The organism is Prochlorococcus sp. MIT 0603 (assembly GCF_000760215.1).
Classification (GTDB): domain Bacteria; phylum Cyanobacteriota; class Cyanobacteriia; order PCC-6307; family Cyanobiaceae; genus Prochlorococcus_E.
Genome location: NZ_JNAW01000002.1, coordinates 1 through 57671 on the forward strand (window position 1 = coordinate 1; position 57671 = coordinate 57671).

Annotated in this window: 60 protein-coding genes, 4 tRNA genes and 3 rRNA genes (1 of these 67 running past the window's edge); 35 read left to right on the forward strand and 32 right to left on the reverse strand. The window is 38.8% G+C overall.

All coding sequences use genetic code 11. The features are described from left to right. From EV07_RS01725 to rrf, 5 genes are all read left to right on the forward strand, one after another. Positions 1-709: ribosomal RNA gene (locus EV07_RS01725) — 16S ribosomal RNA — on the forward strand; the annotation flags it as partial. A gap of 168 nt (positions 710-877) precedes the next feature. Continuing rightward, positions 878-951: transfer RNA gene (locus EV07_RS01730), tRNA-Ile, on the forward strand. A gap of 9 nt (positions 952-960) precedes the next feature. Next, positions 961-1033: transfer RNA gene (locus EV07_RS01735), tRNA-Ala, on the forward strand. A gap of 343 nt (positions 1034-1376) precedes the next feature. Next, positions 1377-4250: ribosomal RNA gene (locus tag EV07_RS01740) — 23S ribosomal RNA — on the forward strand. 97 nt (positions 4251-4347) lie between these two features. Continuing rightward, a 5S ribosomal RNA gene (gene rrf, locus EV07_RS01745) occupies positions 4348-4464 on the forward strand. A gap of 68 nt (positions 4465-4532) precedes the next feature. Here the strand turns inward: rrf and EV07_RS01750 are convergent. After that, positions 4533-5387 (reverse strand): DNA-formamidopyrimidine glycosylase, encoded by an 855-nt coding sequence (locus EV07_RS01750; protein ID WP_036916831.1) that lies wholly within the window; start codon positions 5385-5387, stop codon positions 4533-4535. A 4-nt stretch (positions 5388-5391) separates the two neighbouring features. Further along, entirely contained in the window at positions 5392-5601 is a 210-nt protein-coding gene (locus EV07_RS01755) for a photosystem I reaction center subunit IV (protein ID WP_036916833.1), read from the reverse strand. A gap of 122 nt (positions 5602-5723) precedes the next feature. Between EV07_RS01755 and EV07_RS01760 the strand changes: the two genes are divergently transcribed. Continuing rightward, complete coding sequence (locus tag EV07_RS01760) at positions 5724-6773, forward strand: hypothetical protein (RefSeq protein WP_036916836.1); 1050 nt, start codon at positions 5724-5726, stop codon at positions 6771-6773. 14 nt (positions 6774-6787) lie between these two features. Here the strand turns inward: EV07_RS01760 and EV07_RS01765 are convergent, their stop codons facing one another. From EV07_RS01765 to EV07_RS01780, 4 genes are all read right to left on the reverse strand, one after another. Then, on the reverse strand, positions 6788-7609 hold the full coding sequence (locus tag EV07_RS01765) for a LysM peptidoglycan-binding domain-containing protein (RefSeq protein WP_036916838.1): 822 nt from the start codon (positions 7607-7609) through the stop codon (positions 6788-6790). Between the two features lie 122 nt (positions 7610-7731). Further along, positions 7732-9108, reverse strand: coding sequence for an aldehyde dehydrogenase family protein (locus tag EV07_RS01770; RefSeq protein ID WP_036916841.1), 1377 nt, complete (start codon positions 9106-9108; stop codon positions 7732-7734). Positions 9109-9464: 356 nt separating this feature from the next. Then, entirely contained in the window at positions 9465-9854 is a 390-nt protein-coding gene (locus EV07_RS01775) for a hypothetical protein (RefSeq protein WP_036916844.1), read from the reverse strand. A 48-nt stretch (positions 9855-9902) separates the two neighbouring features. After that, positions 9903-11135, reverse strand: a complete 1233-nt coding sequence (locus EV07_RS01780) for an NAD(P)/FAD-dependent oxidoreductase (protein ID WP_036916845.1) — start codon at positions 11133-11135, stop codon at positions 9903-9905. Positions 11136-11302: 167 nt separating this feature from the next. On the opposite strand from EV07_RS01780, the gene EV07_RS01785 reads away from it, so the two are divergent. After that, complete coding sequence (locus EV07_RS01785; RefSeq protein ID WP_081936923.1) at positions 11303-12031, forward strand: TVP38/TMEM64 family protein; 729 nt, start codon at positions 11303-11305, stop codon at positions 12029-12031. A gap of 57 nt (positions 12032-12088) precedes the next feature. Here the strand turns inward: EV07_RS01785 and EV07_RS01790 are convergent, their stop codons facing one another. From EV07_RS01790 to EV07_RS01810, 5 genes are all read right to left on the reverse strand, one after another. Further along, complete coding sequence (locus EV07_RS01790) at positions 12089-12271, reverse strand: rubredoxin (protein WP_036916848.1); 183 nt, start codon at positions 12269-12271, stop codon at positions 12089-12091. Between the two features lie 273 nt (positions 12272-12544). Further along, positions 12545-12733, reverse strand: coding sequence for a photosystem II reaction center protein PsbN (locus tag EV07_RS10175; protein WP_036916850.1), 189 nt, complete (start codon positions 12731-12733; stop codon positions 12545-12547). Positions 12734-13006: 273 nt separating this feature from the next. Continuing rightward, the gene (psbF, locus tag EV07_RS09330) at positions 13007-13309 is read right to left on the reverse strand and encodes a cytochrome b559 subunit beta, long form (RefSeq protein WP_072013304.1); all 303 of its coding nucleotides are present in this window, start codon (positions 13307-13309) and stop codon (positions 13007-13009) included. Positions 13310-13994: 685 nt separating this feature from the next. Next, positions 13995-14066 (reverse strand) — tRNA-Thr (locus tag EV07_RS01805). Positions 14067-14076: 10 nt separating this feature from the next. Further along, positions 14077-14158, reverse strand: a tRNA-Tyr gene (locus EV07_RS01810). A gap of 109 nt (positions 14159-14267) precedes the next feature. Here EV07_RS01810 and aroQ point away from each other — a divergent pair. The 10 genes from aroQ to proC all read left to right on the forward strand — a co-directional run bounded on the left by aroQ (position 14268) and on the right by proC (position 21731). Next, the gene (gene aroQ, locus EV07_RS01815) at positions 14268-14735 is read left to right on the forward strand and encodes a type II 3-dehydroquinate dehydratase (RefSeq protein ID WP_036918109.1); all 468 of its coding nucleotides are present in this window, start codon (positions 14268-14270) and stop codon (positions 14733-14735) included. Beyond that, positions 14722-15336 carry a tRNA-(ms[2]io[6]A)-hydroxylase gene (gene miaE, locus EV07_RS01820; RefSeq protein WP_036916851.1) on the forward strand — a complete coding sequence of 205 codons (615 nt, stop codon included), beginning with the start codon at positions 14722-14724 and terminating at the stop codon, positions 15334-15336. Before aroQ ends, miaE begins: the two co-directional genes overlap by 14 nt. 15 nt (positions 15337-15351) lie before the next feature. Continuing rightward, on the forward strand, positions 15352-16095 hold the full coding sequence (gene cobI, locus EV07_RS01825; protein WP_052043785.1) for a precorrin-2 C(20)-methyltransferase: 744 nt from the start codon (positions 15352-15354) through the stop codon (positions 16093-16095). 107 nt (positions 16096-16202) lie between these two features. Beyond that, on the forward strand, positions 16203-16664 hold the full coding sequence (locus tag EV07_RS01830) for a DUF1823 family protein (RefSeq protein WP_036916852.1): 462 nt from the start codon (positions 16203-16205) through the stop codon (positions 16662-16664). 146 nt (positions 16665-16810) lie between these two features. After that, positions 16811-18178: a ribosome biogenesis GTPase Der gene (der, locus tag EV07_RS01835; protein WP_036916854.1), complete on the forward strand. Its 1368-nt coding sequence runs from the start codon at positions 16811-16813 to the stop codon at positions 18176-18178. 2 nt (positions 18179-18180) lie between these two features. Beyond that, a complete protein-coding gene (locus EV07_RS01840; protein WP_036916856.1) occupies positions 18181-19092 on the forward strand; it encodes an energy-coupling factor transporter transmembrane component T family protein in 912 nt (303 codons plus the stop codon). Positions 19093-19228: 136 nt separating this feature from the next. Continuing rightward, positions 19229-19501: a PipX family protein gene (locus EV07_RS01845; protein WP_036916857.1), complete on the forward strand. Its 273-nt coding sequence runs from the start codon at positions 19229-19231 to the stop codon at positions 19499-19501. An 18-nt stretch (positions 19502-19519) separates the two neighbouring features. Continuing rightward, positions 19520-20152, forward strand: coding sequence for a YggS family pyridoxal phosphate-dependent enzyme (locus EV07_RS01850; RefSeq protein ID WP_036916859.1), 633 nt, complete (start codon positions 19520-19522; stop codon positions 20150-20152). Between the two features lie 171 nt (positions 20153-20323). Then, positions 20324-20899, forward strand: a complete 576-nt coding sequence (locus tag EV07_RS01855; protein ID WP_036916860.1) for a cell division protein SepF — start codon at positions 20324-20326, stop codon at positions 20897-20899. A gap of 7 nt (positions 20900-20906) precedes the next feature. After that, a complete protein-coding gene (gene proC, locus EV07_RS01860) occupies positions 20907-21731 on the forward strand; it encodes a pyrroline-5-carboxylate reductase (protein ID WP_072013305.1) in 825 nt (274 codons plus the stop codon). Positions 21732-21744: 13 nt separating this feature from the next. Here proC and EV07_RS01865 read toward each other — a convergent pair whose 3' ends face one another. The 4 genes from EV07_RS01865 to hpf form a co-directional block, all read right to left on the reverse strand. After that, positions 21745-22905, reverse strand: a complete 1161-nt coding sequence (locus tag EV07_RS01865; RefSeq protein ID WP_036916864.1) for a glycosyltransferase family 4 protein — start codon at positions 22903-22905, stop codon at positions 21745-21747. Between the two features lie 85 nt (positions 22906-22990). Beyond that, a complete protein-coding gene (gene recO, locus EV07_RS01870; protein WP_036916865.1) occupies positions 22991-23761 on the reverse strand; it encodes a DNA repair protein RecO in 771 nt (256 codons plus the stop codon). Continuing rightward, positions 23751-24446, reverse strand: coding sequence for a deoxyribose-phosphate aldolase (gene deoC, locus EV07_RS01875; RefSeq protein ID WP_036916868.1), 696 nt, complete (start codon positions 24444-24446; stop codon positions 23751-23753). The genes recO and deoC overlap by 11 nt, the downstream gene beginning before the upstream one ends. Next, positions 24446-25033, reverse strand: a complete 588-nt coding sequence (hpf, locus tag EV07_RS01880; RefSeq protein ID WP_036918113.1) for a ribosome hibernation-promoting factor, HPF/YfiA family — start codon at positions 25031-25033, stop codon at positions 24446-24448. The genes deoC and hpf overlap by 1 nt, the downstream gene beginning before the upstream one ends. A 27-nt stretch (positions 25034-25060) precedes the next feature. On the opposite strand from hpf, the gene lipB reads away from it, so the two are divergent. From lipB to queA, 5 genes are all read left to right on the forward strand, one after another. Beyond that, positions 25061-25738, forward strand: coding sequence for a lipoyl(octanoyl) transferase LipB (gene lipB, locus EV07_RS01885; protein WP_036916871.1), 678 nt, complete (start codon positions 25061-25063; stop codon positions 25736-25738). A 74-nt stretch (positions 25739-25812) separates the two neighbouring features. Continuing rightward, complete coding sequence (locus tag EV07_RS01890; protein ID WP_241433976.1) at positions 25813-27798, forward strand: AMP-binding protein; 1986 nt, start codon at positions 25813-25815, stop codon at positions 27796-27798. Between the two features lie 69 nt (positions 27799-27867). After that, positions 27868-28311 carry a YlqD family protein gene (locus tag EV07_RS01895; protein WP_036916874.1) on the forward strand — a complete coding sequence of 148 codons (444 nt, stop codon included), beginning with the start codon at positions 27868-27870 and terminating at the stop codon, positions 28309-28311. Positions 28312-28377: 66 nt separating this feature from the next. Further along, positions 28378-29760, forward strand: coding sequence for a dihydrolipoamide acetyltransferase family protein (locus EV07_RS01900; RefSeq protein ID WP_152557495.1), 1383 nt, complete (start codon positions 28378-28380; stop codon positions 29758-29760). Positions 29761-29815: 55 nt separating this feature from the next. Beyond that, the gene (gene queA, locus EV07_RS01905; protein ID WP_036916879.1) at positions 29816-30901 is read left to right on the forward strand and encodes a tRNA preQ1(34) S-adenosylmethionine ribosyltransferase-isomerase QueA; all 1086 of its coding nucleotides are present in this window, start codon (positions 29816-29818) and stop codon (positions 30899-30901) included. Between the two features lie 24 nt (positions 30902-30925). On the opposite strand, the gene cysK is transcribed toward queA, so the two are convergent. The 4 genes from cysK to EV07_RS01925 all read right to left on the reverse strand — a co-directional run bounded on the left by cysK (position 30926) and on the right by EV07_RS01925 (position 35758). Continuing rightward, positions 30926-31912, reverse strand: coding sequence for a cysteine synthase A (cysK, locus tag EV07_RS01910; RefSeq protein WP_036916881.1), 987 nt, complete (start codon positions 31910-31912; stop codon positions 30926-30928). A 98-nt stretch (positions 31913-32010) separates the two neighbouring features. Continuing rightward, a complete protein-coding gene (locus EV07_RS01915; protein WP_036916884.1) occupies positions 32011-33483 on the reverse strand; it encodes a PLP-dependent transferase in 1473 nt (490 codons plus the stop codon). Continuing rightward, positions 33480-34649 (reverse strand): trans-sulfuration enzyme family protein, encoded by a 1170-nt coding sequence (locus EV07_RS01920; RefSeq protein ID WP_036916886.1) that lies wholly within the window; start codon positions 34647-34649, stop codon positions 33480-33482. The genes EV07_RS01915 and EV07_RS01920 overlap by 4 nt, the downstream gene beginning before the upstream one ends. Before the next feature lie 182 nt (positions 34650-34831). Next, entirely contained in the window at positions 34832-35758 is a 927-nt protein-coding gene (locus EV07_RS01925; RefSeq protein ID WP_036916889.1) for a hypothetical protein, read from the reverse strand. Positions 35759-35908: 150 nt separating this feature from the next. Between EV07_RS01925 and EV07_RS01930 the strand changes: the two genes are divergently transcribed. Both EV07_RS01930 and EV07_RS09730 read left to right on the forward strand, forming a co-directional pair. Then, on the forward strand, positions 35909-36130 hold the full coding sequence (locus EV07_RS01930; RefSeq protein ID WP_036916892.1) for a hypothetical protein: 222 nt from the start codon (positions 35909-35911) through the stop codon (positions 36128-36130). 6 nt (positions 36131-36136) lie between these two features. Further along, complete coding sequence (locus tag EV07_RS09730; RefSeq protein ID WP_193742677.1) at positions 36137-36301, forward strand: hypothetical protein; 165 nt, start codon at positions 36137-36139, stop codon at positions 36299-36301. 63 nt (positions 36302-36364) lie between these two features. On the opposite strand, the gene EV07_RS01935 is transcribed toward EV07_RS09730, so the two are convergent. Together EV07_RS01935 and rpsD are read right to left on the reverse strand one after the other, a co-directional pair. Continuing rightward, positions 36365-36673: a TIGR03894 family protein gene (locus tag EV07_RS01935; RefSeq protein WP_036916894.1), complete on the reverse strand. Its 309-nt coding sequence runs from the start codon at positions 36671-36673 to the stop codon at positions 36365-36367. A 215-nt stretch (positions 36674-36888) separates the two neighbouring features. Next, a complete protein-coding gene (gene rpsD / locus EV07_RS01940) occupies positions 36889-37497 on the reverse strand; it encodes a 30S ribosomal protein S4 (RefSeq protein ID WP_036916896.1) in 609 nt (202 codons plus the stop codon). A gap of 107 nt (positions 37498-37604) precedes the next feature. On the opposite strand from rpsD, the gene yidD reads away from it, so the two are divergent. From yidD to EV07_RS01955, 3 genes are read left to right on the forward strand one after another with little or no spacing between them, the layout of a single operon-like run. Beyond that, positions 37605-37841: a membrane protein insertion efficiency factor YidD gene (gene yidD, locus EV07_RS01945; RefSeq protein ID WP_036916898.1), complete on the forward strand. Its 237-nt coding sequence runs from the start codon at positions 37605-37607 to the stop codon at positions 37839-37841. Then, positions 37841-38161 carry a glutaredoxin family protein gene (locus EV07_RS01950; RefSeq protein WP_036916901.1) on the forward strand — a complete coding sequence of 107 codons (321 nt, stop codon included), beginning with the start codon at positions 37841-37843 and terminating at the stop codon, positions 38159-38161. Before yidD ends, EV07_RS01950 begins: the two co-directional genes overlap by 1 nt. A gap of 9 nt (positions 38162-38170) precedes the next feature. Continuing rightward, on the forward strand, positions 38171-39682 hold the full coding sequence (locus EV07_RS01955; RefSeq protein WP_036916904.1) for a UDP-N-acetylmuramoyl-L-alanyl-D-glutamate--2,6-diaminopimelate ligase: 1512 nt from the start codon (positions 38171-38173) through the stop codon (positions 39680-39682). Positions 39683-39687: 5 nt separating this feature from the next. On the opposite strand, the gene EV07_RS01960 is transcribed toward EV07_RS01955, so the two are convergent. Beyond that, on the reverse strand, positions 39688-40881 hold the full coding sequence (locus EV07_RS01960; RefSeq protein WP_036916907.1) for an aminotransferase class V-fold PLP-dependent enzyme: 1194 nt from the start codon (positions 40879-40881) through the stop codon (positions 39688-39690). Positions 40882-40945: 64 nt separating this feature from the next. After that, the gene (locus EV07_RS01965; RefSeq protein WP_241433977.1) at positions 40946-41260 is read right to left on the reverse strand and encodes a hypothetical protein; all 315 of its coding nucleotides are present in this window, start codon (positions 41258-41260) and stop codon (positions 40946-40948) included. A gap of 553 nt (positions 41261-41813) precedes the next feature. On the opposite strand from EV07_RS01965, the gene EV07_RS01970 reads away from it, so the two are divergent. Beyond that, positions 41814-42092, forward strand: coding sequence for a hypothetical protein (locus tag EV07_RS01970; RefSeq protein ID WP_052051454.1), 279 nt, complete (start codon positions 41814-41816; stop codon positions 42090-42092). A 1-nt stretch (position 42093) separates the two neighbouring features. On the opposite strand, the gene EV07_RS01975 is transcribed toward EV07_RS01970, so the two are convergent. Then, positions 42094-42339, reverse strand: a complete 246-nt coding sequence (locus tag EV07_RS01975) for a NifU family protein (RefSeq protein ID WP_036916911.1) — start codon at positions 42337-42339, stop codon at positions 42094-42096. Between the two features lie 70 nt (positions 42340-42409). Between EV07_RS01975 and EV07_RS01980 the strand changes: the two genes are divergently transcribed. Continuing rightward, entirely contained in the window at positions 42410-43897 is a 1488-nt protein-coding gene (locus EV07_RS01980; protein WP_036916914.1) for a malate:quinone oxidoreductase, read from the forward strand. A gap of 74 nt (positions 43898-43971) precedes the next feature. Continuing rightward, positions 43972-45780 (forward strand): translation elongation factor 4, encoded by a 1809-nt coding sequence (gene lepA, locus EV07_RS01985; protein ID WP_036916916.1) that lies wholly within the window; start codon positions 43972-43974, stop codon positions 45778-45780. A gap of 40 nt (positions 45781-45820) precedes the next feature. Here the strand turns inward: lepA and EV07_RS09735 are convergent, their stop codons facing one another. Further along, positions 45821-45997 (reverse strand): hypothetical protein, encoded by a 177-nt coding sequence (locus EV07_RS09735; protein ID WP_193742676.1) that lies wholly within the window; start codon positions 45995-45997, stop codon positions 45821-45823. Between the two features lie 143 nt (positions 45998-46140). On the opposite strand from EV07_RS09735, the gene EV07_RS01990 reads away from it, so the two are divergent. Further along, positions 46141-46941, forward strand: coding sequence for an ABC transporter permease (locus EV07_RS01990; protein ID WP_081936953.1), 801 nt, complete (start codon positions 46141-46143; stop codon positions 46939-46941). A gap of 159 nt (positions 46942-47100) precedes the next feature. Here the strand turns inward: EV07_RS01990 and trmH are convergent, their stop codons facing one another. Beyond that, positions 47101-47790, reverse strand: coding sequence for a tRNA (guanosine(18)-2'-O)-methyltransferase TrmH (trmH, locus tag EV07_RS01995; protein ID WP_036916918.1), 690 nt, complete (start codon positions 47788-47790; stop codon positions 47101-47103). 307 nt (positions 47791-48097) lie between these two features. Here trmH and EV07_RS02000 point away from each other — a divergent pair, with 307 nt between their 5' ends. After that, entirely contained in the window at positions 48098-49399 is a 1302-nt protein-coding gene (locus EV07_RS02000) for a 16S rRNA (cytosine(967)-C(5))-methyltransferase (protein ID WP_241433978.1), read from the forward strand. Positions 49400-49402: 3 nt separating this feature from the next. Here EV07_RS02000 and EV07_RS02005 read toward each other — a convergent pair whose 3' ends face one another. Genes EV07_RS02005 through petP form a run of 3 tightly spaced genes read right to left on the reverse strand, consistent with a single transcriptional unit; the run spans position 49403 to position 52403 of the window. Further along, entirely contained in the window at positions 49403-51217 is a 1815-nt protein-coding gene (locus EV07_RS02005; protein WP_036916924.1) for a transglycosylase domain-containing protein, read from the reverse strand. Further along, the gene (gene chlG / locus EV07_RS02010) at positions 51217-52167 is read right to left on the reverse strand and encodes a chlorophyll synthase ChlG (protein WP_036918118.1); all 951 of its coding nucleotides are present in this window, start codon (positions 52165-52167) and stop codon (positions 51217-51219) included. The genes EV07_RS02005 and chlG overlap by 1 nt, the downstream gene beginning before the upstream one ends. A gap of 11 nt (positions 52168-52178) precedes the next feature. Continuing rightward, positions 52179-52403, reverse strand: a complete 225-nt coding sequence (gene petP / locus EV07_RS02015; protein WP_036916926.1) for a cytochrome b6f subunit PetP — start codon at positions 52401-52403, stop codon at positions 52179-52181. A gap of 59 nt (positions 52404-52462) precedes the next feature. Here petP and hisF point away from each other — a divergent pair, with 59 nt between their 5' ends. Then, positions 52463-53236: an imidazole glycerol phosphate synthase subunit HisF gene (gene hisF / locus EV07_RS02020; protein WP_036916928.1), complete on the forward strand. Its 774-nt coding sequence runs from the start codon at positions 52463-52465 to the stop codon at positions 53234-53236. 125 nt (positions 53237-53361) lie between these two features. Further along, positions 53362-54063: a bifunctional demethylmenaquinone methyltransferase/2-methoxy-6-polyprenyl-1,4-benzoquinol methylase UbiE gene (gene ubiE / locus EV07_RS02025; RefSeq protein WP_036916930.1), complete on the forward strand. Its 702-nt coding sequence runs from the start codon at positions 53362-53364 to the stop codon at positions 54061-54063. Positions 54064-54073: 10 nt separating this feature from the next. On the opposite strand, the gene EV07_RS02030 is transcribed toward ubiE, so the two are convergent. Then, entirely contained in the window at positions 54074-54601 is a 528-nt protein-coding gene (locus tag EV07_RS02030; RefSeq protein WP_036916933.1) for a DUF721 domain-containing protein, read from the reverse strand. Between the two features lie 304 nt (positions 54602-54905). On the opposite strand from EV07_RS02030, the gene EV07_RS02035 reads away from it, so the two are divergent. Continuing rightward, positions 54906-55667, forward strand: a complete 762-nt coding sequence (locus tag EV07_RS02035; protein WP_052043782.1) for a biotin--[acetyl-CoA-carboxylase] ligase — start codon at positions 54906-54908, stop codon at positions 55665-55667. A 29-nt stretch (positions 55668-55696) separates the two neighbouring features. Here EV07_RS02035 and EV07_RS02040 read toward each other — a convergent pair whose 3' ends face one another. Both EV07_RS02040 and EV07_RS02045 read right to left on the reverse strand, forming a co-directional pair. Further along, complete coding sequence (locus EV07_RS02040; RefSeq protein WP_036916936.1) at positions 55697-56377, reverse strand: ABC transporter ATP-binding protein; 681 nt, start codon at positions 56375-56377, stop codon at positions 55697-55699. A 10-nt stretch (positions 56378-56387) separates the two neighbouring features. Beyond that, positions 56388-57671, reverse strand: partial view of an NAD(P)H-quinone oxidoreductase subunit N gene (locus EV07_RS02045; RefSeq protein WP_036916938.1) — the 3' portion only. The gene runs 291 nt beyond the window's last position; 1284 of the gene's 1575 nt are visible here — the last part of the coding sequence; its start codon lies off the right edge, out of view; its stop codon occupies positions 56388-56390.

The window sequence follows — 57671 nt, forward strand, 5'->3', positions numbered from 1 at the left end:
GGGGGAATCGACCCCCTCGGTGTCGTAGCTAACGCGTTAAGTGTTCCGCCTGGGGAGTACGCACGCAAGTGTGAAACTCAAAGGAATTGACGGGGGCCCGCACAAGCGGTGGAGTATGTGGTTTAATTCGATGCAACGCGAAGAACCTTACCAGGATTTGACATCCTGCGAACCTCTTAGAAATTTGAGGGTGCCTTCGGGAACGCAGTGACAGGTGGTGCATGGCTGTCGTCAGCTCGTGTCGTGAGATGTTGGGTTAAGTCCCGCAACGAGCGCAACCCACGTTTTTAGTTGCCAGCATTTAGTTGGGCACTCTAGAAAGACCGCCGGTGATAAACCGGAGGAAGGTGTGGATGACGTCAAGTCATCATGCCCCTTACATCCTGGGCTACACACGTACTACAATGCTACGGACAAAGGGCAGCAAACTCGCGAGGGCAAGCAAATCCCATAAACCGTGGCTCAGTTCAGATCGTAGGCTGCAACTCGCCTACGTGAAGCAGGAATCGCTAGTAATCGCAGGTCAGCATACTGCGGTGAATACGTTCCCGGGCCTTGTACACACCGCCCGTCACACCATGGAAGTTGGCCATGCCCGAAGTCGTTACTCCAACCCTTGTGGAGGAGGACGCCGAAGGTGGGGCTGATGACTGGGGTGAAGTCGTAACAAGGTAGCCGTACCGGAAGGTGCGGCTGGATCACCTCCTAACAGGGAGACAAAAACTGATTATGATGTCTGATTTAAATTTAGGCCGTAATCCTGTCACCTTAGGTCGATCGGTACCTCAGATTAATTACTGAAAAATGAGAAATCTATCTTTCATAGTTGATTTCAGTTCCTAAACTTGTCTAGGTCACACCCAACAAACTTTCTCCTGGGCTATTAGCTCAGGCGGTTAGAGCGCACCCCTGATAAGGGTGAGGTCCCTGGTTCAAGTCCAGGATGGCCCATTCGTAGTTGGGGGTATAGCTCAGTTGGTAGAGCGCCTGCTTTGCAAGCAGGATGTCAGCGGTTCGAGTCCGCTTACCTCCACTGATCATCTACCTGATAACTCGTTTTGGAGATTGTCTTTTGTTTAATGTGATTTAGATGTTGTTCATCTGAATGAACCTAGCTTCCTATCACTCCTTTCATTTCTTTTAGGCTGATAAGACGCTGGGCTCTCTGTTTTTCTAAAGATTAACAGTTTGATTCAGTAGAACCTTGACAACTGCATAGGAAAAACTAGAAAACAAAGCATCTCATAGATGCATGGAAATCTTTTATTAGATATCTATGTTTAATTCTTGAGTTAGAGCAAAACATCTATTGCTTATTCACTACTTTTATATGTATGTGATTAACTAATTATATTAGTAAGTTAATAGATTTTAATGGTCAAGCTACAAAGGGCTCACGGTGGATACCTTGGCACACAGAGGCGATGAAGGACGTAGTTACCTGCGATAAGTCTCGGGGAGCTGGAAGCACGCTTTGATCCGGGAATTTCCGAATGGGGCAACCCTTAATACGACCAGCTGAATATATAGGCTGGAACGAGCCAACCCAGCGAACTGAAACATCTTAGTAGCTGGAGGAAAGGAAAGTAAAAACGACTCCCTAAGTAGCGGCGAGCGAACGGGGAAAAGCCCAAACCGACAATTTCGATTGTCGGGGTTGTGGGACAGCAACGTGGACCAATGAACCTAGAAGAAGCGTTTGAATGGCGCGCCATAGAGGGTGAAAGCCCCGTAATCGAAAGGAGAGTTGGCCTAGCTGTATCCCGAGTAGCACGGAGCACGTGGAATTCCGTGTGAATCTACGAGGACCACCTCGTAAGGCTAAGTACTACTGTGTGACCGATAGTGAAACAGTACCGCGAGGGAAAGGTGAAAAGAACCCCGGGAGGGGAGTGAAATAGAACATGAAACCGTGAGCTTACAAGCAATGGGAGCCCGACTAATCGGGTGACCGTGTGCCTGTTGAAGAATGAGCCGGCGACTTATAGGCACTGGCGGGTTAAACCGGGAATGGTGGAGCCATAGCGAAAGCGAGTCTTAATAGGGCGTTTGTCAGTGTTTATAGACCCGAACCCTGGTGATCTAACCATGGCCAGGATGAAGCTTGGGTGATACCAAGTGGAGGTCCGAACCGACTGATGTTGAAAAATCAGCGGATGAGCTGTGGTTAGGGGTGAAATGCCAATCGAACCAGGAGCTAGCTGGTTCTCCCCGAAATACGTTGAGGCGTAGCGTCTAGTGCTCCAGCAGGGGGGTAAAGCCACCATTTCGGTGCGGGCTGCGAAAGCGGTACCAAATCGATATGAACTCTGAATACCCTGTGTGTAACTAGGCAGTCAGACTGTGGGGGATAAGCTCCACACTCGAAAGGGAAACAGCCCAGACCGCCAGCTAAGGTCCCAAAATCAGCACTAAGTGATAAAGGAGGTGGGATTGCTTAGACAACCAGGAGGTTTGCTTAGAAGCAGCCATCCTCAAAGGAGTGCGTAATAGCTCACTGGTCGAGCGATCCTGCGCCGAAAATGAACGGGGCTAAGTGTTGTACCGAAGCTGCGGATTTACTTGTAAATGGTAGGGGAGCGTTCTATGTGGGGTGAAGCGTTAGCGTAAGCGGGCGTGGACTGCATTGAAGTGAGAATGTCGGCTTGAGTAGCGAAAACATGGGTGAGAATCCCATGCCCCGAAACCCTAAGGGTTCCTCCGGCAGGCTCGTCCGCGGAGGGTTAGTCTGGACCTAAGGCGAGGCCGAAAGGCGTAGTCGATGGATAACAGGTCAACATTCCTGTACCGGTTATGTTTTGGGAAGGGGGACGGAGAAGGCTAGCCAATCCAGATGTTGGTTACTGGTTCAAGCGTTCAAGGCTTTGAGGAACGGAGAAAACGTTCTGAGCTAAGGCGTGAGTACGAGTTGCTACGGCAACGAAGTTGGTGATGTCATGCTTCCAAGAAAAGCCCTATACCCGTTAAGGCATAACTGCCTGTACCCGAAACCGACACAGGTGGGGTGGTAGAGAATACTAAGGGGCGCGAGATAACTCTCTCTAAGGAACTCGGCAAAATGGCCCCGTAACTTCGGGAGAAGGGGTGCCAGCGAGAGCTGGCCGCAGTGAAGAGGCCCAAGCGACTGTTTACCAAAAACACAGGTCTCCGCTAAGTCGCAAGACGATGTATGGGGGCTGACGCCTGCCCAGTGCCGGAAGGTTAAGGAAGCCGGTTAGCGTAAGCAAAGCTAGCGACTGAAGCCCCGGTGAACGGCGGCCGTAACTATAACGGTCCTAAGGTAGCGAAATTCCTTGTCGGGTAAGTTCCGACCCGCACGAAAGGCGTAACGATTTGGGCGCTGTCTCGGAGAGAGGCTCGGCGAAATAGAATTGTCTGTGAAGATGCGGACTACGTACACCCGGACAGAAAGACCCTATGAAGCTTTACTGTAGGTTGATATTGGTCTCGGGCTCTGAATGCGCAGGATAGGTGGGAGACTATGAAATAGTGCTTGTGGGCATTATTGAGTCAATGGTGAGATACCACTCTTTCAGAGCTAGGGTTCTAACGCTTACCCGTTATCCGGGAAGCGGACAGTATCTGCTGGGCAGTTTGACTGGGGCGGTCGCCTCCTAAAAGGTAACGGAGGCGTACAAAGGTTCCCTCAGGCTGGTTGGAAATCAGTCGTTGAGTGCAAAAGCAGAAGGGAGCTTGACTGTGAGACCTACAAGTCGAACAGGGACGAAAGTCGGTTTTAGTGATCCGACGGTTCTGAGTGGAAGGGCCGTCGCTCAACGGATAAAAGTTACTCTAGGGATAACAGGCTGATCTCCCCCAAGAGTTCACATCGACGGGGAGGTTTGGCACCTCGATGTCGGCTCATCGCAACCTGGGGCTGAAGTCGGTCCCAAGGGTTGGGCTGTTCGCCCATTAAAGCGGTACGCGAGCTGGGTTCAGAACGTCGTGAGACAGTTCGGTCCATATCCGGTGTACGCGCAGGAATATTGAGAGGATTTCTCCCTAGTACGAGAGGACCGGGAGGAACGCACCTCTGGTGTGCCAGTTATCGTGCCAACGGTAAACGCTGGGTAGCCATGTGCGGAGTGGATAACCGCTGAAAGCATCTAAGTGGGAAGCCCACCTCAAGATGAGTATTCCCATGGCATAAGCCAGTAAGGTCACGGGAAGAACACCCGTTGATAGGCTCTACGTGGAAGCCTGGTAACAGGTGCAGCGGAGGAGTACTAATAGACCGAGGGCTTGACCTACTTCTTCATCTAACAAAATTAATCTTTGTTTTTTAGCATATTTCTTTAATAACCTATGCAGTTCTCAAGGCTCAAACCTTGAACATGAAAATGTTTTCCTGGTGTTCATTGCGATGTAGCCCCACTCCGATCCATCCCGAACTCGGTTGTGAAATGCGTCAGCGGCGACGATATTTGGGGGGAAGCCCCCTGAGAAAATAGCTCAATGCCAGGTAAAACATTTTTCAATAATTTCCTAACTAGAACAATAACTTTTAAGCCCATCCTTTAAAGGGATGGGCTTTATTTTTGACAATTAGGACACCAGTGGGTCCCTCTCCCTAAGATTTTCTTCTTGATAATTGTTGTTCCACATTTTCTGCATGATTTATTCCCTCTTCCATAAACCCATGCTTGACCGCCATAATTTCCATTAACCCCTTTTAGGTCTCTAAAATCTTTAAATGTTGTCCCTCCTTTACCAATACTTATTTTTAATACCCTGAAAAGAGAGGCATATAACTTTTCAATCTCATACTTAGTAAGTTGATTTGATTCCTTTGTTGGAATAATGCCAGCTTCGAATAGGCTTTCATCAGCATATATATTTCCAATTCCGGCCAATGTAGCTTGATCTAAAAGAGAAGCTTTTATTGAACGTGTTCTATTTTTTAATTCATTTTGCAGATATGTAGGATTAAAATCTTTGCTAAATGGTTCAGGACCAAGCCTTTTTAAACCCCTTATCTTTTCTTCGGGAGAGATCCCATTTGGAATCCACCACATTTGGCCAAAGTTCCGTGTATCTACAAATCTAAGCTCAGACTCGTTCTGCCCTAATAGTCTAACTCGTGTATGAGGGCAGGTTTTATGCTTAGATGTAAACCATTGAAATTGGCCTGTCATTCTTAAATGAATAACCCACCAGCCACAAAAATTGTTTTGAATGTCTTGATTATGAAGGCTAGAAATTAAATATTTGCCTCTTCTGCGCCAATCCCCAATAACTAACCCCACCATTGCATTTATTAATACTTTTGAGCCTCCATCACTAGAGATAGACCTCTCTGATAATACTTCTATATCTTTTATAAGGAATTTTTCTAAGTGGTTTTCTAGACCCCTTTTTACAGTCTCGACTTCAGGAAGTTCAGGCAAAAAGTTAAACAGCTTCTAGCTCGTTTTCTGCAAAGTTATTGGTGTTGTTTCCACCATCAACACCGCTAAATGCGGCATAGTTTACCTTCTCAAAACGAACTACGACAGGATACTTGATGCCAGAAGTATCAACGGAAGCTACTTTACCTACTTCGTTGAACCAATATGATTCGGGTCTTTTGACTCTAACCATGTCGCCTCTTGAAATAGCCATTGTTTTTATGCTGTTATTTCAATAATAAGACTATCGTGGGATAAGTAAAAATTGGCTTTAGCGTCACAGAATGTCGCCCCTTTCTACTATTCCTTTAATAAAATAAGCTTTGCTATCTTGATGTGACCACAATACTTTCCCCTGACCCTTTAGCTCTTCAGTTGGATTTACCTGATCCAGATAAGGACGATATTAGTTCGATTGAATTTTTAGAACGTCTTCAAGAGGCATGGTTTATATGTGAAAAATTTGATCTTCATACAGATATTTGGAGAGGGAAGATATTACGTGTAGTAAGGGATAAAGAGAAGCGCGGCGGAGAAGGCAGAGGTGCAGGATTCCTTCAATGGCTTAGAGAGATGGATATAAGTAAAACAAGAGGCTATGCCCTTATTCAATTAGCAGAGTCAGCCGATGAGCTTATTTTAGAAGGGACTCTTGATGAGAAAAGTGTAAATAATTTCTCAAGACGATCTTTTATAGAAACAGCTCAATCTTCTCCTGAAGTCCAGCAGATGGTCGTAGAAGCTGCAAATAAAGGGAATGAGATTACGCGCAAGGAAGTCAGAAGATTGGCTGATGAATTTACTTCGGCTACAAGTCTATGCTTGCCAGAGGAGATTCGGCAAAGGACTCAAGATAATCTTCTGCCCCCTAAAATCGTTGCACCGCTAGCTAAAGAGTTGTCTAAGCTCCCTGATGATATACAAGATGACCTGCGAAGTGTGTTAAAGGATACCCCAGACATACAATCGATTAAGGAGATTACCTCTACGGCAAGATTCATTGGGAAGACAAATGATGCATCACTAGCATTGAGAGCTTTACAGAGAAAAGAGTTGAATGTAGAACAGGCAACAAAAGAAGCTCAGAGAATTGGCGCATTGAGTCTGTTAGTCGATGCTTTTTCGCAAGCAAAAAATATTGAAGCATCTGTCCTAAGATTCCATACTTCTTGGAGAAAGTTGAATGATTTGCATGACAGATTATGGGTTGAGAGCGGTAGTAGCACTCCTTATTTAAGGGATGTTCTTAAAGCGCTTCAAACTCTAAGTGGTTCAACTATGAGAGTCTCTTTAGGAGAGCTATATGGAGGAAAAAAAATTAGGTTGCAAGTAGTTGAAGAGGATGCTGACAAAATAGAACCTCCTGATGTAATTGAATTAGCTTGATTTCCCCTTTTAATTTAATTTGCATTCTCGCATAGATCTTCTATCAATTTAAATTCATAATTATTGGCTGGAGTAAACCATCTATCCCATTCCTTGCTAGGAATTTTCCAGTTAATACTGGTTGAATTGCAGTTTATAGCTAGTAATATTGGATCTCCATTCTTATTTTTAGCTAAGCCAATGCTATTAGCTTTATATTTCTTCCAGCTAGACCAATTTACTTTTAAGGAGCCATAATTGCGCCATTCAGATAAACCATCGTTAATTTGATCTAAATAATATTTTTCATTTAAGTATTCAAGATTTGAATTGCTTAAACTGCTGTTAATCTCTGTTAATGCATTTACCGGATCACTTAGAATAATTATTCTTTGACCTGGCTTGATAGTGCTTTTTTCTAATATATTGTTGTTATTCCTAAGAGTAACCAAATCAACATTATAGTATTGAGAAATCTTATATAAAGTTTCACCTTTTTGAACTATATGAAATCTAGGGTTAACTTTAGAATCGTATAGCATTATTAATTGTCCTGGATATAGAACATTTGGGTTTTTAATATTGTTAATTCTGATTAGATAATTTTTATTGATTCCATATAGTCTAGAAAGGCCAGTCAGTGTATCACCTCTTTTAACTATGTATGGTTTAAGCTGAAAATCATTCTTGTCTTCGCCAACCCTGACTTCTTTATTAGCCATTAAACTACTTGAATGATATATATTGCTTTTATGATTACTTGATTTTGAATTAATATTATGACTAAATAATTCTGTTAGGCAATTAATGTCAGATTTTCCCTTTAAACCCTTTGCCTCTAAATGATGTGTTGACATGAAAGATATAATAAATAATATTATCCCATAACTTCTCATAGTTAGCAGAATGACTGGAGATCTTTCTATCATAAAATATCAATTAACCTATCTATTCTATTTTAATATAATTTATTTCTTTATTACCTGAATAGATTCTTTATCAAAGAAACATCAATTTTGTAAGGAGGGTAGCGGAATTTCAGGTCTAACCAAAATGGCCGGCTTAAGATTGACTTCGTATGTGAGAATGTTTTGAAGCCTGCCTTTCCATGATAGTAGCCTGTCCCACTTGTCCCGACTCCTCCAAAAGGTAGCTCTGGTATTCCAGCTTGTATGATTACATCATTAAAGCAAATACCGCCAGAACTTGTTTGCTTTTCAAGCCTTCTCTGTTCTTCATCGCTTCCTCCAAACATATATATTGCAAGAGGCTTTTCAGCCTTTTGTATAATTTTAATAGCATCATTTAAATTGTTAATAGTTATAATAGGTATGATGGGACCGAAGATTTCATCTGAAATAATCGGGTCTTCAATATTTTGAACATTGATTATTGTAGGAGATACCTTTCTTTTTAAATGATTAATCTTTCCTCCACTAATTATCTTTCTCTCTGACCTTGCAGTTTCAATTAATCTAGTGATCTTGTCAAACTGTCTAATATTTATATTTGATATTTCTTTAGAATCCTCCGGATTCTCACCATAAAAAGATTTTATATAATCTTTGATTTTTTGAATTAATATATCTTTTAACTCTTTTTGTACAAATAGATGATTTGGTGCCAGGCAAGTTTGACCAGAGTTTAAACTTTTCCCCCATACAATTCTTTTTGCGGTTACATCTATATTTGCTCCGGATAAGATTATCGCAGGATTCCTTCCGCCTAATTCTAGTGTTACTGGTGTGAGGTGCCTTGCAGCTGAGCTCATTACCTTTCTTCCTATTTCTCCTCCACCTGTGAAGAAAATATGATCAAACTTTTCAATTAATAGCTTTTCTGCAAACTCTCCATCTCCTTGAACAACTTTTACTACATCATTTTCGAAATGCTGTGAAACTAGCTTTTCTATTAAATCAGATGTTGCAGGTGCATATTCTGAAGGTTTAATAATGGCAGTATTTCCAGCAGCCAATGCAGATACTAGAGGCTGTAATGTCAACATGAATGGATAATTCCATGGACCGATTATTAGAACACAGCCTAAAGGCTCACTGATTAACTTTGCGTGTCCTGGTTTAAGCCAAATAGGAATATCTATCCTTTTAGGCATCATCCAATTTGAGAGGTTTTTATTGGCTATTTTTAACTCTTGTTTGAGTGCAATGATCTCAAACAACGCTTCTGTCGATGGTTTTCCTAAATCGTCGGCTAGCGCTTTAATTATTTCCTGCTCGTTCTTAGAAATAAGTTCTTTAACTTTTTCCAGTTGAATCCTTCGCCATCTCTCAGGTCTGGTTTCTCCTGAGAGAACTTTCTCTCGGAACCTTTTTATGTTGAGTTCTTTTAGATCCAAAGCTTATAAAAATGATTTTAGTAAATTAAGAGCTTGAAAGGACATCCTTATTTAAGATTCAAAGAAAAAATGAAAATCAAAGATATCCAAAGAGATTTTATTCCATTAAAGTATTCAATGAAATTCTACAAGATATTGACAATACTTAAGAGAATACTCTTCAAATCATTCTATTAGCTTTACCTATTAATTAGCTTAAATTTATTTACTTGAAAATAACATAGACATTTCGGACCTTTTTGTAACTTAAATGAGTTATTCTATACCGCCTTTGACTGTAGTCAAAGGCCAATACTGAGATCAAAGAATCATCTTTAAAGTTGCTGTGAACTTCTTTTTCATCAGCAATAAGATTTTTACTCGATCCTTAAGAAATACAAGCCTTCTTCTCTGGTGAAAAGTGCTTTCCATATGCCTCCACAGATTATATGAAGTTCAGCTATGAACTTTTGACTATCTCCGGATTCCATCCATTGTTTCTTTATTAAAGGGATTTTCTCTTGCATGACAAGCATTGGGATCTGAATCAAGAGAAGACTTTCATCAGAATTCACTCTTCGCAAAGACCCTGTTTCACTCTTTTGGAATACTCTTAAAAGCAAGTCATTGATGAGTTTCTCTCCTGTTTTTCCTGGGTTCGAGCCCAAATCAATGAATTCTTTAATTGAACGACCTCCAAGGGGCATAGCTCTTTTCCCGCTTTGCTCAATTAATGCAAGTGCGATCAAATATGGGTCTTGTAACATGATGAGGATTTAATAACTTATAATATCTAGAATGATACCTTAAAGTATTTAACTTATCCCTGCAATTGCCTTGCCTGCAATCCAACCACTGGTCCAGCAATGTTGAAAATTAAAACCACCAGTTACGCCATCAATATTCAGTATTTCCCCAGCGAAATAGAGATTTTTACATATACGACTTTCCATAGATTTCAAATAAACTTCTTTTAAATTTATTCCTCCAGCAGTCACAAACTCTTCTCCAAATGGACCTTTACCTTTTACTATATGAAGATTTTTAGCTAAGTTTTGACATAGATTTTCTTCTTGTAATTTTGATAGATCTGCCCATCTGATTTGATCTTCGATTTTTAGACTTTTTAATAATGCTAACCATATTCTATTAGGAATATTATTAAAAGGCTTGTGTCTTTTTAGAGTGTAGGAAGCATACTTATACCTATGTTTTTTCAATATTCTTTTAGTTGTTTCTATATCATTATTCGACCAGCCTATGTATAGCTTTGATTTATATTTATCACTATTTAGATCGAGTGCAGCAAATGCAGAAAGTTTTAGAATAACTGGTCCACTGAGCCCCCAATGTGTAATTAACATGCTCCCAGATTGCTCAAATAATTTGCCATTACAGACAAGAGATACATTTACTTCATTTACAGCAATACCTGCACAAGTCTTTAACCAAAGTGTGTTTAGCTGAAGGCTAAATAGTGATGGAACTGAAGGAATAGTCTTATGACCTAGCTGGGCGGCTATTTTTTTGCCACTTGGCCCTCCTCCTGTGGCGATTAAAATCTTTTTTGAATTAAAAGATACATTATTTCTGCATTCTAATTGAAACTTTTCATCCGAATTTTTTTTAACTGATTCAACCTTTGAATTCGTGAAGCATTGAACCCCTGCTAAAAGTGCAGCACTCTTTAGGCATTTGATTACTTCAAGAGATGAATTTGATTTCGGGAATATGCGTCCATCTATTTCGATTTCTAAATCCAAACCTTTTTCAGAAAACCAAGTCATAGCATCACCTGCAGCAAAGCGGCTGAAAGGACCGAGTAATTCTTTCTGCCCCCTAGGGTAATGCTCAACTAAATCCCTTGGTTCCCAGCATGCATTAGTGATATTACATCGACCACCACCGCTAAGACGTACTTTTTCTAGAGTTTTTGAAGTTGCTTCTAGTAAACATACTGAATGGATTCCATGCTCAGCTGCTGTTATAGCAGCCATAAAACCTGCGGCTCCGCCACCAATTACTATTAAATCAAAGGTTCTTTTCAATTAACTCTGAATTCAATAAAATTAAAATAATCCCTCCTAACGGAAATGACTCGCCAATCTCTTCTAAGAGCATTGTTTCCTGACTAATCTTTTAGAATATGTAAAATTCAAATAGCTACTTATCTCTTAAATCTATCTAAAATCTCCTTCTTCAATATAATATATTCATGATAGAGACCTTTAAAAATAAATCAGCTGCCAGATATTTATTTGGAGCAGGCTTGATATTATTATTGATTTTCACTAATAAAGTATTTGATATTAATCAGATCAACAATCTAATTTTAAATACTCAAGAGAGTATAGGAAGAATAAGTTTTTTAGCAGCATTTTTGATCTTCTTATTGAGGTCTTTGAGTATCCTTATTCCAATTCTTCCAGGTACTTATTGCTCTGTCATAGCAGGATATTTATATGGCTTTGAAATTGGCTTGTTACTTATTTTTGTTGCAGACCTTATTTCTTGCTCCTGTTCGTTTTTCCTTGCAAGAAGCTTAGGTAGAGGATTTGTGAGAAAGATATTAGGTTTTAGACAAATGCAAAAAGTAGAGAGCTTTAGTAGCAAATATCTTGAAGGTAATTTCTTTTTAATGACAGGTTGCTTAATGACTCAATTCTTTGATTTTGTTTGCTATGCAGTTGGCCTAACTAAGGTTCCTTGGAGAAAATTCATGCCTGCATTAGTCTTAAGTATAATAATTTCAGATGCTCCATTTGTTGCAGGTGGATATACATTAAAAGGACTGAATAGCCTAAAGGAAATTTTAAATGGTCAAGTTCAGGTTCTTAATGGGAACTATTTACTGGTATTTATAGCTTGTGTTATTTCAATATTTGGATTGGGATTCTTAAATATTTTCATTAATAAAGCGACTAGATCTAAACGTCTTAGATAAATATTTCGAATATAGATTTTTTATTCTATAGAATTAAAATTTGCAATAGCTAATTGTTTAACAATCTTTAGCTTTAAATCTAAATTTTCTTGCCTTGCAAATTGGGCATACCCAACTATCAGGCAGCTTTTCAAAAGGAGTACCTGCTGGTATTGCTTGTGATGGGTCTCCACGATCAGGCTTGTATGTATATATACAATCTCTGCATTGGTAATTTGATTTATCTAAGCCAATATTCATAATATTTGTTCTCTTTTCTTAAAGATCGCAGATAATGACCTTTAATGCAATTAAATTGACAATTTCAAAATCAAATAATCTCCTTCTCAAGATTAAACTAGTTTCTGGCGAAAGCGCTATTATTTATACTTAAAAATACTATTAGCCATGTGAATCCTAGTATAAATGCAGTGCTTAGAATTAAAATAAATGAGATAATATTAATATCTACATTTAGAAAATCAGACGCTTCTGTTATTTGATTTAAATATGATGAATTTAAAAAATTCATTTTTATTTGTCGCCATGGGTATGAGCAATTCCCAGTTCATGCATTCGAGCATGCTCATCTATTGAATCTGTAAGTCTATGTGCTCCAGAACCAAAAGAGTTATACATTCCATAAGCTACTGAGCCAAATAGCATAGTAAGGATTACTCCTATTAAAATGTAAGGTGATGGATTTGTAGACGAGATTTCCATGAATTAATTTTATTGATTATTCGTTTATTATCCTATTGATTTCAAAATAAATAAACCTCATGTTTATCAATCTGGCCAATAATATACTTCATTTTTAAGTGCTATTATTTTCTGATTAATGTTGCAATTTTTATATTAACTGCTTGACTATATAAGTAATTTATGAGTAAAGCAAAACACCTGTTAACTCTATTGATATCCATAAACAGGCTGTAATGGATATCATCAAGAATATTATTTGATCGGAACTTGCCATGGTAATTGTTTAATTAGCTACGCACTAATCAGACCTCTCCTTATAAATTGCATTGCAAATATTGCTCCAAGGAAAAACACTGTTGGGATGCCTAAGGCATTGACTGCAAGAGTCCTAACCGTAAATACTGGGTATCCTCCTTTAGGCCTATTGTCAGGAATTATGCCGCTATCCTCCCAATCCTGATAGTTCTCTAAAGATGGTACGCCTGGTAACGTTTCATTATTCCATTTAAAAACACCCCAATATGAAAGCCAAAAGATTGTTGATGCAGCAGCTATGAAAACAGGAGCTAATACAATTAATGTTTTAAGAACCATCGCCAATAAATAATCGAATATTTATATTCTTTCCCAAGTCTTTTCGCTAGGCTTATCATTTTTTAGAGTGGCTTGTTCTAAAAGCAACCAATCCATGTTCAATTTGAATATCTATAATTATTGTCACCCTGAAATGTTATATATTTTAGTTGCAAATGTATAGCTTGTCGAATGGACTAAGGATGTGTAATTGAAAAATAGTTAGGACTTATTAAACCTATTAGAATTATAGTAATTAATTCTTGATTTTTTTAATTTTAATATATCTCACATATAGCTTCCCTCTTAGTCAGTATTGCATATTAAAAAATCTTCTATTTCCTTAGATATATCGTCATTAATTAAATCTATATTTGCACTTAACATCGACCCGTAAATATCGAGCTTCTTTTTCTTTACTTGTCCATAGGACTGGGAGTTTATTTGTAAGTTTAACTCCTTGGAATTAGCGAAAAAAGAGTATTCATAACCTGCAAATACGTGAACATCTGCTTCTTTCGAATTAATGCTTGCCAGCCTTTGCCGCTCCTTCTAATGGTTGCCATTTCTTGAATTGCATCAGGTCAGATGCATCAAGCAAGAATGATCAACAGAGCAAAACTGGACTTAAAAGTGGACGTCCACTTTTAGATATCAAGAACCCCTAGTGCCTGAAATAGTTTCTCTTAGAAGAGGTCTGGGCTAGTGCCCTCGTCGGGACTTGAACCCGAGACCTCTCCCTTACCAAGGGAGTGCTCTACCGCTGAGCTACAAGGGCTTGTGGAAGGTGGGCCGGGTTGGATTTGAACCAACGTAGGCAGAGCCAGCGGATTTACAGTCCGCCCCCATTAACCACTCGGGCACCGACCCTCTAACCACTCAAGGACATTACCAGTTAAAGCGACTTAATTTCTCGAATATGTTGGGCGTTTGATTCTTAGTCGATACGATTTGTGTAGTACTAGTACTAAAAGCGTTGATTCATTTTTTGCTTATCAATGGACCAAACCTTAACCTTCTAGGGAAAAGGGAGCCTTCGATTTATGGTCCAGATACCCTTCAGTCGATAGAGTCTGAACTTCAAAAGAAAGCTCAGCAAGAAGGGATAGATTTAGAAAGCTTTCAGAGTAATTCTGAAGGTGAGTTAGTTGATCGAATCCAGAAGGCTATTGGAAAAGTAGATGCGATTATGATCAATGCAGGGGCTTATACTCATACTTCGGTTGCTTTGAGAGATGCATTGTTAAGTGCAGAAATTCCTTATGTGGAATTGCATTTAAGCAATACTTATGCAAGAGAATCTTTTCGGCAGAAATCATTATTAGCTGATCGAGCGATTGGAATAATTAGTGGTTTTGGGGCCATGAGTTACCAATTGGCATTTGAAGGGATGCTGGATTTTCTGAAGAGAACAAAAACAAGTATTAAAAGCAATGAAACTAATTAGATCGCCAGAAAAGACTTCTTCAAAGATCAAGTGGCTTATTAATCCCTCTAATATCAGTTGGGTTCGACAAGCTGTTTCTCACCCTATAGAAGTTTTAATAGATCATGCGAATTGTGAAAGGAAAGCAGCTGGTGCGGCTATTCAGATGATGTTTAGATATTTATGTGAGCCAGGTTTAGCTGAAGTTTTAAGTCCATTAGCAAGAGAAGAACTGGAGCATTTTGAAAGGGTTATTCATATCTTGCATGCTAGGGGCAGATATTTAGAGCCCTTGCCAGCGCCACCTTATGGAGGCATCTTGGCAAGGAGCGTTAGGAAAGAAGAGCCTTATAGAATGCTGGATAGCTTTCTTGTCTCCGGTTTGATTGAAGCAAGGAGTCATGAAAGGATGAATTTGCTTGCATTACATAGCCCAGATTCTGAGTTGAGAGATTTATACAGCGAATTACTTCAAAGTGAGGCCAGACACTTCTGTCTTTATTGGAACTTGTCTGTGGAGCGTTTCGATAAATCAGTGGTAATTGCTAGATTAAGTGAATTAGCAGAAATTGAATCAAATATTCTATCTGTTCTGCATCCTGAGCCAAGAATGCATAGTTAGAGATGATTTTTTGTAATGCCATTTAAAAATCATCTAAATTTTCAGTCAGGCTTGACTTTTGTGGGTGTAGGACCTGGTGATCCCTCCCTTATGACCATTGCAGCGGTTGAAGCGATTAATAATGCAAGTTTAGTTGCTTATCCAGTAACAAAAATAGGTGAAAAAAGTATCGCTGGTGAAATCGCATCTGAATTAATTAAAGAAAAAAAATGCCTCCCAATTGTTTTCCCAATGGTTCAAGAAGATGAGCTCTTACAATCTGCATGGGAGGAAGCTAGCTTTAAATTAGCTGAGGAAGTTAGGAATGGAGAGCAGGTTGCATTGCTTTGCCAAGGTGACCCATCTTTATATGCTACGAGTGCTTATGTATTGAATTTAGTCAAATTAAAATACCCTTTTTGCTCTGTAAAAGTAATCCCTGGTGTTTCCTCCTTTAATGCTGCTGCTGCGATTGCAAAAGTTCCATTATCATTGCAAAAAGAACAGCTTTTAGTATGCCCAGCCCCAGATATAGTAATAGATTTGGAAATGCTATTAGATGATGTTATTAATTCTAAGAAAGTACTTGTATTGATTAAATTAGGGAAAAGATGGCTATGGGTTAGAAAAGTTTTGCAAGAAAAAGGCTTGTTGTCTAATAGTGTATTTGCACAAAGAGTAGGTTTCTCTGATCAAGTAATTCTTAATGCTCAGGAAATCTCTATTGAGGATGCTAATTATTTTTCGTTGTTAATTGTTAGAAAAGGCTGCGCTTTTTAGTATTTGGTTCAGATTCAAGTGGTCATCATTAATTCTTAAGTTGCTTCTTTTTAGACTATTTTCATTATTCACAAACGTCGATTTCCTTATAAGAAATCATTTCAATCATGAATGATTTATGGCCACTTAGCAGAGAATTGTATTTAACAATCCTTTCAGATAGAATTAGCGATTCTTTTGTTTGTAAATTGATTTGGGAAAGGCTAGATTACAAGCCTTCCAGTGATGAATTGGAACGTTTTTATGCAGGTCCAAACACTCCTCTTTATTGGAGTGAAAAGTTTCCAGAAGCCCCTCAGGTGATAGCTAGAAGATCAGCTTCTATTCATTTAACTCGATCAATACCAAGAGAGTACAAGCAATCGTTGAAAAATTGCTTGGGTTTCAAAGGATACAAGGTTGAAGATTTGTACCCAAGGAGAACACGAAGAGCTACTGCTGTTAATTGGCTTTTAGCATGGAGCTTGCTAAGAAATGATGAATTGATTCATGAAGGTCCGTTACCTCCTTTGAGTGCTATCCCTGAGAACCCAATATCTGGTCATCCTGGCGACCCTAAGATCGAATGAATTTTTTGCCTTAAAAATGAAATTTATAGTGCATTATTAAAAAACTATTTTCAAGTAATTAAGTTTCCTTTGCTTTCCTCTCCTCAAAAGTTGGTTAATTTCTCTATTCATAAGTATTGTCAATAAAGAATTATGTTTAGGAGAAAATGGCGAAGCCTATTGTCGCCATAATTGGACGGCCTAATGTTGGCAAGTCAACTTTGGCTAATAGGTTATGCCGAAGTAGAGATGCAATAGTTCATGATCAACCAGGTGTTACTAGAGATCGTAGCTATCAAGATGGTTTTTGGGCAGATAGAGAATTTAAAGTAGTCGATACAGGTGGATTGGTTTTTGATGATGAGACTGAGTTCTTGCCTGAGATTAGAGAACAAGTGAATTTGGCTCTTTCAGAAGCTGCTATTGCTTTAGTTATAGTTGATGGTCAAGAGGGCCTTACGGCTTCAGATGAGGCGATAGCTGCGTGGCTTAGAAGTTATAAATGTAAAACCCTTTTAGCTGTTAATAAATGCGAATCGCCTGACCTTGGCCTGGCTATGGCCGGCGAATTTTGGAGATTAGGACTCGGTCAGCCTTATCCTGTTTCAGCTATTCATGGTGCTGGTACTGGCGAATTGTTGGACAGCTTGATTTCTTTACTGCCACTTCATGATTTGACTCAAGCTGAAGATGAGCCTATAGAGCTAGCAATTATAGGGAGACCAAATGTAGGCAAGTCAAGTCTGCTAAATGCAATATGCGGTGAGAATAGAGCAATAGTAAGTTCGGTTCGAGGTACTACGCGTGACACCATAGATACATCCTTATATAAAGAAGGCAGAAATTGGAAGTTATTAGATACGGCCGGTATCCGTAGACGTAAGAGTGTTAACTATGGTCCTGAATATTTTGGAATTAACCGTAGCTTTAAAGCGATTGGTAGAAGTGACATTTGCCTTTTGGTTATTGATGCATTAGATGGCGTGACAGAGCAAGATCAACGTCTTGCTGGAAGGATTGAGGAAGAAGGACGCGCGTGCTTGATAGTTGTAAACAAATGGGATGCGGTTGAGAAAGATACTTACACATTGCCATTAATGGAAAAAGAGCTGCGTTCCAAGTTGTATTTTTTGGATTGGGCACAGATGTTATTTACTTCTGCTCTTACTGGCCAAAGAGTAACCTCTATATTTCATCTTGCTTCTTTAGCAGTGGAGCAACATAGACGGAGAGTTTCAACCTCAGTTGTTAATGAGGTGGTTTCTGAAGCTTTGAGTTGGCGTAGTCCTCCTACTAGTCGAGGTGGGCGGCAGGGACGCCTTTATTACGCAACTCAAGTTGCAAGCTCTCCCCCTACATTTACACTTTTTGTAAATCAACCTAAGCTTTTTGGAGATTCTTATAGAAGATATCTAGAACGGCAATTACGAGAGGGGCTAGGTTTCGAAGGAACTCCTTTGAAGCTTTTTTGGAGAGGGAAGCAGCAAAGAGAAGTTGAAAAAGATTTGAGGCGCCAAGAAAAGTTAAATTCATAAGTATGGATCTTTTAAGAAATTTTCCTATTGGTCAATATGTATCGGGTAGGTCAGGTTGGTTAAGGAGCCTTGATCCAAGGTTGAAATTTGCATGGGTTTTGATGTTTTTAATTTCACCGGTCCTTGCCGGTTCTTCTTGGAGAATAGGATTATTGGCAGCGCTTTTGCTGATTACTTTTTGTGGTGCCTTACCTACAAGAATCGTCTGGAGGTCACTCTTTTTCTTAGGTCTCCTATCATCCTTTTTTGGCCTATTGGCCATTTTACTACCAACAAATCAAGCAGCTTTAGAGTTAACAGTTAGATCATCCCAAGAACTTCCTAATGCAATTGCATTAGGAAGTTCTTGGGATGTAATTAGTATTGGTCCAATAGCTATTTGGAAAATATCTTTAGGTCCATTTGCAATTGATAGGTCTTCAGCTGAATTAGGTATTAAGACTTCAACATTGATTTTTACTGTTGTGCATAGCGTTAATTTGATGCTTCTAACAACTTCCCCGGAAGATTTAATGTGGACTCTGAGATGGTATTTAAGGCCAATTGGCTTTGTAGGCTTTCCTCTAGACAGAATAAGTTTTCAATTGCTCCTTGCATTTCGCTTTATTCCTTTAGTCCAAGAAGAGTTTCAGAATTTAATAAGATCTATTGTAAATAGAGCGGTAGATTTTAGAAAACTTGGATTTAAAAAATCTATTGGATTAGTTCTTTCTATAGGCGAAAGACTACTAGTTAACATTTTATTAAGAGCAGAGCAAGGTGCAGATGCTCTGCTAATAAGAAATGGTGGTATTCTTTTAAGCCCAGCTTTATTTAAGCCTAAGAACCTTATTCGTAAAAGAACTGCTTTTTTAAACCTAATTTCCTTGTTTGGACTCCTTCTAAGTATATTATTACGTAAAAAATATGGATAGTTGTGAGACTTTTAAACTTGAAGGTGAGTTTTTAATCTGTTTGGAGAAGCATTTTATTTATTGATATCAAAAATCATTTAGATTTTTCTCAAGTTGCAAGTATCCTAGATGAACGAAATAACTTTCTAATTAAAAATTGAGCTCTACTTCTGAGTCTTATCTCAATCATCCTACTTTTGGGATGCTTTATTTAGTTGCTCCTGCTGGAGAAGGTAGAGATATATATGCAACTTTATATGCGCAGAAGATGTTTTTTTTAGTAACCTTGCAGGCAAGAGGGGCTGAGTTTGAAGTGATTCCATATATGGATGCCCGCCATTATGCAGATTTAAATGTGTCTCGTTGCAGAAAGAATAGATCTCCAGACTTAGAAGTTTGGCAGACGTTGTTTAAGCAGACTTTCCTTTAGGTGGCTCTCTAGCTTTTAATGAATCTCACAGAGTTTCGCGATAAGTTGCCTAGTGGGGTGAATTTACTTGCTGTTAGCAAGGGACAATCTGTTAGTGCTATTAAATGGCTTGCTTCTCAGGGGCAAGTTGATTTTGGAGAAAGTAGAGTCCAAGAGGCTCTCCCAAAAGTGGAGATGTTAGATGATTTGAAAGAGATTAATTGGCATTTTATTGGAAGCTTGCAAGCAAATAAAGTTCGTCAAGTGGTCAAAAATTTTAATGTAATACATTCTGTTGATTCCTTGAAATTAGCCAAACGCATTTCAAGAATTGCCGGAGAGGAACATAAGGTTCCTAGAGTCATGGCTCAAATTAAATTAAGACAGGACCCAACTAAATTTGGTTTTAGCTCTAATGAGCTTTTGGATGTCTTTGAAGAATTTGTTCAATTACCCAATATCAATTTATTAGGAGTAATGACGATTGCTCCCCTTAATCTTGATCGAACAGAGAGAAAGATCCTTTTCAGGGAATGCAGACTTTTAGCAGATAAATTGAAGTTGCAAGATTGTTCAATGGGGATGAGTAGAGATTGGGAAGATGCTGTGGACGCAGGCGCCACTTGGATTAGGTTAGGCACTTTCTTGTTTGGTGATAGGCATAGGGTTTGAGCTCAATTGCGGCGAGATATAAATAAAAGCAATTAAAAACCTTGCCCCTACCTGTAAATAACGTTATTTAGGTAATTAAGGATAGATTTCTTCCTTTTAAAGGTCTAATAACCTGATTAAAACCAGGCATTAACCTAAACAGCCCAAAATCATTCAGAGAGGAATTAGCTGGTGTCACTTATTTCACGTCTTAGAGCAGTTGTTGCTGGTGACGACTATTTAGATGGTGATTTTGATGAGCTCGACTATGATGCTGGCGAAGATTTTGATTCGAGCAATCAAGGAGGAAGGTATTCAAGTGGTTTAGCACCTCTTTCAGATTCCAATCCTTTCAACAATAGAGGTGCTTCTTCTAAAGTTGTTGGCATGCCGGGGATATCAACAGCGACGGCAGAAGTTAGTCTTATGGAGCCAAGAAGTTTTGATGAAATGCCTAAAGCAATACAGGCTTTAAGAGAAAGAAAAACTGTTATCTTGAATTTAACCATGATGGAGCCAGATCAGGCTCAAAGGGCAGTTGATTTTGTTGCTGGAGGAACTTTTGCGATTGATGGTCATCAAGAACGAGTAGGCGAAAGTATTTTCCTTTTCGCACCAAGTTGTGTTGCGGTTACAAATTCATTTGAAGAAGAACCTTCTCCTTCCAATGTGAATGACAAGGAGCATGAATCTTCTTCAGTAGACACCGTAAGCGCTCCAGAACCTGCTTGGGGTGCTTCTACTTCTATAGCAGCGACAGCGATTTAAGATTCACGTGTCTTTGTCGCTAGCGGTAATTGGATTAGGGCGAATGGCTCAAGTTATTCTTACAAGTTTGTTGGAAAAGGGTGCTTTTAAACCACAAGAAGTATTAGGTGTTGTTGGTCAGCCTGGAACAGTAAGTAGGGTATTAGAGCATTTCCCAAATGATTTGGAAGTTGTTGATTCCCATAATCCAAAAGCAGATTTGGTATGGGATTCACCAGTAAAAATCTTGGCAGTTAAGCCTCAACAATTAACCCAAATCCATGAAAAGGTTTCTTCTAGGTGCGACTCCATTCGAGGAGAGAAACCTTTGTTGATTTCAATTTTGGCTGGAGTAAAGTTGGAGAGATTGCAAGTATTGTTCCCGTCCCATGCATGTGTGAGAGCAGTGCCTAATGCGCCAGCACTTGTAGGTGCAGGCCTGACTGGTCTTTCATGGGGAAAAGAAGTTTCTTCTGAGCAGAAACAAATAGTTAAGGGCCTTTTTGAGCCAGTTAGTGAAATATGTGAGTTGCCTGAGGATCAATTGGACGCTTTCCTGGCATTGACTTCTTCTGGTCCAGCATACTTAGCACTGATATCAGAAGCATTGGCTGATGGTGCTGTAGCAGCAGGTTTGCCTAGGGATCTGGCGGATAATTTAACTCACTCAACTCTTGAAGGAACTGCTTTGTTGCTAAAACAAAAGGGATTGCACCCTGGGCAATTAAAAGACATGGTCGCTTCACCTGCAGGCACCACTATCAGAGCCATTAGGCATCTAGAGAAAGAGGGAGTTCGTTCGGCTCTTATTGAGGCTGTTGTGCTTGCTGCTCAAAAGAGCAGAGAAATGTGAGATAAATCCTTCTCTAGTGAAGTAGCTTGTTATATAGATTCTCTAGAGAATCTATGTTTTTTTTCAGAGTATATTGATTTAAAACTCTTTGTCTTGCTCTTAACCCAAGCTCTGAAGTGAAAAATGGGTTATCTCTCATAACTGGTAAAAGAGTTTTTAATTGTGAGGTAACACTTTCTGTGCTGATGGTAATACCTGCTCCTTCTTTGAGAACTTCCCCATCAGCTCCAGCATCAGTCGCTATACATGCGGTTCCTGTTGCCATTGCTTCTAATAAGGCTAAAGATAATCCTTCTACTAGGCTTGGAAGAATAAAAACCTCTGTGCATTGCAATAGAGCTACTTTCGTTTTGAGATCAGATTCATATCCCCACCAATTGATTTTACAATCAGAAGTTGATAAGAAGTTATTTTCTAGGGTTGGCCTTAGAGGGCCATCCCCGACAATGACAAGTTGGCAGCCTTTCATATTAACTGCTTTCCATGCCTTTAACAGGGCTTCTACATTTTTCTCTGCGGCAATTCGTCCCATATAAAGAAAAGTTCTTTTTCCACCGAGTCTTTTTTGTACTTCTATTTGTTCATGATTGGTAGATTGCTCAGCATTGGGTTGCCAAAGATCTGCATCTATACCATTAGGTATAATCTCTAGTCGGTTCTCTTTAACGCCTAATTTTGTAAGCACTTCTGCTTGTGAGTCTGAGAAGACAATTACTTTGTTATATCTTGATAGTGAAGGTGCATACAGTTGATATGTAAGTTGCTGGGTGCTAGCAGAAAGACTTCTGATCTTTGAATCAAAGGGTGGGTGAAATGTTGCTAATAGCGGCAAATCCATTTGATTGCATAAATCAGGCAATCTAAAATCAAGTGGAGAAAGAGTAAGACTTGCGTGCACAATATTGGGTTTTAATCTCTCCAAAGATTCTCTCAGTTCACGTTGTGCTCTTGGGGAAGGGATTGTATAAACCTGAGATTTAATTAGATATGGAAGACTTACGTCGGGATCATTTGCTAAGAGGGATGTTTTCGAAAAGTCAGAGTCAGTTGGGTTGTCAAAGTGAATAAAGCTTGTTTGATACCCTCTTTTTTTAAGTGCTTTGGTAGTAGTTAAGCCATAACTGACATTTCCACAAAAAGGAGATTTTTTGCCAAGCCAGGCTATGTGTGCCACCTAGTTTTTTTGATGAACTTCTTGAAAGCTAGCAGGTGATTAAGCAATCTTCTAAGAGTTATTGCGTGGCACCAAAATATTTTGCTTAAGTTAGAGTTGCTTTTAGCATGGTTAATGCATTTAGCTTTTTATTAAGATGTGCTCCTATCCAAATTTCAACAACCTTAAGTAATTTTATCCAAACTGAAAAAGGTCCAAGAAGCTCTCCGTTTTTTTTAAGTGGTAAAGGAGCATTCACTAAACGTTGTAGCAGAGCGAGTTCAGATGCATTTAATATAATTCCTTCATTAATGATTGTGCCAATAGCAAAACCTTCATTAGCAATTAGAGTGCAACTCCATTCCCAATTACCTATGGGAGGGATTAGATCTTGGCCACTTTTGCAACATGTATGAATAGGCAAGCCATATCCTCCAAGTGCTAGTAAATGAATACAAGATTGTACACAATTGGCCAAAACTTCTAATGGGGCAATATCTTTTTTTTGGAGACGTTCTAGATGAATTAAGATTGCTTCAAGTATTTCAGGTTGAGGATCATTAGTCCCTACTAGTAATATTGATAACTCAGACAAGGATTGTGCGGTAGCAAGGGTTTCTAATTGCTCTCCTAGCATGCTGAAGCTTTTAAGAATTTTGATTTGCCTTGCTTTAAGCAGGCTGCCTTTACCTCCAACTTGTAGCTCAAGAAAAGTCAAGGGTGAAGTAGCAGCAAGTCGACTTTTAGGTCGTCTTGCACCAGGAATAGCAATACGAATAATTCCTTCTTCATAGCTCAAAACTGTTAGCAATCGATCATTCTCACCTAGAGGACCTACTTTTAATGCAAGACCAGTGATTTTTTTGTCACGAGTCATATGGTTTCCTTTTAGGCTTTGCTTCTTTTGCTATTTCTGTCCCAAATGAGGTTCCAATCGAAGTTGCTCCTGCATTAATTAGATCACAAGTCTGAAAAAGATTTTTAATTCCTCCAGCTGCTTTAATTTCGCAACGATTTTTGATTAGGTCATGTAACTCTAAAATATGGTCTTGAGTAACTGCTTTGCCAAACCCATTGCCTGTTTGAATTCCTCTCGCTCCAGCATCTATACAGGCTTCTATGGCTAACTCAAGACTCTCTTTAGGAAGTCTCATTGAGTCTAATATGACTCTGACAGGAAGACCTGTTGATGTTATTTCTGCAACCTCTTGGGCGAAATTGTCACTTTCCCCTTTGGAAAGTTTCAGGAAGTTAGGGACCATATCTAGTTCTTCTGCTCCATATTCTGCTGCCCACTCAGCCTCAGTTTTTTTTATCGATAGAGGACTATACCCAAATGGGAAATCTATAACAGCGATTAGCTTTGTCTTCTTATTATTACCAAGTCGTTTTCTTGCTGCTTCGAGCCTAATTAAATTCGTACACAATCCTGCAAAGTCAAAGTGATTGCAAGCATCGCAGATTTGATTAAGAGAATCTAAATCAAGATGTGGATCTAGTGCTGCTTGATGAATAAAGGAAGAAATATCATTGTCGCTACTTTTAATTGACTTGTTATTCATTAGCTTTTTGCCTGGATAATCCCATAGCCACCATGATTTCTTCTATAGATAACTTGTAATTGTTGAGTGGTCTTTTCTTTGAATAGATAAAAGTCATGATCAATAAGATCTAACTGATGCCTTGCTTCTTCTATGGTCATTGGGTGCATGGGGAAATATTTGCGGCGGATTCCAGGATTTGGAAGCTTAGCTTCTTTACCTTCTAGCAGTGAATGATTGACAGACTCGTCTTTTAGCACTTCTTCTGTCGTAGGGGTTACAGAGGCGCTATGTCCATGACTATGATGATGGTCACTATGCCTTTCTTTGTATCTTTTTAATTGTCTACAAAGCTTGTTTGCAACTAAATCAATGCTTGCATAAAGGTTTTGGCTGCGTTCTTGTGCTCGAATGACAGTCCCATTGGCAAAAACAGTAACTTCAGCAGTTTGTTGAGGCACTCTTGGGTTTTTTGCAACTGAGAGGTGGACATCAGCTTCTTTAACCATCTCCCCAAAGTGATGGATGGCCTTTTCTAGCTTTGACTGTGTGTACTCACGTAATGCTGGAGTTAACTCAAGATTGCGACCATGAATCAGCAATTTCATTTTTTGCTTATACATATCTAGGAAGACATGCATAATTTAGCCATAAATCATTTACCAAAAGAAAGTTTTTCTACGATTCTTTTTGAACCATTGGAATTAGTTGAATTTCAGATGGCATGGAATTGGCAGAGAGAATGGCAAAAGAGGTTCCTCTTAGACCGTTCTATAAAGCAAGCTCTATGGATGCTGCAACATGTTGAGTGTTACACCTTAGGCAGAGCTTCTAATGAGGCTAATTTGCTTTTTGATTTAAATGACCCACCCTTCGATTTATTTAGAATTGATAGGGGAGGAGAAGTAACACATCATTTGCCTGGCCAATTGGTTGTATATCTTGTTTTAGATCTCTGTCGATATAAAACTGACTTAGGTTGGTATTTAAGGCAGCTTGAAGATGTTTTGATTGATGTTTTAGATGGTTTAGGGCTTAATGGGTATCGAATTGATGGTATGACAGGTGTTTGGTGCGAAGGTAAGAAGGTTGGTTTTATTGGGATCAGTTGCCGTAGATGGATTACTCAACATGGCCTATGTCTAAATGTTGACTGCAACCTTACTGGTTTCCATAAGATTGTTCCTTGTGGTCTAAAAGGTCATCAAACAGGTCATCTTAAAGAATGGTTGCCAAATTTAAAAATGGAGAAAGTTCATTTTTTGATGAAGAAAAGCTTGAAAAAGCATTTCGGATTGTTATGGACTGATTAAAAAGAACTTTGGGAACCGATAAGAATTAATTATTGGGAAACCAATTATTCAATCTTAAAATTTGGAGTAAAAGCTTGGATTTATTAAGTAGAACTAAAGAATTAAGACCTGGTTCCAGCCAAAAATTGGCACATTCATTTTGGATTCCTACCAAAAGAGAACAAAAAGCCTTGGACGCACATCGTTATGTAAGACACCTTGATCGAGTTGATCAAATTTGGCCATGGTTAAAACAAAAACATGGAAAAATTCTTGCTGTTAATGCCCCTCATGTCGCTTGCCCAGAATCTTATACCTATGAACAGCTTGCTAATAAGATTGCCATTGCAGCATCCTCTTTTAATTCTTTAGGCATTCTTTACGGGGATGTTGTTGCATTGTTTTCAGAAAATAGCCCGAGATGGTTGATTCTTGATCAAGGGTTAATGCGCGTAGGCGCCTCAAATGCTGTAAGAGGAAGCTCGGCCCCTGTAGAAGAATTAAGATATATATTGGATGATTCTAGGTCTGCTGGTTTAATAGTTCAATCAGCACAGCTATGGGAAGACCTTGGTTTAAGCGAAGAGCAAAAAGAGAAATATAAATTTGTTTTACAAATGGAGGGAGAGCCTTTAGATGGACTTCTTGGTTGGGAAGAGTTCTTATCTATAGGTGCTAACGATCCTCATATAGGTTCTTTTGGGGATATGGCCTCTACTTCATCTAAAAATGCTATAGCAACTATTATCTATACATCTGGTACTACTGGTAAACCTAAGGGAGTGCCTTTAACTCATGCAAATTTGCTGCATCAAATTTCTTCATTGGCTTGTATCGCAAGTCCAGCACCAGGCACACCACTATTGAGCGTATTGCCTATTTGGCATTCTTATGAAAGGAGTGCAGAATATTACTTTTTTTCCTGTGCTTGTTCTCAATATTATACGACTATTAAGCATCTACGAGAAGATTTGCAGGTAGTAAAACCTGTGGTGATGGCCACTGTACCGAGACTTTGGGAGGGTATAAAGACGGGTTTTGATGATGCATTAAAAAAAATGCCTCGCTCTCGTCAATTGATTTTAAAGGCCGCACTTTTAAATAGTAGGTCATTTAAATCATCACTTAGAAAAACAAGGGATTTGTTATTAAGGAAGGTAAGCCTACCTGAAAGAATTATTGCTTTTGGGAAAGTAATAGTTCATTGGCCACTTCATATGATTTCAGCGGTTTTCTTGTGGCCTAAGGTCCTTAAGCAACTTTCTGGCGGCAGGTTGCTTTTCCCTATTAATGGAGGTGGCGCTATTGCTCCTCATGTTGATGAGTTTTTTGAGTCGTTAGGAGTGGAATTGTTAGTAGGTTATGGGCTCACAGAGACAAGCCCTGTCGTCAGTTGTAGACGTACTTGGAGGAATATTCGTGGCAGTTCAGGACTACCTTTGCCTCATACCGAGTTTCGAATTGTTGATCCTGATAATGGCAAAAGAATGAAATTTCTAGAGCAAGGTAAGGTTTTGGTAAGAGGCCCCCAGGTGATGAATGAATATTTACGGAAACCAGATGCTTCTTCTAAAGTTCTTGATCGAGAGGGGTGGTTTGATACTGGGGATATAGGGATGTTATTGAAAGATGGTTCTATAGTCCTTACAGGGCGTGCTAAGGATACGATCGTTTTAAGCAGTGGAGAGAATATTGAACCAGGTCCTTTGGAAGAACTCTTGGTAGCTAGCCCTTTAATCGATCAATTAATGATGGTTGGCCAAGATGAAAGGCAATTAGGAGCATTGTTAGTACCAAATGTTGGAAATATATTGATTTGGGCTAAAGAAAGGGATGTTTTTTTGAATGAAGATTTAGGCGGACCATTAGGTGATCTCAGATTAAGGAAACTTTTGCAAAGAGAAATAAATCAGCTGCTTTCTCAACGTAGAGGCTCTCGCCCAAACGAGAAAGTTCTTGGTGTGGCTTTAGTTAAACCATTCTCTATTGAAAATGGTTTGTTAACTCAGACACTGAAACAAAGACGAGATAAGATTGTTGAACGAGATTCCAAAGCAATCAAAGTCATTTTTGGCCGATAGTCTTTATTTACTCATTTATTTGACCTATTGCACGATGGCTGAGAATCTTGCATTAACAACAGTTTTTAAATGTCTGACGAAACCACTATTTCAATTAAGCGCTCAATCACAATTCGTGCTGTAGTTACTCCTTCTTGGAAAACTGAAGCAGAAAGTGAAATAAGCGCTGCTATTTCTACAAGTGATGAGCAATTATCACAACTAGAGAAGGAGGGACAACAAGTTGTTGATGGGTTGAGAACTCAAAGTGCAAACCCCCTTGACCCTAGAATCCAAGAGCAAGTTTCTCAAGTGCAACAACAAGTTGCTTCGAAACGTTCCGAATTAGAGGATCAGAAACGTAATTTGTTGCAACAGCAGGCGCAAGTACGAGAATTAGATATGGAAGAGATTGTTGAACAAGGCCAAATAGAAAGCTTTTGTGATCTTAAGGTTGGTGACAATTTGATCAGCAAGATGAAGGTCTCACTCCTTGTGAGAGATGGTGTTGTTGAATCTATAGATCAAGACTAAATCATTGTTTTTGTTTCTTTGGTCCATAGGTCTTTAATATTGGAGTAAGACTTTAGGGAGAAGGTATTGACAAGCCACGACATTTTCATGCCAGCTCTCAGTTCAACCATGACTGAGGGAAAGATAGTTGAATGGTTGAAGGAGCCCGGAGACAAGGTTTCTCGAGGTGAGTCTGTACTTGTTGTTGAATCTGATAAGGCTGATATGGATGTTGAGTCTTTTCAAGATGGCTTTCTTGCAGCAGTTCTAATGCCTGCTGGAAGTACTGTCCCAGTTGGTGAAACTATTGGCTTAATAGTCGAAACTAAAGATGAAATTGCTTCTGTACAAGAAGCTAATCCTCCAAAAATAAAAGATGTTGATAATAAAGGGTCGTCTTCTTCACAGGCTTCATCAGAAAAAGAGGTAGTTGCAAAAGTTTCACCATCTCAATCCCCATCTCCAGCTATTGCAAAACAGCAGGATCAAAAGACTTCATCATCACCTTCGCCAGTTGTGAGGAATCAGGGGAGAGTAGTGGCAACCCCAAGGGCTAAAAAACTTTCCACACAACTTGGTGTCGACCTCTCAACAGTTGCAGGTACTGGCCCACATGGAAGGATCCAAGCAGATGATGTTAAAAGATCTCAGGGTCAACCTATTAGCGTCCCATGGATAGCGGAAAGCAATGCGCCTGCTCAAATATCACCTCCCCCAGCTTCTCTTGCTTCTGGAGGTATTTCTTCTAATGCCGCTAAGAACATTGAGATGCCAGAAGGTAATAGTTTTGGCTCTCCTGGAGAAACAGTTCCCTTTAAGACTCTTCAGCAGGCGGTAAATCGGAACATGGAAACTAGTCTTGAAGTTCCTTGCTTTAGGGTTGGGTATTCAATTAATACAGACAGACTTGATTCTTTCTATAAGCAGGTGAAGCCTAACGGGGTTACCATGACAGCATTGTTGGCAAAAGCGGTAGGGAATACTCTTGCACGGCATCCTCAGGTGAATGCTGCTTACAGCACTAAGGGTATGGTCTACCCAGCTCAAATCAATGTAGCTATAGCTGTTGCGATGGAAGACGGGGGTCTGATTACTCCGGTATTAAAGGATGCAAACACCACTGATTTGTTTGAGTTGTCACGTCAATGGTCTGATTTAGTTAAGCGCTCTAGATCCAAGCAGCTTCAGCCTGATGAATACAATAGCGGCACTTTTACACTTTCAAATTTGGGAATGTTTGGAGTGGATCGTTTTGATGCAATACTCCCCCCAGGTACTGGTGCGATTTTGGCAGTAGGGGCTTCACTCCCTTCAGTAGTTGCAGGGAAAGATGGCTCTATTGCTGTAAAACGTCAAATGCAAGTTAACTTAACCGCAGATCACCGAATTGTTTATGGTGCTGATGGGGCAGCTTTTTTAAAAGATCTTGCTAATTTGATTGAAAACAATCCTGAAGGTCTTTCTTCTTAAAGAGTAATTACCTATGGTATGAATTTTTACTTGTTTAATTTCATAGGCACTTCCATTGCTTATAGATCCAAAAGATTTTTTGCTTAGTTCTTATAACTATGAGTTAGATACAAACCTCATAGCACAAGAGCCTATCGAGCCTCGACATAATGCTCGTATGATGGTTGTTCCTAAGAGCAATGCTCTTCTTGCAAAATCATTAGATTTAAAAGTTTGGGATTTATTAAATCAACTCAATCCAGGTGATTTGCTTGTAATGAATGACACTCGTGTGTTGCAGGCAAGATTAAGAGTCAGGTTGAAGAATGGTTCTTTAGCAGAGCTTTTGCTTATAGAACCACAAGAAGATGGCCGTTGGTTGTGTCTTGGAAAGCCAGCCAAGAAAATGAATCCTGGAGATTGTTTGCTTTTAGAAGCTTCTGAACAATCCTCGCTATCGTTGAGAATTCTTAATAGGGATAAAACCACTGGTGGCCGAATAGTCCAGTTTCCGGCTTCTTTTGGTAATAGAGAAACGATGGAAGACCTTTTGAAGAAATATGGTGAGATGCCATTGCCTCCATATATTCATCGATATGACTTAAGTAATATTGAGCGTTATCAGACGAGATATGCTTCAAAGCCTGGAGCTGTCGCTGCTCCTACTGCAGGATTACATTTAAGCGATCAATTGTTGGATGCACTTAGGCGGAAAGGAGTATTTATGGCAAATGTGACTTTGCATGTTGGGCTTGGAACATTTAGACCTTTGCAAGAAGAAAATTTAAATGACTTAAGCCTGCATAGTGAATGGGTTGAAGTCAAAGAAGAGGTTGTCTCTGCAATTAACGAATGTCGTTGTAGAAGAGGCCGTGTGATTGCAGTAGGTACTACAACGGTCAGATCACTTGAAGCAGCATTTCTTGCAGGGCAAGGAAGCTTGCAACCATTTAAAGGTTCTACTGATTTGGTTATAAAACCTGGTTATAAATTTGGAATCATTGATGGTCTGTTAACCAATTTCCATCTTCCTAAAAGCTCTCTCCTGCTAATGGTAAGCGCTCTGATAGGAAGAGAAAATCTTCTCACTCTCTATAAACAAGCCAGGGAGAAAAAATATAGATTTTTTTCTTATGGCGATGCAATGCTAATTCGTCCTTAGAAAATCTTCTGTTTTACGAACCTTTTAGCTAGAAGCTGGTTCTTGGATGATGCCTGTTGGCACATCTGAGAACAACACTGAAGAAACATAACGCTCTGCAAGATCTGGCAAGACAACAACAATTGTCTTGCCAGCAAATTGTTCCTGTTCAGACAATCGGATTGCGGCTACCGCTGCGGCACCGCATGAGATACCAGCTAGTATTCCTTCTTCTTTGGCTAGGCGCAGAGCCATCTCTATAGACTCTTCATTACTAACCTGTTCGACTTGATCTACTAATTTGAGGTCGAGGTTTTTAGGAATAAAACCAGCACCAATTCCTTGTATTTTATGTGGGCCAGGCTTAACTTCTTCTCCATTAAGAGTTTGAGTTATAACAGGACTATGAGAAGGCTCAACAGCTACTGAAAGAATTTTCTTGCCTTTTTCTTCTTTTACATATTTAGACACACCTGTGATTGTCCCTCCAGTTCCAACCCCTGCAACAAGTACATCAAGATTTCCATTGCAGTCATTCCATATTTCAGGTCCAGTGGTTTTGAAATGAATTTCTGGGTTTGCAGGGTTGTCAAATTGACCAGGCATAAAATATTTGCTTGGATCACTCTCTGCAATCTCTTTTGCTTTTGAAATAGCCCCAGGCATTCCTTTTGCGGCTTCTGTAAGGATAAGTTCAGCGCCTAGTACTGCCATCATCCTTCGTCTTTCTAATGACATTGACTCTGGCATTGTTAAGACCAATTTGTAGCCTTTGGCTGCAGCTGTAAAAGCCAGTGCAATACCAGTATTGCCAGAAGTAGGTTCGATAATTGTTTTTTCTTTTGTAAGTAAGCCTCTTTTTTCGGCGTCCCAAATCATATTTGCTCCAATTCTGCACTTGACGCTGTAAGCAGGATTACGCCCTTCAATCTTTGCTAGGACTGTGGCTTTAGAGTTTTTAGTAACAGAATTCAGCTTAACCAAAGGAGTATTGCCTATAGCAAGGCAGTTGTCTTGGTATATAGGAGCCATTTTGATTATTTAAACAATCTATTTAATACTAATGATTAGTCAAAGTTTTTGCTTCTTACAAACTTTAGATGTAGATCTAAAACATATTGTGAGTTAATTCAATCTTTCAAGGCTCTCTCAAACCGTTCCCATAGTTCCTGAGGTTGCTCTAGCCCCACTGAAATTCTAATTAATTCTGTGGGAACTCCGCACTGTCTTGCCCAATCTAATTCGTTGTAATGGGCTAATAGTACATATGGACATGCCAAAGTAAAATTTGTGCCCAAGCTAGGCCCTTTGCAAACTTTTAAAGAGTCATAAAATCTTTTTGTTTTGGACAATTCTCCTTTTAATTGAATTGAAAGTAAACATCCGAATCCTGCATTGGCTTTCATAAGAGATTGAAAGTTTGGACATTCTGCAGGGTGTAATACTCTTGCTATATCAGGGTGACTTTCTAAGTGTGTTTTCAGTGTAAAACAGGCTTTATTTAATTGGTATATTCGACTCCTTACATCATGGCTGGCTTGTTCAAGAGCAATTGCATCTGCGTCAGATAATTCGGATGTGCATGAAATTTTTATTAGTTCCTTTAAAGTTTGTTTCCATGGTGATTCCGGACTAATTACTAGAGAGCCTGCCAGTATGTCTCCTCTCCCCGCAAAGCTTTTAGTTAGGGAACTGAAAACAATGTCGGCATAAGGAAGTGGATCAATGTTTATTGCTGATCCAATAGTGTCATCTGCAATAACTGGTATGCCTCGATCATGGGCTATTTTTGCTACAAGAGGTAGATCAACACATTTGAGCATTGGGTTGCTAGGTAGCTCAACGATTAATGCCAATGGATTTTTCTTGTCGAGTTGCTTCGCGAGTTCAATAGGGTCTGGGTTTAGAAGTAATTCACTCCCACCGAAAATGATTTGGGGCAATTTCAATACATCAACATATGGGAAGCCCAATTGCATTGCTGAACTATTAGGCCTGAATCTCTTAAGACTCTCAAGGGCTGTTGTTAAAGCTGCCATCCCTGAGGGATGGAGCTGAACTAAACTTTCTTCACAACCATATATTTTTGATAATCGATTTCGGATGCAACGTTTTGCGTTTTTACCCGCATTAATTGAAGGAGAGATCTCTTTAGCAAGTGCTATTGCAGCTTGTCTAGAAGATGCTCCTAACCCTGTGTGCTGCCAAAATGCTTTTGCTGCTTTTGTCGTTTCCTTGTTAACGATTAAACATTGAAGCCCAGCAACTTCATAAATAGTTCCGTTTGCATTTGCATTAATTGTTTTGCAGAAATCTCTAGCTTTTGATGCGGTTTTGATGTTGGGGTAAGGCCAAGCACTATCAGCAGGCTTACCATGAATCGCAAGAGCTTTCTCTGCGAGTTCTCTGATAAGAGGGTTTAATCCAAAACGTGGATATACTGATTGCAAAGAATTTATGCAATCAGGATCTTTTTCTTCATAGGCTAGAACGTCTTTCCATCGAGGTAAAGCCACTGATACTGCGTGGGGACTCTGTGGGATTGCTTGGCCAAGATGTTTGCCTTCCCAAAATGGTTCTTTTAGTAAATCTCTTTCGATCACTTTAATTTATTTAGGTTGTATTTTAAATCCTCAGATAGATCAGGTAAATCTTCACACCCTATTGAAAACCTTATTAGTGACTCTCCTATCCCTAATTTTAACTTTGTTTCCTTACTTACAGAAGCATGAGTCATTGTTGAAGGATGGCATACAAGACTTTCAACTCCTCCTAAACTTTCGGCCATTGTGAAATATTTAAGATTTTTGCAAAAAGAATATGTTTGGGTTTGATTTGCGTTGAGATTAGCAGTGATAATGGCGCCCCCTTTTAGCATTTGTTTTTTCGCAAGTTGATATTGAGGGTGATCATCTCTAAATGGATATTTAACCCATTCAACAGATGGATGATTGGCTAAGTCATTAGCCAGAGCAAATGCATTGTCGACTTGTCTTTGAAGACGAAGGGGTAGAGTCTTTATCCCTCTAGTAATCAACCAGCAATCAAAAGGTGAAGGTTGGAGGCCTAGAGCTTTTTGAGCGAATTTCAGCTGTTTGTCCCAGTATTCATCTTGAGTGCATACAACACCACCAAGAGCATCGGAATGTCCATTGATGTATTTAGTCGTACTAGTAAGAGAAATGCTTGCTCCTAACTCCAGAGGCTTTTGCAATAAGGGTGTAGCGAAAGTGTTGTCGACTACAACTGGGACCCCATATTCTTTGGCTTTAGTGCAAACCTTTTTTAAGTCAATTATTTTTAAAAGAGGATTGGTAGGACTTTCTAGCCAAATTATGGATGGATTTAACTCTTCAATAGATTCAACAGAAGATGACTTTGTAAAATCTAACCATATGGTTTTAATGCCATATTTGTGAAAAATCTGTTCAAATAATCTAACAGTACAGCCATAAAGATTTTCTTCACATAGAACAACATCACCTGATTTTAGAGAACTTGCTATTGCTGTTATAGCGCTAACGCCAGAGCCAAATACTGTTGAATATTTACAGCTTTCCAAGGAGGCTAAAACAGTCTCTAATATTCGAAAGTTAGGATTGCCTGAGCGTGTGTAATCAAACCCTTCAGGGTTGCCATGGCTAAAAGTTGAGCTAGGGAATATAGGCGGCATAACTGTGCCTGTATTACTTGCAAAGCTTTCGCCGTGATGGATGACTCTTGTACTTATACCTGGTTGAGAGCTCTTGTTTGATTGTTTAGATTCCACTTTACAGAGCAATTTTATGGCATATATAATTAAAGTATAAAACAAAATTTAAAAAATATAAAAAGTACTAATTGACCTTCAAAAATCAATCTTCTTTTATGAAAATAAAAAGTAATATCAAGAGATGTCCTTATTCTTTTTGTAGCCTTCTTCTCTGAATTCATTCTTAGAAATAAATTATGTTAATCTTCTATCGATAAGATTTTTTTAACCAGCTCTTTCTTTTTCAACCTTGATATATTTCCAACACCTTCCAGCATCTTTCTTAACTCTAGGTTTGTTTTTTTTAGTAATTCTTTTTCCCTCTCTTCTAATGCCAATCGTTTTGCAAAGGATTGATTAGATGTTAATAAATCTATTAATTGAGATCTGTTAAGATTCTTAATTAATTCTACATCTTCGAGCATTTTTCTTAGTTCTTTGTCGCTTTTCTGATCCAATGCTGAGCTTTTTTTATCTTTTTTAAAATAGCTCGTTTCCCTATCTTTTCTGTATCCAAAGTTCTTCAAATATATTCCAACTAGTCTAATGATACTTTCATAAGTTAGAATAAAAATAGTCAATAAAAATTCGGCAATCCTATTCGTATCTATTGATGTTTCCTTGAAAAATCTTATTATATTTTCGCTTAGATGATCTTTCTTTACTGTTTTATTACTTGACACCCTATTCTCTTTTAAAGGTATAATTACTTTAAGTATCTTTTCGAAATCAATTTTACTGCTCAACGCAAAGATTTTTTTTATCGATTGCTTTGTCTCTTTGAGTATTAATGCTCCAATGTCTTGAAAACTAGGGTTAGATTTATCATTAACTGGAGAAACACTAGTTATATTTGAATCATTTCTTTTATTTGAAATAACTTCCTTGTCAGGACTAAGAGCCTTGGTGGGATTAATTAAAACAGTATTTTGAATGCGTTGCTTTGTGGATATAAATATCACAAGAATTAAAAATAATATAAATAATAAAACTGGTAAATATTCTTTTATAGATATTAGAAAATCCAGTTTTCTATTGCTGAACAAATCTGTATAATATTCAGCACCTTCTTCTGACCATCCAAGAAGTCTAAGCTCTTTTGCAGTCTCGGCTAGTTTGGTTGACAAATGATTAATGCTTTTAGCTAATTTTGATTAATAACCACCATAAGGTCTCGATAATTTTATTTTTTGAAAACATCCACAAAAAAGTTAGACCTCATACAATTTTCTTGGCTCTCCTTCCTTTAATAGTCATTATTGCTTAGGTACTTTATCTTGATTAATGAAAAGCGCTCAATTCATGAGAATTGTGCTAAGAATAATACCCCATCTAGTCAAAGTAGATTTATGTCAAAGGGTATGAGTGATGCATTACATCTAGATCAGACAGATGCGATTGATTCTTATTTCGAGTGTGTTACAGCATGTAGCTTGGGGAAAGAAGGTGTTGAATGTGTGACTAGATGTATGGAAGTTCATTTAAAAAGTGAGGAGTAGCAAAAAATGGGAAAGAAACCACTTCGGCAACGTAAAACAACTTTAAAATGGAATTCTGATGGAGAGCTTTCTGCTATCGACAAGGCAAGGATTCTTGAGAAACTAACAAATAAAGAATTAACTGAATGTGAACTCTCTTGTAATCCTTTTAATTCTATTAGCAAAGATTAACGTGCGTTGAGAAAATATTGAACTCTGTTTTTTAAGTCAGATTAACTCAGCCTTTAAAACTACTTAGTTAGCAGCAGATCTTCTTCTAACAGTACGTCGATTCTCTTGTATTTCTTCTTGTTGGGAAGACTTTTCAGCGCTAACTACATCTTTTTGATCTTGTTTTTGTGGGACTTCTCCTTCTTCTTCAAGTTCCAAGCAAGTCCCTACTACCATAGCTGCTTCAATAGGATTAGGTAGGTCACCAATGGTTATGAGGGCTTTTAGAACAAGCTGCATACGTGGATCTTTTCCAAGATCAGGACGGAGTTTCTTGACTGATTGCCAGAGCTCTTTCGTCACTTCTTTGAGCAAGTCCTTGTCCGTAACCACAGTGATTTTCTTATGTATGATTACTTAACGTAACAGCTCATCTGGAAAAAACAGAAATAATTCAGTCTATGAATAGGAATATTTTTCTTTTGAGCTCTTCCCCTCTATAAGATCTCAGCATCAAAACATTAAAAAACCCTTGGAAACCAAGGGTTTTAATTGAAGATAATGAGAAAAATGATGCTTCTCAAAAATCTTTGCTTTTTGAGAAAACCTTATACCTTTCTTGAGTAATACTCGACAACCAATAACTCATTTATTTCAATCGCAACCCACTCTCTTTCACATTTCCCAGTCACTTTTGCTGTCATTTTAGATTTTTCCAGCTCTAGGTGAGGAGGTACGTTAGCAAGACCTGGAAATTCAAGATTTCCTTCAGCCAACTTTTTACTGGCTTTTCTTTCGCTAATCGCAATCACATCACCTTGCTTGCATTGATAGCTTGCGATATCTAGTGCTTTGCCATTAACAGTTACATGTCCATGGTTAACAAGTTGACGAGAACCTGGAATTGTAGGGCCAAAACCAAGACGAAAACAAACGTTGTCAAGTCTGCTTTCTAATAATTTGAGAAGGTTTGTTCCTGTCGAACCTTCCATTGCACGAGCTTTTTTTACGTAACGAACAAGTTGTCGTTCTGAAATTCCGTAATTAAATCTAAGCTTTTGTTTCTCTTCTAAACGGATCGCGTATTCAGAGCGCTTGCGACGGGCATTGCCATGCTGACCTGGAGGGTTAGACCGCTTTGCGGCTTTCCGGGTGAGACCTGGAAGGTCTCCCAAGCGACGCGTGATCCTCAGGCGAGGTCCACGGTATCTAGACATAGATTAAGATAAAGAGGGATAAGAAAGTTGTAATTAAGTTAGCAAAACTGGAAGAATGCTCCAGTTGTTACTTTCCTAATCACAATTTCAATATTCTATCTTGCAACATGCTTAACAAGCTTAATCAAGTTCTGAGTTGGTTATTATTGCTTTTAATCGGCTTGTATAGGAGATGGATTTCACCGGTTTTCGGACCTAACTGTCGTTTTATTCCTACTTGTAGTGAATATGGAATAGAGGCTATCGGTAAACATGGGCCTTGGAAAGGAGGATGGCTAACTCTTAAAAGGCTGTTGCGTTGCCATCCTGGGACGCCTTGTGCTTGTGATCCGGTACCTGATTAATGAATCAAAGGAAATTAATTCTTTTTACGAGAGTGGGTTGTTGCCTCTGTGAGGCTTTAGAGGAACACTTAAGAAACATTTCATTAGATCAGTTGAAGACCCCATTGAATCTATGTGTCAGGGATATTGATGGCCTGGATGTCCCTAATTCTCTTAAAACCATATATTCATTAAAAGTACCAGTTTTACTAGTTGAGGGAGATACCTCTCTAACTGTCTTTGAACTTCCAAGAGTTTCGCCAAGGCTTTCAAAAGAGGAACTCTTTTGCTGGCTTAATAAGGTTATGCAAGAAAAAACTGAATGGACTCCTGTATTTTGATTTATTGAAATGACTTATAAGCTACATTCTCTTTTAAAAGAAATTGGTATTGACTCTCCAATTGTTTTAGAAGATTTACTTGTTGAAAGTATTGGTTGTGATTCACGCTCCCCGAGGGAAGGGGAGCTTTTCTTTGGATTGCAAGGAGCAAGGGTTGATGGAGGCATGTTTTGGCGTCAAGCATTGGCTTCGGGAGCGATAGGTGCAGTAATTAGTCAAAAGGCAGCAGAAGTAGACCCCCCAGGAAGCCAGGATATAGTCTTTGTAGTGCCGGATCCAGTAAGTGTTTGGATGGGAGAGGCCGCCTCTTTGTTTTGGCAAAAACCATCATTGAAAATAAATCTAATAGGTGTTACCGGAACCAATGGCAAAACCACAACTTCTTACTTGATAGAGCATTTGAGTTCAACATCTGGGCTCAAGTCTGCATTGTTTGGAACTTTAGTGAATCGTTGGCCAGGACATAGCGAGATCTCTAGTCATACAACAGCTTTTGGAGATGTATTGCAGACCCAACTTGCTCAAGCAGTTTTAGCAGGTGTCGGTTTGGGGGTAATGGAAGTTAGTTCACATGCGCTTGCACAAGGACGAGTTGCAGGTTGCCGCTTCGCTGGAGCTGTGTTTACCAACCTCACACAAGATCACCTTGACTATCATGATTCGATGGAAGAGTATTTTAATGTGAAGTCTCTTTTATTTAAATCACCTTTATTAAAAGATGGAATTGCAAGATCTGTGGTCAATATCGATGACCCCTGGGGGCGTAGATTGTCGGAAACCTTAGGAGACTCTTGTTGGCGTTCCTCCTTAAATCACACAAAAAAAGAGTCGATACAGCCAGAATTGTTTTTTACAGACTTAGAAAAGACTTCTAGAGGTGTTGAAGGAATCTTACATAGTCCTGCTGGAGAAGGCTCTTTTTTCTCTCCATTGATAGGTGATTTTAATTTAATGAATTTACTTCAGGCAGTAGGTGCTTTGCTTCAACAAGGGATTCCCTTGGATGCTCTGCTCCCTGCGATTAAAAGTTTCCCTGGTATTCCTGGTCGAATGGAGCAAGTCCGGATTAAAGGTGAGTTGCCAATTGTGATTGTTGACTATGCTCATACTCCTGACGGACTGCAGAACGCTCTAACTGCATTGCGACCATTGGTATCCGGCAAGCTTTATTGTGTATTTGGTTGTGGTGGTGATAGGGATCGAGGGAAGAGATCTCAGATGGGAGCGATTGCCTCGGAATTGGCTGATGAAATATTACTTACTTCTGATAATCCAAGAACAGAAAATCCTCAACAAATTCTTGATGACGTTGTAATGGGTATGTCTGTGAAGAAGGAGATAATCATTGAAATTGATAGGGGTGCTGCTATCAGAAAGGCTATTTTCATGGCTTTACCAGAGGACATCATCTTAATAGCAGGCAAAGGACATGAGAGTTATCAAATACTTGGGCTTGAAAAAGTTGAGTTTGATGATAGAGATATTGCTAGAGAAGCTCTGGCTTCCAAGTTATCTGTTTAAGATATTTATTCCTTAGAAATTTCTTTTAATCTTTTTGTCAGTTCTTTGATTTCTTCTCTAGTAGTGGTGATATGAACACATGCTCTTAGCCAAGTTGGGTCTTCTAAGACTCTTATCCAAGTTGATTTCTTGCCAAGTGCCCTGACAATTTGATTATGAGACATATTTGATTTAACAGAGAAACTTAAAAGACCAGTCTGAGGAGGACTTTGTAGAACAAGTTTTATTGGATGAATTTTGCGCAATTCAACCCATAGCTCTTTGCTTAGGGATTGGATCTTTTCGATTCTTTGGTAATCAGTGCCCTCTTTCTCAAGGAGTTCGAGTGAACATCGTAGTCCAGATAGAAGTGGTGTACATGACGTTGCTATTTCAAACTTCCTACCATCTGAATGGTAAGGGTTAGTGTTATCTGAATAAATACTCCCTTCATTTTTAAGGCTTTTCCATCCCACTAAAGTGGGATTTGATTGCTCTAAAATTCTTTCAGAAACAATTGTAGCTCCAAGACCTTCAGGCCCAAAAGCCCATTTATGGCCTGTAAAGGCATAAATATCTGCTTTTGATGCAGCACTTCCTATTGGGATTTGACCGAAACTTTGAGCTGCATCAACTAGTAAGAAAGGTGGATCTTTATATTTGCCTAGAAAACTTGCAATTAACTCGATTGGCATTATTTCCCCAGTATTCCAAAGGAGATGAGATAACACAACAAGCCTAGTTTTTGGGGTCAAAGACAGCTCTAAGCTTTTTATTACTTCAGCAGTAGTGTTTTCTGCTTTTTCAATCCCCCCAGATAGACTTTGAACATCAAATATGTCAATACAAAGTTTCTTTTGCTTAGCTAACTCTTTACAGGCTGAGACAACGCCGGGATGTTCGCAGTTGCTTATTAATATTCTTTCTCCTTCTAAAAAAGGAATCCCTAATAGAGGGAGAATGCATCCTGTTGTAACATTTTCAGTTAGAGCAATTCGTTTAGTAGATACGCCACAAAGCCTTGCAATTAGGAGCTTTGTCTCTTGAATTTCATTACTTATAAAGGGCCAAACATCATTAGTGAAAGGACCTAATTGCTGGATCTTTACCCAGCTAGCAGTGATCGAATCTAGTGATGCTTTGGGTAAAGGGCCTTGCCCTCCATAATTAAAATAAAACTTGTTTTCTAAAGCGGGAAGATTTGAGCGTAAATTGTTCATTTAAATTTAGTACATGAAACTTTTATTTGATTTCATTTTTACTAGCTTATTTTTTAATCTTAGCTTAATTAAAATGTTGAGGGCATTTCAAAAGTCCAACTGCAACTGCTGAGAAATTCAAAGCATCAGATTCTTTAATTACTTTTTTAACTTCTTTTACTCCATACTTTTCACTGGCATCACTGTAAGCCAAGAGTAGGGATTTATAGGTATCATTTCCTTGTGATCGGTACACACAGAATTTATCCCCTACAGTATTTAGAAGAACCATTAGTGTTAGTTCAACCATGGAATTGATTTTTGAACAATAACAAGTGCATTGGTCATTCACTATTCCCTTTAATATAAATCTTTGCACTACCCTTGTATATAGTTTCATTTACATATGACTTTTAAGAGTTACATAACGAAAACTTATGCCGATTGCCGGAGTAATTTTTTGAGAAGTCAGGGTTTCTCTATACACTTATAATCTAATTAACTAATCCTTTTAAAAGGACTTTTTCTCTCTATGAATTGACAATTAAGTAAATAGTTGAAAAGTTTAACTTTCTATTGCAAATAAAGATGGAAACCACTATTAGATAATGCTATTAATAGAAAGTAGTTGTTAATATATATAGAATATTCGGCTTATCTTGACTGAACAATCAATCTCAATACCTTAGTGACAAAGCTAACTATTTTATTATTAATCTGCGTTATTTATTATAGGATATAATTTCATAATACTAGGTTGCAGTTTGAATAAATACTCCACCTATTTTATTAAATGAATGATCTTGGCATCTTTTTCAATTTAATGCTGATCTTATAAGTTAGTTGTTGCGTTTTTGCCTTGTTATTCTTGCTAACAAGGCTATGCCACAGTCTTAAGGTGATAATCTTGTTGAGGTATGGGTGTTATAGCTCTGAAAAACAATTCTTAAAAGATGAAAGCTTTTTTATTTTTCCTCGGATCGTCAATTAGATGGATGGGCAGCAAGCCAAGTAGATTCCTTTATTTCCACCTCTACCTATTGGGTATATATTTAATTACTTATTTTGCTAAGTCAGCTTCTTTAGGGATTTATCCATTGATTTTTACAGCTGGTATTTTCAGTCCATTAATGATTTCCATCTATAGAGGGCTCCCCCTAAACTGTTTGGACTTCGAATCAGCCTTAAGTAAAGAGGCTGTTGATAAAGGCTTTAAAAGCCAATCTCAATAGATCAAAGCACTTGAATTACTTCGTTAACTTCGGGAATCATTTCACGTAATTTCCTTTCAATCCCCATTTTTAGTGTCATAGTGCTACTTGGACAGCTTCCACAGGCTCCTTGTAATCTTACTTTTACTATTGGCCCATCAATCTCAGCTATTTCTACGTTTCCACCATCTGCTAGTAAAAACGGTCTTAATTCATCTAAGACTTTCTCAACATTCTCATGTGTAAGTGCCATAGTTTGATTTTCCATAAGTTTGTTTATTGCATTGGATTAGGCTTAGCCTACTCATATCTTGTCTCAATAGGGAAAATCTAGTTTTGTGATCTCCTCTGATGCTCTAGGTTCAGAAGCTCGATTTGATGCAGTATTAGTTGGGGCTGGCATCATGAGTGCGACTTTGGCTGTATTACTTCATGAATTAGAGCCTGAGATGAGGATTCTCATCATCGAAAGATTAGAATCACCAGCATTAGAAAGCAGCGCCGCTTTAAATAATTCGGGAACCGGACATGCTGCTAATTGTGAATTTAATTACACACCGCTTAACTCAGATGGAAGTTTAAATATTGATAAAGCACTTGCTATTAATTCGTCTTTCGAAAGAAGCTTGGAGTTTTGGGCGTCACTAACTGAAATGGGTAAATTATCACCAGAGAGTTTTCTGCATCTTTTGCCTCATGTTAGTTGTGTCTGGAGTGAAGAAAATATTGCATTTTTAAGGCAGCGTTATAGCAAACTTGTTTCTCAGCCACAGTTTAGTGATATGGAATGGAGTGAAGATAGCGGAGAGCTCAAGGAATGGATACCCTTGATGATGAACGGGAGGGACCCACAACAGAAAGTGGCTGCAACAAGAGTCAAAAGAGGAACGGATATAGATTTTGGAGCATTAACGACTACTTATATCGAGATGCTTGAGCAGACTGACTCTGTCAAGATAGAGGTTTCAACTGAGGTTGTCGATATACAAAGGCATGATAATCAAATATGGCAACTCAGTTTGTCTAAAAATGGTAGTGAATATTGTGTAAAAGCACCATTTGTATTTTTAGGAGCCGGAGGTGCTGCATTGGCTTTATTGCAGAAATCTAAAATACCTGAGGGCAGAGAATATGGGGGCTTCCCTGTTAGTGGGCAATGGTTGTTATGTAACAATCCTGAATTAACTCAAACACACAATGCAAAAGTTTACGGTAAAAGTGCTATCGGAGCACCACCGATGTCAGTACCACATTTGGATACAAGATGGATAAAAGGAGAACGCTCCTTGTTGTTTGGACCATTTGCAGGGTTTAATACTAAATTCTTAAAATATGGATCAAAGTTTGATTTTTTTCGTTCTATTAAACTCACGAACCTAACCCCTATGATTCAATCTGGAATAAAAAACATTGATTTGATCAAGTATCTTTTTAGTCAAATTCAACTTAACCATTCATCAAGAATAGATTTGCTTAGTAGCTTTTTCCCTAATGTTAGGTCAGAAGATTGGACATTATCAGTTGCAGGTCAGAGAGTACAGATTATAAAAATGACAAATCAAGGAGGGGAGCTGAAAATGGGTACAGAAGTTGTGACTTCGTCTGATGGTTCTTTAGCTGCTTTGTTAGGGGCATCACCGGGGGCGAGTACTGCGGTGTCTATTATGCTAGAAGTTTTAGAGCGTTGTTGGAAAGATCAATTATGCAGTGATCTTTGGCAAGAGAGATTAAAAAAACTATTACCTAGTTTTAGAAAAGATATAAACTCCGACAAAAACCTTCTAAATAGACTTCGACACCGAAGCAATTCTCTTCTTGGATTGTGATAAATAACAAATGAAAATTTCTTCCATTTGCAAAATCACATAAATACTAATTCAATGACAAAGGTTAGAAACACATGACTAATGTATCCGTCTCAAGATTAAGGAACTTTTGCATCATTGCACATATAGATCATGGCAAGTCAACACTTGCAGACAGGCTTTTACAAGAGACAGGGACTGTTTCCTCTAGGGATATGCAAGAACAGTTCCTTGACAATATGGACCTTGAAAGAGAAAGAGGCATTACTATTAAACTTCAAGCGGCGAGGATGAATTACTCTTCGAGTGATGGTGAAGCATATGTGCTCAATCTAATTGATACCCCGGGGCATGTTGACTTTTCTTATGAAGTAAGTAGATCTTTACAAGCATGTGAAGGTGCTTTGTTAGTAGTAGATGCGAGTCAAGGAGTTGAAGCCCAAACTTTGGCAAATGTTTATTTAGCTCTTGAAAACGATTTGGAAATCATCCCAGTATTGAATAAGGTTGATCTCCCTGGGGCAGATCCTGAAAAAATTAAAAAAGAAATTGAATCTATCATTGGCTTGGATACCTCTAATGCAATTTCTTGTTCAGCAAAAACAGGAGTAGGTATATCAGAAATATTGCAAGCTGTTGTTGAAAGGATTCCGCCACCTAAAGACCTTTTAGATGAACCTACTAAGGCTCTGATCTTTGATTCTTATTATGATTCATATAGAGGCGTGATCGTATATTTCCGTGTAATGACTGGAAGAATTTCATCTAGAGATAAAATTCTTCTAATGGCTAGTAAAAAGAGTTATGAGCTTGATGAGATAGGTGTCATGGCTCCTGACCAGAGTAAGGTGAATGAATTGCACGCAGGCGAAGTAGGCTATTTAGCAGCATCAATCAAAGCAGTTGCTGATGCTCGTGTGGGAGACACTATAACATTATTAAACAACCCAGCATATGAACCTTTGCCCGGGTATACCGAAGCAAAGCCAATGGTTTTTTGTGGATTATTCCCAACAGATGCTGATCAATATCCAGACCTTAGAGATGCTTTGGATAAATTGCAACTTTCAGATGCTGCATTGAAGTATGAGCCAGAAACCAGTAGTGCAATGGGATTCGGTTTTCGCTGTGGATTCCTGGGTCTACTTCACATGGAGATTGTTCAGGAAAGATTAGAAAGAGAATATGATCTTGATCTAATAGTCACTGCTCCATCAGTAATTTATCAAGTAAATATGCTTGACGGAGAAGTTCTTCTTGTTGATAATCCTTCCACCTTGCCTGATCCACAGAAGCGTGAATCAATAGAAGAGCCATATGTTCGGATTGAAATCTACGCTCCTAATGATTACAACGGTACATTGATGGGGCTATGTCAAGATCGTCGAGGTGATTTTGTTGATATGAAATTTATAACTACAGATCGAGTTACGCTGATTTATGAGATCCCTTTAGCAGAGGTTGTCACTGATTTTTTTGATCAGATGAAGAGCCGAACCAAGGGATATGCTTCAATGGAATATCACTTAATAGGTTATCGAAAAAATGATCTAGTTAGATTAGATGTATTGATTAATGCAGAAAAAGCAGATCCTCTCACAACTATCGTTCATCGTGAAAAAGCTTATGGGGTAGGGAAAGGATTAGTCGAAAAGTTAAAGGAGCTGATACCAAAACAACAATTTAAAATTCCATTACAAGCTTCGATTGGGAGCAGAGTTATAGCTAGTGAGAGTATTAGCGCTTTGCGCAAGGACGTTCTAGCAAAATGTTATGGCGGAGATATTTCTAGGAAGAAAAAATTACTTAAAAAGCAAGCTAAAGGAAAGAAAAGAATGAAGTCAATGGGAAAAGTCGATGTCCCACAAGAGGCCTTTATGGCAGTGCTCAAATTAAATCAATAATATAGTCCATAGTAATTTTTCTAATCTCAAAATTTTACTTTTATACTTTAAGGCTTGGATTATTAAATAGGACATTACTTGTAGTTGAATATCTATTCAGGCTTTGATTGGAGGCATCTTTTTTGACTATGTTGGACCAAAGAAACCCTGCTAAAATTACTATGGCAATAGTTATAGTTAATTCCCCAACAGTTAGACCTTGATTTTTGAAATCCATAGTATGTTTTTGAATATATTTATTTAAGCGCTTGTTGCAAATAATTTCTACTTATTATTATTATTTATAGTTGAATTTTGATATTTTTGGCCTTAAAAGCGAAAAATTCCAGCAAACTCTCTACAAAACTTGCGGTTTTGGGAATGTTATTGTTGGCGATTTATTTAACGGCTGCATTCTTGACACCACCTTTAATTAACTTAGGTGTTTTACCTGATGGCCAGCAAGGCTTAGGAAGCCCAATGTACGCCTCCCCATCTTGGGATCATTGGTGTGGCACAGATCGATTGGGGAGAGATGTTTGTGTGAGGACTTTGCAAGGTACTGGGGTCGCACTTCAAGTTGTTTTGTTGGCTGTAGGACTTGCTGTGCTAATTGGTGTGCCAATGGGGATCCTTAGCGGGTATATCGGTGGATTTGTTGACCGGATAATGGTATTAATCATGGAAACGCTTTACACAGTTCCAGTATTGCTTCTTGCAGTTGTTATAGCTTTTGTTTTAGGCCGAGGAATTGTCAATGCAGCCATTGCTTTATGTGTAGTTTATATACCTCAATATTTTCGTGTTGTTAGGAATCAAACGGAGCAAGTGAAAACGGAACTTTATATTGAATCAGCAAAAGCAATGGGAGCTGGGCCTGTATGGATAATGCGCAAATATCTTTTGAAAAATGTAATAACTTCTCTACCTGTTCTTTTGACCTTGAACGCAGCTGATGGAGTTTTAGTCTTAGGAGGGCTAGGTTTTCTTGGACTTGGTTTGCCCGAGACTATTCCTGAATGGGGGAGTGATCTGAATTTGGCTTTAGATGCTGTCCCAATAGGCATTTGGTGGACGGCCCTCTACCCTGGAATGGCAATGTTTGGACTGGTCTTTTCGCTCTCTTTAATTGGTGAAGCTCTTGAGGACTTTATTGAGAAGAGTCAATTGAATGAGCCGTAATCATTTATTAGCCAGCATATAGGTCCTTGTTTCGCTATGGTAGGACTGGGGTTTGCTCGAAATATAGAAACTTCGAATGGATTTCGATCAAAAACTGAGATCGGTTGGTATAAAGCCAGGCTCACTCTTCATTGTAATTACTTTGACATAGGGAATAGATTAACAGCGTAATTTGACTGTCCTTGGAAGCTTCTCTAGAATCTCTCCTGTTTTACTTAATTTAGGGTAATCTCGATTATTTTGTTTGCACCATTTAGCAACTTCAGGATAAGACCATTCAAATAAAGTTTTATTATAAAGCTCTTGATCCATTTTTTCTCCTAAGTGAGCAGATGTTTCTGATGTCTCACGTTGACGTAATGCTTCGAAAAGAAGTGTTGCAGCTGCAACAGACACGTTTAATGACTGAACCATTCCTCGCATAGGTATATAAATAGTCTCATCTACTAAATCAGTAGCCGATTCACTAAGGCCCCACTTTTCTGCACCCATTATAAAGGCTGTTGGCCCTTTGTAATCAAACAGTCGGTAGTCTTTTGCACGCTTATTAAGGCTAGTGCCATACAACCGAAAGCCCATTTGCTTTAAATATGTAGTAGCAACCTCAATGTTTTTATGTTCTTTTAGCTTGACCCATTTTTGACTTCCCTGGGCCGTACTATTGAAAGTAGGTGTTTTATTTTCCTTGAAGATTGCATGTGCTTCTAATATGCCAATGGCATCACAAGTACGAAGAATTGCCGAGAGATTGTGAGGCTTTTCGATCTCTTCCGTAAGGATTGTAAGATTGGACATCCTCCGATCTAAAACTGACTTAATCTTTTGGAATCGACGTGGTAGAAGAGGCATGAAATTAGAAACAATGTGAGGATGCTTATCTAAGAAATTTCCTGAAAATGCTTCGTTTTAGATTTAACATTTTCAACTTGTTAAAGAGGTCTAAGATAAATTAGATGATTAGCTTTTTTTTAAAGCAAATAATATTTACAAGTTTTATCAAAATCTAAATGAAGAAAGTTTTAGTATATTCTTGAAGCTTACTTGAAATTGTTAACAAGCAAATTTTTATCTTAATTTGCTTTAAGATTAACTTCTTAAATAGTGTGTTTCTTAAAGGAGTTATACAATTATTTCAGACGATAAATTAACAATAGGTTTGCCACCTAGAGCTGCAGTATGGGAGATCCTTAAGGCTGTTGCTAAAGGTGCTTTTACTGATGTCGCTATTGCGAAGACTTTCCGCAAATATAAGTTAAGCGTAGTTGACAAGGCTCTTGCTACTGAATTGGCATGCGGTTCAATTCGTCAACGTCAGACATTGGATTCCTGGATTGATCATTTGGGGAAGGTGCCATCACATAAGCAACCTCCTTTGCTTCGTTGGTTGCTTCATTTAGGTCTTTATCAGATTTTTTATATGGATCGAATCCCCGTTTCAGCAGCAGTTAATACAACAGTAGAGCTGGCTAAGAGGAAGGGCTTAGGACGTCTTGCTCCAGTAGTGAATGCGATCTTGAGAAAAGCAGTTAAAGCGCGTAACTCTGGAGATGAGTTGCCATTGTGTGATGGAACTGTGGCTCGATTAGCACAAAAACACTCAATACCTAAGTGGATGGCCGAGAAGTTAATGGAATGGAAGGGGGAAGAAGGCGCAGAGATTATTGCTCAGGCATTCAATCAAACACCTACCATTGATTTAAGGATTAATGGTAGGTGTTCAAGTATTCATAGTATCCAGAAGAAATTTCGCGATGTGGGAATTGAAAGTAATTGCATACAGCGATGTTCGCAAGGTTTAAGTATCTCATCTGGTATTAGGGAAATACGAGAATGGCCTGGTTACAAGGAAGGGGAATGGTCTGTTCAGGATCGTTCCGCACAATGGGTAGCACCTCTTTTAGAAGCAAAGCCAGGGGAATCTGTACTTGATGCTTGTGCTGCTCCAGGAGGGAAAACAACACATGTAGCTGAACTTATAGATGATATAGGAGAAATTTGGGCTGTAGATTCCTCTCCAAAACGTTTGAAATTAACTATTGCTAATACAACACGACTTGGACTGCAATCTATACATTTTCTTTCTGCTGATTCTACGAATCTTTTAAATCAAATGCCTTCATGGAAGAACTATTTTCAAAGGATTTTATTAGATGCTCCTTGCTCTGGATTAGGTACATTAGCTAGGAACCCTGATGCAAGGTGGCGTATTACACCTAGCAAGATAGAGGAATTGGTTTTGTTGCAGGTAAGATTATTTGATGGAATTATTCCATTATTGAAGTCAGGTGGAAGGATCGTCTACTCGACATGCACGATTCACCCTGATGAGAACTTTAAACAAGTGGAAAATATTATCTCACGTTATGATCAATTAATCCTAAGGGACCAAAAACAAATTTGGCCAGGCGAGGTTGAAGGGGGAGATGGCTTTTATGCTGCAATCATTGATTCGCTATAAAACTTAATTAAAGGTACGTCTAGGGAAATCAACGAGCTCGAGATCAGAGTTGATTTTTCGCATGAATTGCTTCCAAGCCAATGCAGCATCTCCACTGCTTCCCCTTATCGTGGTGTTATTGTCACTTCCAAACCAAACACTTGTTGTAAGTTGAGGTATGGATCCAATAAACCAAAGATCCCGATTGTTTTCTGAAGTCCCGGTTTTTCCTGCTACTTGCCGATTTCCTAGGGAGGCTGCTATCCCTGAGCCTTGCGAAACTACTTTCCTTAGCATCCAATTCATTGTATCGGCTACCTGAGTAGAGATGACTCTACGTCCTTCGCCTTGGCCGATGCTTTGCTCCCATAAGAGATCATTTTTCGGTCCTCTTATTTCTTCAATGGCTGAGGGCTTTATATACATACCTCTGTTTGCAATTGCTGCATAAGCAGCACTCATGTTTAGGACTGTCTCTTCAAAGGCTCCTATGGCTAACGGGTAGTAATAGCCAAGTTTCTCCACATTTCCTACGCCGAATTGATTCGCTAGGGAGATTACCTTTTTGAAACCTACCTTTGCCAATAAATCAACAGCAATAGTATTTAAAGAGTTACTAAACGCATTGCTTAGTGATACCTCCCCATAGTAGATGTTACCAAAATTCTTAGGGCAATAACCATGCCAACATCTTGGGGTGTCAAACAGCCTGTCCTCAGGTTGATAACCATTGTTAATTGCTGCTATGTAAGGGAAAATTTTAAATGTTGAACCAGGTGATCTTAGTGCTTGTGTCGCTCTGTTGAATTGGTTCTTGCTATAGTCTTTTCCCCCTACGAGGACCCTTATCAGGCCAGTACTAGGCTCAATTGATATAATTGCTCCTTCAGCATTCTTTGGACTTTGAGTCTTAATGACTTCCCTCGCTTTTAATTGCCAATCTAGAATGAGACTGGTTTTGATTTTTAGCCCGCCAATTTCAATTTGCTCTTGTGACAATATTTTTGGAAGTTCTTGCTCCACAAATGATGTAAAAAAAGGGGCTTTGCTTTTTAAATATTTAGGCATTGCAGGTTGAAGATTTAAAGGCTTATTAAGAGCTATCAATAACTCTGAATTAGATATAAAGTTTTCTGCTCTCATCTTTCTTAAGACGATAGATCTGCGCTTTAGAGCTAGTTCAACATTTACTAATGGTGAATATGCGGAGGGTGCGGGTGCTAATCCAGCTATCAAAGCTGCCTCCTCTAGACTTAATTGATTGGGAGTTTTCTTGAAATAGATCCATGATGCATCTGAAACTCCATATGCATTTGAACCTAAGTAGACGTTATTAAGATATTGCTCGAGGATCTCCTCTTTGGCTAAACTACGCTCTAGCTTATAAGCTAGAGCTATCTCTTTAAGTTTTCGGCTTATACTTTTTTCTTGATTGAGAAAAATTATTCTTGCTAATTGTTGTGTGATAGTGCTTCCTCCTTCTAATATTGATTTTGCTTTGATATTTGTAAGCATAGCCCTGCTAATGCTCCAGAAGTCAACCCCATTATGTTTATAAAACCGTCTGTCTTCAGATGCTATAAAGGCTTTCTTAATGATAGTTGGAATGAACTCTGAGGTCATTTTATCTCGAGTAATTGGCCCTAGCTTTTGAATGATTTCTCCGTTTGATGCCAGTAATTCAATAGTGCCGGGTCGATTGAATTCTCTTATTTTGCTCACAGAAGGAAGAAGAGAATCTAATGACTTGCTTGCTTGTCTCTCTGTGATTGCTATTAAAGAGCCTATAGCTATTGCACTAGTTGCTAAGGATAACCAGGTTTGAATTCTACGAGGCACTAAAAGTTAACTAGAGAGCTATGACCTATAGCTAATGCTGTAACTAGCATCCCTAGGATTAAAAAGGGCTGAGCACTAGCTTGATATTTAACGTCAAATTTCAAAGGATCTCGAAGTAACCAAATATCTTGGAAAGTAATCTGTGGGATGATTAGCAATACAAGAAAAACAGATGCTAGATGTTGACCAATAGATATTAATACAATCACCATGGCAATCTGAAAGACGTTAATCATTCCTGCACTGATAAAGCTTGCATTTTTTATACCAAAGGCAACAGGAAGCGATTGAAGACCTAAGGCCTTATCACCTTCAACACTCTTAAAGTCGTTAATTACTGCTATCCCTAAACCTGCCAAGCTATAGGCCAAAGTCAGGAATGCCGTTGTCCAAGTGAGTTGGCCGAAAAGAGCTTGTCCTGCCCACCATGGCAGAGCTATATAACTTGCTCCAAGAGCATAATTACCAAGCCAACCATTTTGCTTAAGCTTTAATGGTGGTGCTGAATAGATATAGCTTACAAATGAACCACCAAGCGCAAGAAATAGTAGCGAAGGCGTAGAGTGGCCTGCCCAAACGTCCAGCCCATAGGCAACAGATAATCCCAACAATAGAAGTAGCCAGATCTGTACGCGTACTTGATTGAGTGAAATTGCACCAGATGGGATCGGCCGACTTGGTTCATTAATGGCATCAATTTCCCTGTCGTAGTAGTCGTTGATGGTTTGGGTATAACCTGTAAGCAGAGGCCCACTCATGAACATACATGCAATGGAAGCAATGAAATTGCTTAAACTCCATTGATAGTTCCCACTGGCTGCAGCGCCGCAAATAACTCCCCATAACAAAGGTATCCAAGTGATGGGTTTCATTAACTGCAGGCGCAGCTTCCAGATGCTTGTTGTCTCTGAACCGCCTTTGATCCCTAATAGCTGTCGAGTGTCACTCACTTTCTTAATCCTCAATTACGTCCAAGTTCATTTTCAAAGAACCAGTTTTTTGTTCCATCTGCAAGTTTGAGTACTACACCAACACCCCCACCATCTGTCATTTTGTAATCCATAACAGTGGCACTGGGATCAGAAGAGATTTTTTTTATTAAATTACTTGAAATTCGATCTCTAACGCTATCAAGATTTATCTTGACCCTTGATCCTATTCTCGTAAGGTTTACTGACTGGGGCATGACATGCAATCTTTAGTTGTTGGCAACCCTAACAGTCGCCGCACTTTAAATTTACGTTTATGGTTGCTCTTCGCCTAATTCCTTGTCTTGATGTTGCAAATGGACGGGTTGTAAAAGGGGTTAATTTTGTTGGCCTGCGAGACGCAGGGGATCCTGTAGAACTGGCTTATCGCTATAGCCAGGAGGGTGCTGATGAATTGGTCTTCCTTGATATTGCAGCAACTTTTGAAGCAAGAGCAACATTGATAGATTTAGTTCGCCGAACTGCTGAGTCAGTAACAATCCCTTTTACTGTAGGAGGTGGAATTAGTTCTATAGAAGGAATCACAGAGCTTTTACGAGCTGGAGCTGATAAAATAAGCTTAAATTCATCTGCTGTAAGAGACCCTGATCTTATAAGGAAAGGCTCGACTCAATTTGGAGCCCAATGCATTGTTGTAGCGATAGATGCTAAACGAAGACCAGGCAATCCTTTGGGATGGGATGTCTATGTGAATGGCGGAAGGAAAAACACTGGTTTAGACGCACTAGTCTGGGCAAAAAAAGCAGCTGAATTGGGCGCAGGAGAAATACTGCTAACTTCAATGGATGGAGATGGGACCCAAAAAGGATATGACCTGGAATTGACTAAAAGTATTTCAGAGTCGGTTCCCATCCCTGTAATAGCTTCTGGAGGCGCAGGCTGCTTAGAACATATATTGGAGGCATTTCAGTATGGAAAGGCTTCTGCTGCTCTTTTGGCTTCTTTGCTTCACGATAGAGATCTGACTATTGAAGAAATAAAAAGCTATCTCCAGCAAAACAATTTATCAATCAGACCAACTAGATATTAAAAGCACTTAAATTAGTTCAAATTAGAAATCAAAGGTGTTTTTAGAATTAATTTTTAGATTATTATGATTGTTAATCTATGGCAATTGTAATAAAAAATGATTTTAATTCTTGAGGATTTTTTGAAGTGAAGCCACGAGACCCAAAGGCAATTCAATCATTATTTGATTCTATTGCTAAGAAGTATGACTTGTTAAATGATCTATTTAGCTTCGGTCGGCACCGTTCTTGGAAAAGACAATTAGTGACTTATCTCAAACCTTCTTCAGGTGAACAATGGGTGGATTTATGCTGCGGAACTGGCGATCTAACTCTTTCTTTAGCTCGATTAGTGCGACCATTTGGAAGTGTTTTGGGTATTGACTTTTCTGGATCTCAAATACTACAAGCAACCAAGCGTGCTTTAGCCGAACCATGGCTTCCTGTCTCATGGCTGAAAAGAGATGTTTTAAATACTGGTCTTCCTTCAGCTTGTTTTGATGGTGTAGTCATGTCATATGGTTTACGCAACCTTTCCGACCCAGAGGATGGCTTACAGGAGATTTACCGTCTTTTAAAACCAGGAGCAAAGGCTGGTATTTTGGATTTCAGTCGTCCTGTTGAGGGTTCCAAAACGGCTATTATTCAAAAACTTTATTTGCGTAGTTTAGTTGTACCTATTGCTTCATTAATTGGCCTTCGAGAAGAATATGCCTATTTAGAGAAAAGTTTGCAGACTTTCCCGGCTGGCCAATTGCTAGAGGAAGTAGCTAGGAAAATTGGATTTCAAGAAACTAGTTATAAGTTAATAGCCAATGGTCAGATGGGGATATTGCTATTAAAAACTTGATTTTTAATTATTACTCGGAATTTTGTGTTGATAATTCTTTTCTTCTACAGAGACAGCATTTTTTCCATAAAGATATTTCTCCTGCCGGAGAAGGGGATTTGCATATTGGACAGATGCTCTTCCCGTGAATGTCTGCCCTGCTTGGATGCGCCTTCCAGATGTCCTGTTCATTTTGTTTGAACTTATGTTTTTTGGGATAATATTGCTTAATTCTTAAATCTTTTATTTTATGTCCTTCTGCTCGAAGTGATGCTAGAAGTTGACTACGGTTGAATATTAAGGCTTGTCTCCATTGAGGATGTTGAGCACCAATAGTTAGGACTCCTCCTTGAAAAGTTAATAGAGTACAGTTAGAAGCAAGCTTATCTCCTACTATCCTTGGCCAGTCTTGCCATAGTGCAGTAATACTTTTGTTTTTATTCCATTCGACTTTTAAATGATTAAGACACTGCGACAAAGTATAAGCATCATTAACTTTTGAGTTGGTTTGACTAACTCTATTATTCTCAGCAATTTTCTTAATATCATCAAAATTCATAATTAATTTTTAACTAGAGTTTGGAAAAGAGTCATATTTGATCGAATACTTCTTTCATGTGATTAAAGGTACTCCTGATAATTATCCCTAGATATAGAAAAGCACAGAAGTTTAGATACTTTTTTGATAATTTAAATCAATCTATTAGTGGATGTAAATTTGATCAAATTATCAGAGGGTTAATTGTTTAAGAGTATTTCTTAAATGTTCATTACTCCAGACAGAGCAAATAATAGAAAAAATATAAAGATATCCTAGAGATCATAGCTTGAATAATCTTTGAGCTCCCTTATAGACTTTAAATATGTGGCATTCTTCATCATGGACTGGAGCTGCTCATATTACTCATCTTATTAGAAATACTGACTTATTAAAAAGCACTTGGGAATTGAGATGGAAGCCTGTTTGTGGAAGTACTGAGATAGAGCTTTCAAGGTGGCTTAAGAGCAAATCTTTATTAAGAAGTAATCCAAAGGTTTTTTTAACTCGCAGGCAGTCTTACGGAAAAGGACAAAGAGGTCGTAGATGGATTTCCCCTTCAGGAGGGGTTTGGCTCAGTGCAGCTTTGCCTTGTAATTCTTTACAACCTTTTTCAGAGTCACTCTTTGGCTTGGCTGTCGCAGTAGCCTTGGCAAATAGAATTGAGAACTGTTCTGTCCCAGTGCAGATCAAGTGGCCAAATGATTTGTTCGTGAATCATAGGAAAATTGCTGGATTACTACCACGCATAATTTATCGAGGCCAAGAGCCCACTTTTATGTGTGTGGGAATTGGTTTAAATGTTTGGAATCGGGTTCCTCATGAAGGAATTGCTTTGAGAGAAGTTTTTAGGAGATCCAAATGCTCCACTTATAGATGGTCTTTAGAAGTACTTGCAGCTATAGAGAGAGCTGCAAGGTTATTGGAAAACCCTGGATTGATTTGTAAAGAAGGCGAGAGAATGCTTTGGGCAAGAAAAATTACAAAGCCAGGCTCAGATAAGATTTGGGATATAGAGGGATTAGATCTAAAAGGACAACTTGTCGTAACTAGGGGAATTAAAAAGGAAATTTGGAATCGATGGTGATGCTAAATAGAGCAACTATTAAAACTAATTTATTTGATGCTAATAACTTTTCCATCTTTGAATAGTGCTTTTCTTTTTGCGCGAAGGGCTACCTCATCTTCATGGGTTACAAGAACAAGCGTTATTCCCTGACTATGTAATTCATCAAATAAATCAAGGACATCTTCAGTTGTATTTGAATCAAGAGCACCTGTCGGTTCATCGGCTAAAAGTAAAGAAGGCTTATTGATAATTGCTCTTGCTATTGCAACGCGTTGTTGTTGACCCCCTGAAAGTTGATTAGGTCGATTATTCATTTTTTCAGTCAGCCCAACTTTTTGAAGAGCTTCTTCAGCTAATTCTTTTCTTTCTCCAGGTGGTATGCAGGCATAAAGCATTGGTAGCATTACATTTTCCAATGCAGTTGCATCTTGTAGGAGATGGAATTGTTGAAACACAAAACCAAGCTCTTGGTTGCGGAGATCTGCAAGTTCATCATCAGTAAGGTCTTCTACAGCATTTCCGTTTAATTGATACCTCCCATGAGTTGGTCTATCAAGACATCCTAAAATGTTCATCGCTGTACTCTTGCCAGAGCCACTTGCTCCCATTACAGCTAAGTAATCTCCTTTATTGATTTCTAGATTTACTTCGTCAAGTGCTTTTACGAGTAGATCTCCTTCTCCATAAAGCTTGCTTACATTAGAGAGTTTTGCAACAAGATTTTTCATAACATTTGAATTAACCTATAACCCCTTTGTTTGAAACCAAGGCCAATGCTTCCTGAAGGATTGGAGTCCCTGCAACTGCACTGTTGGCCCATTGAAATAATGGGTTTGAGAGAATACCTCCAATTGCAGTGGCAAAGACACAAGTTAGTAGAGCAATCCTTAAGGTTGGCATGCCTAGAGAACTCCATTGAATTAATGGGTAGCTTTTAACAAGCTCAGAAGCCTCTTGTGGTTCTTTTACTACCATCATTTTAATTACAGAAATGTAGTAATAGATTGATATCACTGATGTTACAAGGCCAACTATTACTAATAAATATTGTCCGTCAGACCAACCAGCAAAGAAAAGATATATTTTCCCAAAGAATCCAAGCATTGGGGGTATACCTCCTAGGGACAGGAGGCATAGGCTTAACCCAAGAGTAATCAATGGATCTTTTTGGTATAAACCTGCGTAATCGGCAATTCTGTCACTACCAGTTCTAAGCGAAAAAAGAATTATGCATGCAAAAGCACCCAAATTCATGAATAGATATGCTGCCATGTAAAGGATCATTGCTGCATAGCCTTCTTCGGTGCCGCAAACCAGGCCAATCATGACAAACCCTGCTTGTCCAATTGAACTATATGCAAGCATTCTCTTCATTGACGTTTGGGCTAGTGCTACAACATTCCCCAAGGTCATACTTAACACTGCTAAAACAGTGAAAAGCAGCTTCCATTGAATGTCAAATGCAATAAAACATCCAACTAAAAGTCTTACTGCTAAAGCAAAGCCAGCAGCTTTTGAACCAACTGACAGAAATGCAACGACAGGTGTGGGGGACCCTTCGTAGACATCTGGAGTCCATTGATGAAAAGGAACTGCGGCTATTTTGAATGCGACAGTTGCTAGAATTAAGACAAGAGCTAAGGCTGCCAAAGGTTTTGGACTGCTTTGTAGTGCAATGCCTATGCTTTCCAGATTCGTTGATCCACTTAGGCCATAAAGTAAGGATGCTCCATATAAAAACACTGCAGCAGCAGCAGAGCCCACAAGTAAATATTTCAGTGCAGCTTCAGAGCTTTTAGCATCGCGTTTCAGATAACCTGACAACAAATAGCTGGCTACAGATAAGGTTTCTAATGAAATAAATACACTTATTAGATCTGTAGACCCACACAAAATCATTGCTCCAAGAGTCGCAGCGAGAAGAATTGCTGCATATTCCCCTATTGGGCTTCCGCTTTGTTCTGCATACCTCCAACTTATTAGCAGTGAGATAAGAGTTGAAAGTGCAACAATTGCTCTAAA

Coding starts and splice junctions, on each gene's coding strand:
- EV07_RS01755 (WP_036916833.1), bottom strand. CDS start 5,601: ATGGCTATTTCAAGAGGCGACATGGTTAGAGTCAAAAGACCCGAATCA.
- EV07_RS01765 (WP_036916838.1), bottom strand. CDS start 7,609: ATGTCAACACATCATTTAGAGGCAAAGGGTTTAAAGGGAAAATCTGAC.
- EV07_RS01775 (WP_036916844.1), bottom strand. CDS start 9,854: ATGTTACAAGACCCATATTTGATCGCACTTGCATTAATTGAGCAAAGC.
- EV07_RS01785 (WP_081936923.1), top strand. CDS start 11,303: ATGATAGAGACCTTTAAAAATAAATCAGCTGCCAGATATTTATTTGGA.
- EV07_RS01790 (WP_036916848.1), bottom strand. CDS start 12,271: ATGAATATTGGCTTAGATAAATCAAATTACCAATGCAGAGATTGTATA.
- EV07_RS10175 (WP_036916850.1), bottom strand. CDS start 12,733: ATGGAAATCTCGTCTACAAATCCATCACCTTACATTTTAATAGGAGTA.
- psbF (WP_072013304.1), bottom strand. CDS start 13,309: ATGGTTCTTAAAACATTAATTGTATTAGCTCCTGTTTTCATAGCTGCT.
- miaE (WP_036916851.1), top strand. CDS start 14,722: ATGAAACTAATTAGATCGCCAGAAAAGACTTCTTCAAAGATCAAGTGG.
- cobI (WP_052043785.1), top strand. CDS start 15,352: ATGCCATTTAAAAATCATCTAAATTTTCAGTCAGGCTTGACTTTTGTG.
- EV07_RS01830 (WP_036916852.1), top strand. CDS start 16,203: ATGAATGATTTATGGCCACTTAGCAGAGAATTGTATTTAACAATCCTT.
- der (WP_036916854.1), top strand. CDS start 16,811: ATGGCGAAGCCTATTGTCGCCATAATTGGACGGCCTAATGTTGGCAAG.
- EV07_RS01840 (WP_036916856.1), top strand. CDS start 18,181: ATGGATCTTTTAAGAAATTTTCCTATTGGTCAATATGTATCGGGTAGG.
- EV07_RS01850 (WP_036916859.1), top strand. CDS start 19,520: ATGAATCTCACAGAGTTTCGCGATAAGTTGCCTAGTGGGGTGAATTTA.
- recO (WP_036916865.1), bottom strand. CDS start 23,761: ATGACTCGTGACAAAAAAATCACTGGTCTTGCATTAAAAGTAGGTCCT.
- deoC (WP_036916868.1), bottom strand. CDS start 24,446: ATGAATAACAAGTCAATTAAAAGTAGCGACAATGATATTTCTTCCTTT.
- hpf (WP_036918113.1), bottom strand. CDS start 25,033: ATGAAATTGCTGATTCATGGTCGCAATCTTGAGTTAACTCCAGCATTA.
- lipB (WP_036916871.1), top strand. CDS start 25,061: ATGCATAATTTAGCCATAAATCATTTACCAAAAGAAAGTTTTTCTACG.
- EV07_RS01895 (WP_036916874.1), top strand. CDS start 27,868: ATGTCTGACGAAACCACTATTTCAATTAAGCGCTCAATCACAATTCGT.
- cysK (WP_036916881.1), bottom strand. CDS start 31,912: ATGGCTCCTATATACCAAGACAACTGCCTTGCTATAGGCAATACTCCT.
- EV07_RS09730 (WP_193742677.1), top strand. CDS start 36,137: ATGGGAAAGAAACCACTTCGGCAACGTAAAACAACTTTAAAATGGAAT.
- rpsD (WP_036916896.1), bottom strand. CDS start 37,497: ATGTCTAGATACCGTGGACCTCGCCTGAGGATCACGCGTCGCTTGGGA.
- yidD (WP_036916898.1), top strand. CDS start 37,605: ATGCTTAACAAGCTTAATCAAGTTCTGAGTTGGTTATTATTGCTTTTA.
- EV07_RS01950 (WP_036916901.1), top strand. CDS start 37,841: ATGAATCAAAGGAAATTAATTCTTTTTACGAGAGTGGGTTGTTGCCTC.
- EV07_RS01955 (WP_036916904.1), top strand. CDS start 38,171: ATGACTTATAAGCTACATTCTCTTTTAAAAGAAATTGGTATTGACTCT.
- EV07_RS01960 (WP_036916907.1), bottom strand. CDS start 40,881: ATGAACAATTTACGCTCAAATCTTCCCGCTTTAGAAAACAAGTTTTAT.
- EV07_RS01965 (WP_241433977.1), bottom strand. CDS start 41,260: ATGAAACTATATACAAGGGTAGTGCAAAGATTTATATTAAAGGGAATA.
- EV07_RS01970 (WP_052051454.1), top strand. CDS start 41,814: ATGAAAGCTTTTTTATTTTTCCTCGGATCGTCAATTAGATGGATGGGC.
- EV07_RS01975 (WP_036916911.1), bottom strand. CDS start 42,339: ATGGAAAATCAAACTATGGCACTTACACATGAGAATGTTGAGAAAGTC.
- lepA (WP_036916916.1), top strand. CDS start 43,972: ATGACTAATGTATCCGTCTCAAGATTAAGGAACTTTTGCATCATTGCA.
- EV07_RS09735 (WP_193742676.1), bottom strand. CDS start 45,997: ATGGATTTCAAAAATCAAGGTCTAACTGTTGGGGAATTAACTATAACT.
- EV07_RS01990 (WP_081936953.1), top strand. CDS start 46,141: ATGTTATTGTTGGCGATTTATTTAACGGCTGCATTCTTGACACCACCT.
- trmH (WP_036916918.1), bottom strand. CDS start 47,790: ATGCCTCTTCTACCACGTCGATTCCAAAAGATTAAGTCAGTTTTAGAT.
- petP (WP_036916926.1), bottom strand. CDS start 52,403: ATGCCCCAGTCAGTAAACCTTACGAGAATAGGATCAAGGGTCAAGATA.
- hisF (WP_036916928.1), top strand. CDS start 52,463: ATGGTTGCTCTTCGCCTAATTCCTTGTCTTGATGTTGCAAATGGACGG.
- EV07_RS02030 (WP_036916933.1), bottom strand. CDS start 54,601: ATGAATTTTGATGATATTAAGAAAATTGCTGAGAATAATAGAGTTAGT.
- EV07_RS02035 (WP_052043782.1), top strand. CDS start 54,906: ATGTGGCATTCTTCATCATGGACTGGAGCTGCTCATATTACTCATCTT.
- EV07_RS02040 (WP_036916936.1), bottom strand. CDS start 56,377: ATGAAAAATCTTGTTGCAAAACTCTCTAATGTAAGCAAGCTTTATGGA.